The organism is Acidovorax sp. Root267 (assembly GCF_001429215.1).
Classification (GTDB): domain Bacteria; phylum Pseudomonadota; class Gammaproteobacteria; order Burkholderiales; family Burkholderiaceae_C; genus Acidovorax; species Acidovorax radicis.
The window spans coordinates 146092-203762 of the sequence record NZ_LMJC01000004.1 but is presented as its reverse complement, the minus strand read 5'-3'; the positions used below and the strand labels follow the sequence as shown (position 1 = coordinate 203762).

The 57671-nt window shown below is 62.1% G+C and carries 47 protein-coding genes, 1 tRNA gene, 1 other RNA gene and 2 pseudogenes (1 of these 51 running past the window's edge); 28 read left to right on the top strand and 23 right to left on the bottom strand.

Features of this window, described 5'->3' with window-relative positions; genetic code table 11:
* From ASE39_RS26285 to ASE39_RS25700, 8 genes are all read right to left on the bottom strand, one after another.
* On the bottom strand, nucleotides 1–843 hold the start of the coding sequence (locus ASE39_RS26285) for a hypothetical protein (RefSeq protein WP_140426706.1). 1134 nt of this gene lie to the left of the window's left edge; only the first 843 of its 1977 coding nucleotides appear in the window; its start codon is at nucleotides 841–843; its stop codon lies beyond the left edge, outside the window.
* On the bottom strand, nucleotides 840–2033 hold the full coding sequence (locus tag ASE39_RS26280) for a hypothetical protein (protein ID WP_140426705.1): 1194 nt from the start codon (nucleotides 2031–2033) through the stop codon (nucleotides 840–842). Before ASE39_RS26280 ends, ASE39_RS26285 begins: the two co-directional genes overlap by 4 nt.
* Nucleotides 2034–2269: 236 nt before the next feature.
* Entirely contained in the window at nucleotides 2270–3241 is a 972-nt protein-coding gene (locus tag ASE39_RS06910; RefSeq protein ID WP_057270641.1) for a WYL domain-containing protein, read from the bottom strand.
* A gap of 1 nt (nucleotide 3242) precedes the next feature.
* A complete protein-coding gene (locus tag ASE39_RS06905) occupies nucleotides 3243–4736 on the bottom strand; it encodes a DUF2779 domain-containing protein (RefSeq protein ID WP_242421374.1) in 1494 nt (497 codons plus the stop codon).
* Between the two features lie 52 nt (nucleotides 4737–4788).
* Nucleotides 4789–6879, bottom strand: coding sequence for an ATP-binding protein (locus ASE39_RS06900; protein WP_082615352.1), 2091 nt, complete (start codon nucleotides 6877–6879; stop codon nucleotides 4789–4791).
* Between the two features lie 134 nt (nucleotides 6880–7013).
* Entirely contained in the window at nucleotides 7014–7766 is a 753-nt protein-coding gene (locus ASE39_RS06895) for a hypothetical protein (RefSeq protein ID WP_140426704.1), read from the bottom strand.
* Nucleotides 7767–8100: 334 nt separating this feature from the next.
* The gene (locus ASE39_RS25705; RefSeq protein WP_242421373.1) at nucleotides 8101–8820 is read right to left on the bottom strand and encodes an inovirus Gp2 family protein; all 720 of its coding nucleotides are present in this window, start codon (nucleotides 8818–8820) and stop codon (nucleotides 8101–8103) included.
* 160 nt (nucleotides 8821–8980) lie between these two features.
* The gene (locus ASE39_RS25700; RefSeq protein ID WP_082615350.1) at nucleotides 8981–9163 is read right to left on the bottom strand and encodes an AlpA family transcriptional regulator; all 183 of its coding nucleotides are present in this window, start codon (nucleotides 9161–9163) and stop codon (nucleotides 8981–8983) included.
* Nucleotides 9164–9800: 637 nt separating this feature from the next.
* Here ASE39_RS25700 and ASE39_RS26275 point away from each other — a divergent pair.
* The 4 genes and pseudogenes from ASE39_RS26275 to ASE39_RS06875 all read left to right on the top strand — a co-directional run.
* Nucleotides 9801–10754: a hypothetical protein gene (locus ASE39_RS26275; RefSeq protein ID WP_140426703.1), complete on the top strand. Its 954-nt coding sequence runs from the start codon at nucleotides 9801–9803 to the stop codon at nucleotides 10752–10754.
* Between the two features lie 84 nt (nucleotides 10755–10838).
* Nucleotides 10839–11348, top strand: a pseudogene (locus ASE39_RS06885) (IS5 family transposase); the annotation flags it as partial.
* A gap of 89 nt (nucleotides 11349–11437) precedes the next feature.
* Nucleotides 11438–12475 (top strand): IS110 family transposase, encoded by a 1038-nt coding sequence (locus ASE39_RS06880; RefSeq protein WP_057270638.1) that lies wholly within the window; start codon nucleotides 11438–11440, stop codon nucleotides 12473–12475.
* 243 nt (nucleotides 12476–12718) lie between these two features.
* Nucleotides 12719–13231 (top strand): annotated as a pseudogene (locus tag ASE39_RS06875) (transposase); the annotation flags it as partial.
* A 126-nt stretch (nucleotides 13232–13357) separates the two neighbouring features.
* Here the strand turns inward: ASE39_RS06875 and ASE39_RS25695 are convergent.
* The 5 genes from ASE39_RS25695 to ompA all read right to left on the bottom strand — a co-directional run bounded on the left by ASE39_RS25695 (nucleotide 13358) and on the right by ompA (nucleotide 17308).
* The gene (locus ASE39_RS25695; protein WP_082615349.1) at nucleotides 13358–14569 is read right to left on the bottom strand and encodes a site-specific integrase; all 1212 of its coding nucleotides are present in this window, start codon (nucleotides 14567–14569) and stop codon (nucleotides 13358–13360) included.
* A 218-nt stretch (nucleotides 14570–14787) separates the two neighbouring features.
* Nucleotides 14788–15174: a transfer-messenger RNA gene (gene ssrA, locus ASE39_RS25690) on the bottom strand.
* A gap of 12 nt (nucleotides 15175–15186) precedes the next feature.
* Entirely contained in the window at nucleotides 15187–15852 is a 666-nt protein-coding gene (locus tag ASE39_RS06870) for an HAD-IA family hydrolase (RefSeq protein WP_057270637.1), read from the bottom strand.
* Between the two features lie 11 nt (nucleotides 15853–15863).
* Nucleotides 15864–16574 (bottom strand): bifunctional 2-polyprenyl-6-hydroxyphenol methylase/3-demethylubiquinol 3-O-methyltransferase UbiG, encoded by a 711-nt coding sequence (gene ubiG, locus ASE39_RS06865; RefSeq protein ID WP_057270636.1) that lies wholly within the window; start codon nucleotides 16572–16574, stop codon nucleotides 15864–15866.
* A gap of 92 nt (nucleotides 16575–16666) precedes the next feature.
* Complete coding sequence (gene ompA / locus ASE39_RS06860) at nucleotides 16667–17308, bottom strand: outer membrane protein OmpA (RefSeq protein WP_029414265.1); 642 nt, start codon at nucleotides 17306–17308, stop codon at nucleotides 16667–16669.
* Between the two features lie 224 nt (nucleotides 17309–17532).
* Here ompA and gyrA point away from each other — a divergent pair, with 224 nt between their 5' ends.
* From gyrA to mnhG, 16 genes are all read left to right on the top strand, one after another.
* Nucleotides 17533–20205: a DNA gyrase subunit A gene (gyrA, locus tag ASE39_RS06855; protein ID WP_010465743.1), complete on the top strand. Its 2673-nt coding sequence runs from the start codon at nucleotides 17533–17535 to the stop codon at nucleotides 20203–20205.
* A 109-nt stretch (nucleotides 20206–20314) separates the two neighbouring features.
* Nucleotides 20315–21424, top strand: coding sequence for a 3-phosphoserine/phosphohydroxythreonine transaminase (serC, locus tag ASE39_RS06850; RefSeq protein WP_057270635.1), 1110 nt, complete (start codon nucleotides 20315–20317; stop codon nucleotides 21422–21424).
* A gap of 68 nt (nucleotides 21425–21492) precedes the next feature.
* Nucleotides 21493–22590, top strand: a complete 1098-nt coding sequence (pheA, locus tag ASE39_RS06845) for a prephenate dehydratase (protein ID WP_010465745.1) — start codon at nucleotides 21493–21495, stop codon at nucleotides 22588–22590.
* Nucleotides 22591–22602: 12 nt separating this feature from the next.
* Nucleotides 22603–23487, top strand: coding sequence for a prephenate dehydrogenase/arogenate dehydrogenase family protein (locus tag ASE39_RS06840; RefSeq protein ID WP_010465746.1), 885 nt, complete (start codon nucleotides 22603–22605; stop codon nucleotides 23485–23487).
* Nucleotides 23488–23537: 50 nt separating this feature from the next.
* Nucleotides 23538–25580: a bifunctional 3-phosphoshikimate 1-carboxyvinyltransferase/cytidylate kinase gene (locus tag ASE39_RS06835; protein WP_057270634.1), complete on the top strand. Its 2043-nt coding sequence runs from the start codon at nucleotides 23538–23540 to the stop codon at nucleotides 25578–25580.
* Nucleotides 25581–25789: 209 nt separating this feature from the next.
* The gene (rpsA, locus tag ASE39_RS06830; protein ID WP_010465748.1) at nucleotides 25790–27475 is read left to right on the top strand and encodes a 30S ribosomal protein S1; all 1686 of its coding nucleotides are present in this window, start codon (nucleotides 25790–25792) and stop codon (nucleotides 27473–27475) included.
* A gap of 85 nt (nucleotides 27476–27560) precedes the next feature.
* A complete protein-coding gene (locus ASE39_RS06825; RefSeq protein WP_010465749.1) occupies nucleotides 27561–27911 on the top strand; it encodes an integration host factor subunit beta in 351 nt (116 codons plus the stop codon).
* A gap of 121 nt (nucleotides 27912–28032) precedes the next feature.
* Complete coding sequence (locus ASE39_RS06820) at nucleotides 28033–28362, top strand: LapA family protein (protein WP_010465750.1); 330 nt, start codon at nucleotides 28033–28035, stop codon at nucleotides 28360–28362.
* Nucleotides 28352–29509 carry a lipopolysaccharide assembly protein LapB gene (gene lapB, locus ASE39_RS06815; RefSeq protein ID WP_057270633.1) on the top strand — a complete coding sequence of 386 codons (1158 nt, stop codon included), beginning with the start codon at nucleotides 28352–28354 and terminating at the stop codon, nucleotides 29507–29509. Before ASE39_RS06820 ends, lapB begins: the two co-directional genes overlap by 11 nt.
* Before the next feature lie 136 nt (nucleotides 29510–29645).
* Complete coding sequence (locus tag ASE39_RS06810; protein ID WP_057270652.1) at nucleotides 29646–30077, top strand: helix-hairpin-helix domain-containing protein; 432 nt, start codon at nucleotides 29646–29648, stop codon at nucleotides 30075–30077.
* A gap of 115 nt (nucleotides 30078–30192) precedes the next feature.
* Nucleotides 30193–33150, top strand: coding sequence for a monovalent cation/H+ antiporter subunit A (locus ASE39_RS06805; protein WP_057270632.1), 2958 nt, complete (start codon nucleotides 30193–30195; stop codon nucleotides 33148–33150).
* Nucleotides 33141–33506 carry a Na+/H+ antiporter subunit C gene (locus ASE39_RS06800; RefSeq protein WP_010465754.1) on the top strand — a complete coding sequence of 122 codons (366 nt, stop codon included), beginning with the start codon at nucleotides 33141–33143 and terminating at the stop codon, nucleotides 33504–33506. The genes ASE39_RS06805 and ASE39_RS06800 overlap by 10 nt, the downstream gene beginning before the upstream one ends.
* Nucleotides 33507–33765: 259 nt before the next feature.
* Nucleotides 33766–35478: a monovalent cation/H+ antiporter subunit D gene (locus ASE39_RS06795; RefSeq protein WP_242421372.1), complete on the top strand. Its 1713-nt coding sequence runs from the start codon at nucleotides 33766–33768 to the stop codon at nucleotides 35476–35478.
* Nucleotides 35475–35996, top strand: a complete 522-nt coding sequence (locus tag ASE39_RS06790; protein WP_057270630.1) for a Na+/H+ antiporter subunit E — start codon at nucleotides 35475–35477, stop codon at nucleotides 35994–35996. The genes ASE39_RS06795 and ASE39_RS06790 overlap by 4 nt, the downstream gene beginning before the upstream one ends.
* Nucleotides 35993–36271, top strand: a complete 279-nt coding sequence (locus ASE39_RS06785; protein ID WP_010465757.1) for a K+/H+ antiporter subunit F — start codon at nucleotides 35993–35995, stop codon at nucleotides 36269–36271. The genes ASE39_RS06790 and ASE39_RS06785 overlap by 4 nt, the downstream gene beginning before the upstream one ends.
* Complete coding sequence (gene mnhG / locus ASE39_RS06780; RefSeq protein WP_057270629.1) at nucleotides 36268–36651, top strand: monovalent cation/H(+) antiporter subunit G; 384 nt, start codon at nucleotides 36268–36270, stop codon at nucleotides 36649–36651. Before ASE39_RS06785 ends, mnhG begins: the two co-directional genes overlap by 4 nt.
* A 51-nt stretch (nucleotides 36652–36702) precedes the next feature.
* Here mnhG and ASE39_RS06775 read toward each other — a convergent pair whose 3' ends face one another.
* Nucleotides 36703–40365, bottom strand: coding sequence for a hydantoinase B/oxoprolinase family protein (locus tag ASE39_RS06775; RefSeq protein WP_057270628.1), 3663 nt, complete (start codon nucleotides 40363–40365; stop codon nucleotides 36703–36705).
* An 81-nt stretch (nucleotides 40366–40446) separates the two neighbouring features.
* Nucleotides 40447–40977: a winged helix DNA-binding protein gene (locus ASE39_RS06770; RefSeq protein ID WP_057270627.1), complete on the bottom strand. Its 531-nt coding sequence runs from the start codon at nucleotides 40975–40977 to the stop codon at nucleotides 40447–40449.
* 180 nt (nucleotides 40978–41157) lie between these two features.
* Between ASE39_RS06770 and ASE39_RS06765 the strand changes: the two genes are divergently transcribed.
* From ASE39_RS06765 to ASE39_RS06745, 5 genes are all read left to right on the top strand, one after another.
* Nucleotides 41158–42177 (top strand): TRAP transporter substrate-binding protein, encoded by a 1020-nt coding sequence (locus tag ASE39_RS06765; RefSeq protein ID WP_057270626.1) that lies wholly within the window; start codon nucleotides 41158–41160, stop codon nucleotides 42175–42177.
* 2 nt (nucleotides 42178–42179) lie between these two features.
* Entirely contained in the window at nucleotides 42180–42716 is a 537-nt protein-coding gene (locus ASE39_RS06760) for a TRAP transporter small permease subunit (RefSeq protein WP_057270625.1), read from the top strand.
* Nucleotides 42717–42921: 205 nt separating this feature from the next.
* Entirely contained in the window at nucleotides 42922–44232 is a 1311-nt protein-coding gene (locus ASE39_RS06755) for a TRAP transporter large permease subunit (protein ID WP_199864247.1), read from the top strand.
* 33 nt (nucleotides 44233–44265) lie between these two features.
* Nucleotides 44266–44652: a fluoride efflux transporter CrcB gene (gene crcB, locus ASE39_RS06750; protein ID WP_057270624.1), complete on the top strand. Its 387-nt coding sequence runs from the start codon at nucleotides 44266–44268 to the stop codon at nucleotides 44650–44652.
* Between the two features lie 91 nt (nucleotides 44653–44743).
* The gene (locus tag ASE39_RS06745; RefSeq protein WP_010465765.1) at nucleotides 44744–45607 is read left to right on the top strand and encodes a TIGR00730 family Rossman fold protein; all 864 of its coding nucleotides are present in this window, start codon (nucleotides 44744–44746) and stop codon (nucleotides 45605–45607) included.
* Nucleotides 45608–45709: 102 nt separating this feature from the next.
* On the opposite strand, the gene ASE39_RS06740 is transcribed toward ASE39_RS06745, so the two are convergent.
* The 7 genes from ASE39_RS06740 to ASE39_RS06710 all read right to left on the bottom strand — a co-directional run bounded on the left by ASE39_RS06740 (nucleotide 45710) and on the right by ASE39_RS06710 (nucleotide 54317).
* Nucleotides 45710–46906 (bottom strand): MFS transporter, encoded by a 1197-nt coding sequence (locus tag ASE39_RS06740; protein WP_057270623.1) that lies wholly within the window; start codon nucleotides 46904–46906, stop codon nucleotides 45710–45712.
* Nucleotides 46903–48744 carry a DNA recombination protein RmuC gene (rmuC, locus tag ASE39_RS06735; protein ID WP_057270622.1) on the bottom strand — a complete coding sequence of 614 codons (1842 nt, stop codon included), beginning with the start codon at nucleotides 48742–48744 and terminating at the stop codon, nucleotides 46903–46905. The genes ASE39_RS06740 and rmuC overlap by 4 nt, the downstream gene beginning before the upstream one ends.
* Before the next feature lie 78 nt (nucleotides 48745–48822).
* The gene (locus tag ASE39_RS06730) at nucleotides 48823–49818 is read right to left on the bottom strand and encodes a D-glycerate dehydrogenase (RefSeq protein ID WP_057270621.1); all 996 of its coding nucleotides are present in this window, start codon (nucleotides 49816–49818) and stop codon (nucleotides 48823–48825) included.
* Between the two features lie 173 nt (nucleotides 49819–49991).
* Nucleotides 49992–51404, bottom strand: coding sequence for a sodium:proton antiporter (locus tag ASE39_RS06725; protein WP_057270620.1), 1413 nt, complete (start codon nucleotides 51402–51404; stop codon nucleotides 49992–49994).
* A 66-nt stretch (nucleotides 51405–51470) separates the two neighbouring features.
* Nucleotides 51471–52691, bottom strand: coding sequence for a nicotinate phosphoribosyltransferase (pncB, locus tag ASE39_RS06720; RefSeq protein ID WP_010465772.1), 1221 nt, complete (start codon nucleotides 52689–52691; stop codon nucleotides 51471–51473).
* A 199-nt stretch (nucleotides 52692–52890) separates the two neighbouring features.
* A complete protein-coding gene (locus ASE39_RS06715) occupies nucleotides 52891–53376 on the bottom strand; it encodes a thioesterase family protein (protein WP_057270619.1) in 486 nt (161 codons plus the stop codon).
* A complete protein-coding gene (locus ASE39_RS06710) occupies nucleotides 53373–54317 on the bottom strand; it encodes a histone deacetylase (protein WP_057270618.1) in 945 nt (314 codons plus the stop codon). The genes ASE39_RS06715 and ASE39_RS06710 overlap by 4 nt, the downstream gene beginning before the upstream one ends.
* Nucleotides 54318–54518: 201 nt before the next feature.
* Between ASE39_RS06710 and ASE39_RS06705 the strand changes: the two genes are divergently transcribed.
* The 3 genes from ASE39_RS06705 (at nucleotide 54519) to ASE39_RS06695 (ending at nucleotide 57423) form a co-directional block, all read left to right on the top strand.
* Nucleotides 54519–55067 (top strand): phasin family protein, encoded by a 549-nt coding sequence (locus ASE39_RS06705; protein WP_010465778.1) that lies wholly within the window; start codon nucleotides 54519–54521, stop codon nucleotides 55065–55067.
* Nucleotides 55068–55485: 418 nt separating this feature from the next.
* Complete coding sequence (locus ASE39_RS06700) at nucleotides 55486–56538, top strand: extracellular solute-binding protein (RefSeq protein ID WP_057224906.1); 1053 nt, start codon at nucleotides 55486–55488, stop codon at nucleotides 56536–56538.
* 126 nt (nucleotides 56539–56664) lie between these two features.
* The gene (locus ASE39_RS06695; RefSeq protein ID WP_010465781.1) at nucleotides 56665–57423 is read left to right on the top strand and encodes a 3-hydroxyacyl-CoA dehydrogenase; all 759 of its coding nucleotides are present in this window, start codon (nucleotides 56665–56667) and stop codon (nucleotides 57421–57423) included.
* Nucleotides 57424–57577: 154 nt separating this feature from the next.
* Here the strand turns inward: ASE39_RS06695 and ASE39_RS06690 are convergent.
* A tRNA-Asp gene (locus ASE39_RS06690) sits at nucleotides 57578–57654 on the bottom strand.
* Nucleotides 57655–57671 lie beyond the last annotated feature (17 nt).

The following is a 57671-nucleotide window of genomic DNA, read 5'->3' as shown; positions in this document are numbered from 1 at the left end:
AGACTTCTCGTTGACGTAGACATCTACGCTGGCTGACTGCGTGAGTAGGTCGAGCGCCTGGACCTGATGCACGATCTTGGCCAACACGGGAGGTACGCCGCCACAATCCCCTCCCTCAAAAAAACCTGAACCGAGCGCGAGAACATTTCTGCGTGCGTTACCGGCGTACTCACGCAGGTAATCTGTCAGACCGTCGAGCAACGGCTTTTCACGGTTATCTAAAATGCGTGACTTCGCTACTCCCCCGTGATCGGCGCACAAAGCGACCCATGTCGCAAGTCCCCGCACAGCCAACGATGTCTCGCAATCACGACCTGAAAGCTGCACAAGTGATTGATCGTAATGCCGACGTAGCCAGTCGAGGATCTCATTCGCTTTCACCACATCGGCGCAGCGTTGCGCCAATGTCGCATCGCCCTGCTCAAGCTCTGAGCCTTCGACGTCGAAGCTCCATGCGAGATCCACACTTTCCTCGAGCGTCTGCCGCGTCCAGTTACCGGTGGAAATGATCACCCGTAAACGCCAGCCTGCAGAACGATTTCGAAAACCTAAAAGCGCGACCTTCGCGTGCATCAACCGAAACGCATCACCGGGGGATGATCGGAGAGGTAGGTCAGCCACACCAGGCACATCAACCACAGAAATCGGCTCGTGGAACGGGTCGAGCATGATTCCCAGCACCAATTGTCCATTGCGGGCTCTGACAGTCCCAGGATTCCGGGTAAACCGCTCGGCCGCGGCGTCTAGAAATCCCGCGTCCGCAGAAAAGCCACAGACCCAACCGAACAGTCCATCGAAGTCCTCTGGTGGCTCAAACAGGCGGAGCAGTGAGGGCGCGCTCATGTGCTGCCCTCCTGAGTAGTTGGCCGTACATGCAATCTCTCATGCAACTCAAGGTTCAGCATGTAGAGGTTTTGCAGTCGAAATGACAGGCCCTTAGGCCATTCGATATCGTCAGCCCCTTGAACGCTGACTGCCCCCGCAGTGTCGCTAGGCTCATCAACCGAGTTCGACTCACGCTCTGCGTTGGACACCATGCCGCGACGAAAGGCCGGCCCTCCGGGCTGTAACAGGTTTCCAACAAGTGCCACTACACGACCATCGCGCTGACACAAGTTGCGCAATACGGTCGCAGGGTCAGCCGATGCGCAAGCACGACAGAACTCATTGGCCTCTGCATCCTCATGCCGCATGCTCAGAAATGCATCGGCCGCTTCGCGCAGCAATTCAATCTCCTCACGGACCCCTGGCACTGCGTCAGCGATCGTCATTCGCTCGGCAGGCGCATGAGAGATTCGCGCCTCGAGAGAGTCAAGCAGTTGCAGAGCGACATCGCGGGCCAGCAATAGGCGTGCGCCCGCTTCAAGGTCTTCCCAGTGGCGGTCATCTTGCACTTCGGGTGGACGTTCCAACCAACTCAGCGGCGCTCCAGGTGGCTTGGTCCGCAGGCGATCCACCCACGCCAGTGCCGAGCGCCGTCGTGCTTTTGCATTCGCCGACTCGTCTACTCCACCGGCCAGAATGCGGCAGTGGAGGTGTTCCAGCGCGATCTTCGGCAATGGAAGACAAGGAGAGAGCCCGCGAGAGACACTGCCCGTGGTAACTGAGACTTTCTCGCCGCCTACCCACTGAGACAAGTGCTCGACCATAGACCGATTCGACGGCCGAAAGCCATCCAGCGCTGCGTCGAGAAAAGCTCTTCCCTCGGCAGTCGTTTGCAACGTGTTGAAGCGCCGGTTCGAGGAAGTTGCCAGGCCGAGCGGCACCATTGCGCTACCAGAGGCCATGCGCATCGGCTGCGTCACATAGAAGCCACGGGCGCGAAATCGCGCGTACAAAGGGCCATCATCTCCATCAAAATTGCGGGGAAATTTATTTCTTCCACGCAGACGTGCGTCCGAAACCCAGTGCGAGTCTCGGTAAGCTAGCCAACAAGCCAGCGCCTCAATAGCGTTGGTGCATTCAATTTTTGGAATTGCTCGACCACGCTCGGATTGCAATTCTGCAACTCGCACCCCAAGCAGGGCCAGCATCAATTGCTTTCCAAACCAAACTCCACCTATTCCAGGTACTGCCCGCTCGTTAAAACGTCGAACGGCGCCCGCTAAACCAAGAGACCTCAGACGCTGGGATGTGCCCACACTGTCGGGTCCTAGGACTCCACAAAAAAAATGCATGATTTCCTTTGGCTCTCCAACAATTCCAAGGTGCAGCATGTCCGCAGGTGCGAAACACTACCGGACCAGACCCAGGGAAGACCGCCCGGTTTTTACGGGTTGTCACCCGGTGGTTTGCGTGTGATAGCGGAGATCTGATTCCCAAATCCCCGTAGCCACCACTCCAGCATCGCGCTATCGACAACAGTGGCTGTGATTTCGAGTTGTCCGTCCTTGCGCTCGATCACTTTTTGATCAGTGGACAGCGGAGACTCCATAAGGTGCAACCCCGCACTGCGTTCAATGCGAAAGGATAGACGCACCTTTTCGCCCTCACCGAACCCAAAGCGCCCGTCATCGTCATAGCGCTTGAGGTCAAACGTCTTGGGCCGCTCGAAGGTGAGCGTGGACACTTCGGCCGAAGCGATGCGATGCAGTGCCAGGTTGCGTTCGTTGTCAAAGCCCTGGTAACGGCAAACGAGATAAAGCCGCGATCCCTGTTGCACCAGGCCCAGCGGCATCACGTCTGCGCTGGTACGTTTGCCGCCTGCATTCTTGTATTCGATGTGCAGCCAGTGATTGCTGTACAGAGCTTCGCTCACCGCCTCAAACACACCTGGAACAATCTTGGGTGGTAGCAAAGGCTGGCTCGTCGCCACCACGCGCACTTTCCCTGGCCATTCGCGTTCCAGGCGGGCGCTGCTCTCCAGACCCAGATTGCGTCTCGCTTGACTGAAAAACGCATCCATGGACTTCATGAGCCGGGGCGGCAACAAGTTCTTCAGATGCTCCTCTGCCAATTGCAGTAGCAAAGATTCTTGGGGCGTGAGGTTGGGCACAGCCAGTGCCTTGGCCTGCTCCAGCCATCGATAGCCATAGGGCTTGCTGCTGTCGTCGCGCTCGATTTCGAAGTGCTCGCTGAGCATTTCCAGCTGACGCTGGATGGTGCGCAGTTCGCGTTCAATCCCTGCGTGCTGGAGCTGCTCGTGCAACTCGCTGGCAGTGACCTTGCGGCCACGGGGAATACGGCGCAGCAGTTCGACAGCGAGCTTGACCGTTTCGAGGGTGTCGGATCGTTTCGCCATGTCAGATCTTCAAAGACGAGTTGGAGAACGCGGCCCAAAGGCGGACCATGGCGTAAGTGTCGAGCGCGCAATACGCCAGAAGTTGTTGCTCAATCTCAGCCTTGCGTGCCGCCGAGGTTTGCGGCGAAATCGCTTCCAGAAATGCTTCCATGGCCATGCCACCATCCTGGACGCCATCAAGGTCTCCGTATTTCAGGTCCGGGCACAGCGTTGGGAGTACCGCCTTGATGCTCCAGCTCCCTTGCTGGCTTGGGTGGTAGTAGTGATCACGCGCCACCGGCAACAGATCCACGACCCGCTCATTCAGCGCCAGGAGGGCATCAGACAGACGTGGGAAACGCTGCGCCAGATCGCGGATCCGGGCCGTCTCAAACCCAGCGTTGTAGACAAAGATGGGACCACGCTCGCCGCATGCACTGATCAATGCCTCAGCAAAGGCTTTTGAGGGGTCACCGCCCGAGAGATCGAGAAAGGCCTGCTGGTCGAGCTTCCCGGTACGCGAGAGGCGATGCACGCTGAACTGAAACGGAATCTGCTGGTAGGGGCGCGTGCCTTTCCAGATCGGTACAGCGAACTGGATGGTTTCAAAATCCATGAAGAAAGCGGGCAGCTTGTGTTGGGCCAGTTCCCGCAACGCACTCTTCTTGTCGAAGTACGTCTCTCCCGTGAGCGTGACGGACTTAACGCGCCTCTGCTTCTCGTTGAGCAACGCATCCGGTACATCGCGCAGTTCGCACACACCATGGGCCTCGACATGTGCTTTCAGCCCCTTGCTCTGTGCCCCGGGCAGCCAATGCAAGGGCTGCTCTGCTTGAGGCTCCTGGCTTTGGCAATAGGAGAAGAAACCACACTCATAGGGAGCGCTGCACTGTTCGCCCGTTGAGACGCGAGGCTCCTTCTTCTTGGCAACGATCCCGTGGGACTCTTCGATCCAACTGCGAACCTCTGTCCCGCGTGAAAACGCTTCATCGGTCAGATCGTTCTCGACCAGTAGCCCACTGTAGTCACCACCGCCTGGATAGACCCATGAACTGTCGATATGAGCCAGCGCAATCCCAGCCAGGGGCACCCCGGAGGAGCGAGCCAGAAATGCTTGCACGGCTGCATCGTCCCGGTGGTAGTCTTTGACGGAGGTGGACGACTTCACCTCCACCATGCGCCAAGCCCGTTTGCCACCTCGCTTGACCGGCAGCATCACGTCGGCAAAGGCCAGTGCCCCTTCGGCGCGGAATCCCGCCTCGAAAATCGGCTGGTTCGCTTGCAGGAGCGCCTGCGTCCGCGCAAAGGCTGCCTCAAAGCCTCCCACTTTGAAATCGATCAGCGCGCCTTTGCCCTTGGGGTCATAGACCTGCCTGGCAATGTCACCAACCTGGTGGCCCACCGTGAAGCTGGCCTCGGTAGCTGAGGAGTCTTCTCGCAGTTCCGGGCGATGTACCTCCAGCCATAGCCGCTTGGGGCACTGCCGAAACGCCAGCAGCTTCGATTTGGAAAGCACACGCAAGGCCGACTCCCTCTTGTTTGAAAGAAATTCTCCCATGGGTTTGTGCTCACAAAAACCCAATGGTGCGATTCGTGCCATGTTTCACCGCGCATTCGGCTTCGAGGGCCGCAATGAGAGTGGCAGCAGATGTGATGGGCCGGAATCGGTGCTGGCGCATCACTGCCGCAAAATCGCCCAGTGTCAGAGAAACCAGTCGTGAAACCCTGGCCTGCTCCTCTGGCAGCGGTTGCTGCAGACCGAGTCCTTCGCAGTGGCGCGACAGCAGCTCCCACGCCTGGTCGGCGCGCAGAAAATTGAATTTCACCTTGAGGTCAAACCGGCGCAGGGCCGCCTGGTCCAGCCTTTCCATCAGGTTGGTCGAGGCCACAAACACCCCCGAGAAGGATTCCATCTGGGTCAGCATTTCGTTGACCTCGCTCACTTCCCAGTTGTGCTGGGCACCCCGTCGATCCTGCAGAAAGCTGTCCACCTCATCGATCAAGAGCACCGCCCCATCGTTTTGCGCTTCGCGGAAGGCTTTGGCGATGTTCTTTTCGCTCTCACCCAGCCACTTGGACTTCAGATCAGAAGCGCGTTTGACGTGCAGAGGAACGCCAAGCTGCTGAGCGAGCCATAGTCCGTAGGCGGTCTTGCCGGTGCCAGGCGGCCCGTAAAGACAAAGCCTGCCACAGCGTGCAGCGACAAGGCCTGCGGCTACAGCGGCCAGATCCACATCGGCATGAATGAAGCGTGGGTCGTACACGTCCGGCAGTCTGTTTGGATTGTGCGAGAGCAGCGGACCGTGCCCTTGGGCTTCCATGGTGCTGGAGATCAAACGCTCCAACGCAGTTGCGGTCTTTTGAGGGCCAAGGTCGTCCCGGATCAGGCGGATGACTGAACTCGCCTTTGCGACCACAGCTGGGGCAAGGGCTTCGGCCTCTGCGATGCGGGAAATCCGGTTGGCATCAAGCAGCTCACCGCAACTGCTTTGCAAAATCCGTTCACGCTGCGTCTTGGGTGGGATGGGTAACTCAAACACCATGTCAAAGCGGCGAATGAAGGCGGGATCGAGACCTCGCAGGGAGTTGGACATCCACAGTGTGGGCACCGGGTTCTCTTCCAGCATCCGGTTGATCCAGGCCTTGCGCAACTGGGCGGTGCTCTTGCTGCCGAAGAAGCTGTTTCCGTCGTTGAAAACGTCTTCCACCTCGTCAAAAGCGATCAGGGCCTGCTGCTGCGAGAAGAAACTCTGGGCTGCACGAAAGGCTCGAAGGCGGTGTTCTCCATTGATCGGGTCACCGTCGGCGTCTTCGCTGGCGACTTCGAACAGCTCATACCCCATCTCCTTGGCCAAGGCTCGCGCCAGCTGGCTTTTGCCCGTTCCCGGCGCGCCGTGCAGGAAAATGTTCACGCCTCGCCGACCAGTGGCCATGGCATTGCGCAGATAGGGACACAGGATCTCCAAGGAGGACTGGATGTGGCTGTAGTCGGCCAAGTTCAGTTGAGCGGGGTCTGCAGCAGACACGGTGCCGCGCAGCAGGCTGATAGGGTCGGCTTTGGAGGCAGCCATCAGGTCAGCAAACCCTTCAGAAAGCAGATCCAGCTTGTAGCGCAATGCGCCACGCCCCCTTCGGTCCATCATGACCAACCCCGACCTGGCAAGAATGCCGGTGGCGCTCAGCGACGCGCGAATGTCTGCCTCGGGCAGATCAAGAATGATGGACAAGGCATGAATGATCTTGACGGAAGACAGATCGCCCAGCCATTCAGACGCGTCATCAAGGAGACGCTCGTTATGAATGGACACCGTGAACTCCAACACCTTGCAGTCGATGGTGCTCAAACCCACCAGGTCGGACAGCTGATCAATGTTTTGGCTTAGAAAGGTTGACTGGCGCTCCCCAAACCGCAGCCCCTCCGCCTTCTGGTGCAGTTGGCGCAGCTCGGACTGCACGGTCTTTTGGTCGAAGTCGCGTGTTTCGGAATCGATCCAGTGACCGAGTCCGATCACTTCGGCGAGGGTATCGTTGTTGAACCCGTGTGGGTGCACAAACTGACGGTACCCCCCCAGTGGAACCAGAACGCGAAGCAGCCAAAGGCGAATGATCGGTTCAATGCTGCCTGGGTTGTATGAGATTGCCGCTCTACGTTTTGCCATGATGGTGGTCTCTCCTTATCGATGAGATCCATCATCCGGGTGGCTGCGACGTAATGTGTCGCATGCAGTGTGGGTGCAATGGCCGGGGGAGCTTACGTAGACAGCTACCCCCCGAACCTGAAATAACCGGGCCGTCAGCTCGTTGTGGGCGGCGCCAGCGCACTCCAGAGCGCCGCCACACCGGGGTGATCGGCTTCTAAAGCGTCCATGAAATGGGGCGTGCACCTCAGCCAATCGCTGAGTTCAAGTCCTCTGTTTGCGGGCAACTGGGGCGCCTCCAAAATTCCCGTGACCTGTAGCCTGTGAGGGGACTTGTGGCCCCGGATTTCGTCAGGGGATACAGCCAAGACTTCAGCCAGGACCGACCAGGCGTGGTCCTCGGAGCGCAGGGCAATGGTGGGTGGGGTAAACCGGGTGAAGCAGTAGGACCAGAGCAGCCATTTGCTTTCAGCAGGTGTCAAGTTCAAGAGACGCGCCAACGTCTGAAAATTGGACTCCAAGACCGAGGGGCCGGGTGGCGCAGAAGGCTCTAGCGCAGCCAGGCGTGCCGCCAGCTCTGTGGGCGGCATGGGTTCCTGGAGAGGCTCGCCGGTGGGGTGGCCGTTTTCATCACGAAGTAGGAACGGCGGGACATCGCCTGGAAACAGCGGGGCCTTCCCGTATCCGAGTTCACGCCAGCACATACGCTCGATATCTCTGGCTGCACACGCTAGGTCTGACCCATCAAGCAACTGCGGCAGCACACTTCCTATAAGGTGCAAAAAGCGCCCCATGTGATAACGGAGGAAGACCTTGCTATCTGAATGATCAGCACGACTGTGTCCACAGTACAGCGGCTGCAGGCGCCCTTGCTCCGAGTCGGACGACGGCGTGGAGTAGATAGTCATGAACTGCATCAACGGTGAGTAGAGGGGACGTGCACAACAGCCGGTACCGAAGCCTGACAGAGTTCTGCAACCCACCTTCTACGCGCTTGCCACAGTGCAGGCCTTGATTGTGGGAACGACAAAAAGTCTTGCGGGAGCATGGCCAGATAGATCGGCTCCCCGCAGGATCTGGGCCGAATCTCTTTTTGCACTGGCTAGAGACCGTCCGCTGGGGATATGCAAAAGGCCTCCGCAGGAGGAACCCCAGCCATGATGAGATCAACAATTTGCTCGCGGTACCAGCAAAAACTGGCATCTTGGGGAGACTACCGTAACAGTCTAAGTCATCAGCAAGTCAACCTCGACTGTTACCGTAGCCATGGTGTCCGAAGCCATGTTGCTTGGTCGTTACTTTGCACAAGTAGCTTGCACGCTGGAAAAACGCGTCTACGGATTGCGAGTCCCCGCGATAGAGCATGTACGAAGGTCTCTCCGGAAAATGAACCGACGGCATCCCTTCTTCAATGGGTAGGCTCAATGCGCTAGACCAAGCCTCGCACACTCGATTGGCCATGTTGTCGCCAGGCGAACCATAAGTGCCAAGCCAGTTGAAAGCATGACCATTCAACAGGATGACCACGTGGAAATGCACGCGCCCTCGGTCGCCCACTTCCCGTACCCAGAAGTACCTGACCTTCGTGTCATGCGCGTACACCCCTTCCTTGCTGATTACTTGTCTGTTATGCTTGATTTTAGCCTTCAGCGATTCAATAAATCTAGACATTACTTCATTCTTGAAAGCATCAGGTTTAGCATCAATCCATTCAGGCACGCGTAGGTCGCACCTAAATGCAAACACCTTAGAGTATTGCTCAAGCGCCCTGGCGATCACGCCGTTTAATGCGGCGAGATAGTCACATACGAATGGATAGTGTTGAGACACCAAGGGCATGGAGTTATATCCACCAGATAAGTGAATTCGATGATTCTTATTCACCCCATTATTGCTTTGCATATTTACACCTCGTACAACAAAATCAACTATCAACAAGACCAATGTATAAGCGGTGAACATCCAACCCCAACACCGCATGAAGCTTCATAGAGATATATACTACCAATACCTAACTATCAGACAAGAGAAAAAGCAGGCAAATCCACCCATCAGTGCCCATTTTCCCCTATTAAATCCTTACCTTATACTGTCCGATTACTCTGGAAAAATAGGATAAGGCTTAAGCCCTCGTTAGAGTTGCACGCACATGCAACCAGTTCTCCACCTCATCACTCACCCATCCAACCGAGCGCACACCCAGTTTTATCGGTTTGGGGAATTGATTGTTCTTGATGTAAAGGTAGAGTGTTGACCTGGGTAATCCAGTCAGCCTTGAAACATCGGGCAATCTTAAAATCTGCATGCTTTGCACTCCGGCGCAGTTAGTACAAAGCATCCCTGGCTACGGTATTTTTTTCATACAGCCAAGAGACACGAACGCCACTTACCAGGACGGCCATTTGCGCAAGGTGAATGCACTCATCAAGGCTTGTTGACTAGTAACAGTGCTCTATAGTTACACCTAGGTCTGGCAATAGCACGTTATCAACTATTGCCATCAAGCATCCGGTCGTACGTATCCCTTGATCACCCTAATTCCATTCGGTTGTCCGCCCCCGATAGCTAAAGTCGCTATGAACGCGACAGGGCAATATCTAGGGAACGAGATGGGCGCCCGATGATCCGTGCGAATTTTCTATGTGATTGCCAGCGATTCTGAAAAGGATGCATCGGTGAAACTACATCAATTGCCGTTTCGCCCTGTCCGGATCGGGTCTAATCAAGAGAACGCGTGCCCAGACCATGCCGCGAAACATTTGCCCCAGCACCTCTGGGTGAACACAGCTAATTCCCCTTGAACTACATCTAGATAGCTTCTAGAATCCATCAAGAAAGCCTCTAGAAAGCCTCTAGAAAGCCTCTAGAAAGCTTCTAAAGAGCCTCAAGAAGACATCTATTTTATTTTTTGCAAACCAAACTACGAGTTTTTAATAATCAATATGGCAATTAAAGATGATTACTACGGAGAAATTCCCGTTTATTCAAACTTCTCGAATACCAGATACAATTTATTTGTATTAATATACATTACACAATTCGATCCGAAATTCGCCGAAATTAACCCTGAGTTTATTGCACACGAAAAATCCACAATTATAGAATATTTAAATTTGCCAGAAAATTATAATCATAAAAAATTAATTGAAAATGCCATTAAACACAGAATAATCGAAGAGAAAGAATTTGACTGGATAAACGAAAGTAAACATCAAGCATTTTGGATTGAAAATCAATTAAAAATAAATAATTTATATTCTTTAGGCCAAATTCCACCACAACCAATAACGCATGGGAACCCATTGCCATTCGGAGCAATAACGGACAAAGATTCTGTCAAAATGATTATTCCATCAGGAATAAGAGGCAGAAAAAGAAGTATTGCAATAATCGATTACACACACTCTACCAATCGAAAACCATTTGAGCAAAATATTATCCACATCCGGCAACTGCGCAATTCATGGAATAAGCATAAAGAAAAAACAAAAAAGTTCGATTGGATAATAGATGGTAATTCAGAAAAAATTGATTTTTTATGGAAGTGGCTAAAATCAAAAGACCCGAAATACACCCTGGACAAACCCCAATTTCACGATGTCGACAGCTTATTAATAAACTTTGAGAGCGGCTACACCGAGGATGAAATAAATTACCTAATCGCAAATGCAAGACGGATCTGGAATCAAAAGCAACTGCGCGAAAAGAATAAAAATCGAAAGCAATGTAATTTTTTATTAGACGAAGAAAAAATATCAAAACTCAAAAAACTTGCCGAGAAATACAATCTATCACGCACTGAAATTATTGAAATACTCATTGACTCCGAGACCAAGCATGCCCGCTATATTTCAGAGAGAATAGATCGAAAGAACCAAATAAAGGACCCGATTTAAAATATATTGACTATCCCTAGGGTCCCTCTGCACAAATGCCTGCGCTGCGTGCCTGGACATGGGTGAAGCCCAGACAAAAAGCACATGAAGAAAGGCAGCTTGGGCCTGAGCAACACAGTCAAGCGCATGCGCAAGCGTGAATTCCTTGATGCCATGCAACTAGTGGTGCCATGGGCTGAACTAGTCTCACTGATAGAGCCCTACGCACCCGAAGGTGGACGCAGCGGCCTGGAGCCTTTTTCGGTGCAGACCCTGCTACGCATCCATCTCATGCAGCAGTGGTTCAAGCTCAGCGACCAAGCCATGGAAGAAGCCTTGCACGAAGTGCCCGCCTTTCGGGACTTTACGGGCCTATCGCACCGGGACGAGAGCATCCCCAGTGAATCGAGCATTTTGCGATTCAGGCATCGGCTGGAGCGCCACAAGTTGGCCGATCAGATCCATACCACCCTCAATGCCCTGCTGCAGGCCAAAGGGCCGCAACTCAAAGCAGGCACGATGGTGGATGCCACGCTCATTGTCGTACCCAGCTCCACCCACAACCAACGCGGCGAGCGCGACCCCGAGATGCGCCAAAGTAAGAAGGGCAACCAGTAATGGGATGGACGCCCCCACCCTGATCGGCATCGATGTGCCAAAGTGGAAGCGTTGATCAACCACTTGAAACGGAAGGGGCGTCCACCATGAAGGTTACTACCGCTGGTATCGACTTGGCCAAGAACGTGTTCCAAGTCCACGGAGTTGATGAGCATGGGAAGACCGTGCTGAAAAAGCAGCTCAAGCGCGAGCAGATGGCACTGTTCTTTGCCAACTTTCCGACGTGTTTGATCGGCATGGAGGCGTGCGGAAGCGCACATCACTGGGCCCGCAAGCTGCAGTTACTGGGTCACACGGTGCGCTTGGTTGCGCCGCAGTTCGTCAAACCGTACGTCAAGACCAACAAGAACGATGCCGCTGACGCGGAGGCAATCTGCGAGGCCGTCGGTCGGCCGAACATGCGCTTCGTGCCGGTGAAAAACGTTGAGCAACAAGCTGTGCTGGCACTACACCGCGTGCGTCAGGGGTTCATCAAAGCACGCACGGCACAGGCCAACCAGATTCGAGGCCTGCTCGCGGAGTTTGGGCTCATCGTGCCGCAGGGCATCGGCCATATCGCCGGTCGCGTTCCTGAGCTCATTGAGGATGCCAGTAACGAACTGCCTGGCTCGTTCCGAATGCTTGTCGCTCACTTGGTCGACCACCTGAAGGTGCTGGACACGCACGTTCTGGACTTGGAGGCGAAGATTAAAGCCTGGCATCGGGAGAGCGAGCTCAGCCGAAGGCTTGAGCAGATTCCAGGCATCGGGCCTGTCACGGCCAGTGCGATGGTGGCAACCATCGGTGACGCAAAGGCCTTTGAGAGCGGCAGACAGCTCGCAGCGTGGATGGGACTCGTGCCTCGCCAGCATTCAACCGGCGGCAAGGCAAAGCTGCTGGGCATCAGCAAGCGCGGCGATACCTACCTTCGAATGCTTCTGATCCACGGCGCACGGTCGGCAATTTTGGCTGCCCAGCGCAAAGCGACGAAGGAAGACAGCTGGGTGGGGAAACTGCTGCTGCGACGAAATCCCAACGTCGCTGCGGTAGCGCTTGCCAACAAAAACGCCCGTGTCGTATGGGCCTTGCTTGCGAAAGACCGAACGTATCGCGTCGAGCCCGCCACGATGGCTGCCGGCGCATAAGGCTCGGAAAAAAGTCGCCAAGACAGGAACGTTGAGGAGAAGCTGAACCACCGATTGCTCAGGCAATCACGACATGATGGCAAGACAGGTCAGACCGTGGTTGGTCAAACCCGAGAAGTACCCCGCACCTTGAGTGCACATCAGTGATGGGGATCCAACCAGCGAATTCCATCAGGGACCGCAGGCTTCGCCTGCACACGAAGTCCGGATGCATGGCTGCAATCGATACCTGCGAACCGTTGTGAACTGAAAGCTTGGCAAACCGGGGGCGTCCATGCATGGTACTTCGGCATGAAGGCCCACATTGGTGTGGATGCTGATTCAGGCCTGATGCACAGCGTGCGAGGTACCAGCGGCAATGTGAACGACGTTGTTGAAGCAAACAGTCTGCTTTATTGGCAGGAGACAGATGCCTTTGGTGACGCTGGCTACCAAGGGATGGACAGGCGGCCCAATGCCAACAAGAACTGTGCTGGCATGTGGCCATGCGCCCCGGGGTTGCGCCGGGCTCTGGACAACGACAAGCCTGTGGATGCGCTGATCGACCAACTTGAACGGACCAAGGCCAGCATCCGGGCCAGGGTTGAGCACCCGTTTCGAGTGCTCAAGCAGCAGTTTGGATATGTGAAGGTGCGCTACCGTGGGCTCAAGAAAAACACGGCTCAGATCGTCACGCTGTTTGCGCTGTCAAACCTGTGGATGGCAAGGCACAAACTGCTGGCCTGTGGGGGGCAAGTGCGACTGCAAGGGGCTTAACGCCCCTCAAAACCAGGCAATTGCCTCGCGCGGCGCCCGACGGGTGTGACTAATTAGCCAAAACGGGTACTGTTTTAGTTCTGGCGTCGCTACGGCACAGCCAGAACCGATTCGTGAAGAGCTTCCCTAGCCCACGCACAACTGATCAAGATAGTCAGCCCAACGCTGCATCATTTTCACTCGATGAGGAAGATATTGCGTTCTGTTGTACGCCCTACCATTCGCATCTTTGACTGAATGAGCTAGTTGCGCCTCGATGACCAAAGGGTCGCAATCTAAGCGCTCGGCCAACATCGTCCGTGCAGTTGCACGGAAACCATGCCATGTCTGAATCTCTGCCGTGTAGCCCATCGAGATTAAGGCAGTCCGTACTGAGTTCTCAGAAATAGGACGCGCATGGTTGCGCTCTCCCGGAAACACCATGACTCCGCGCCCTGTAAGAGGCTGTAAGTCGCGCAAAACGGCCACAGCTTGTCTAGACAATGGCACCAGATGCGGCGCCCCATGCTCCTTCCCCTCCTTCCCACGCTTCATACGCGCCGCAGGAATCGTCCACATTGCCGCTTCCAAGTCTATCTCAGCCCATGCTGCACCGCGCAACTCTCCAGGCCGCTGAAATAGCAAAGGAGCAAGTTGGAGTGCGGCACGAACGATGGTGCCTCCTCGATAGGCTTGAATGGCCCGAAGCAACTCACCCAATTTCTCAGGATCAGTTATCGCTGCAAAGTGACGCCCTCGGTAGGGCGAGAGTGCTCCTTTGAGGTCTGCCGTTATGTCGCGCCCTACCCTACCCGTGGCCACGCCATAGCGCCACACTTGGCGTGCCAGCATCAATCCCCGGTCTGCAGTCTCGACAGCACCGCGTTCTTCAACTTTTCGTAGAGTCGCGAGCAACTCTACGGGCTCGATATCGGCCAAACGGCGCTCGCCAAGCCACGGAAAAAGATCACGCTCAAACTGGCGAAGTGAGCGCTCTGCGTGCCCCTCACTCCACTGGCCCTTCTGCCTTTCATACCACTCCAACGCGACCACTTTGAAGGTATCCCCAGCGGGGTTGCTCGCCTTCAGTCGCTCCACTTTGCGTGCTTTGACCGGATCTACGCCCTCAGCCTTCTGCAACTTCGCAGCGTCACGCGCCTTACGGGCGGCAGTCAATCCGACAGATGGGTAACTGCCCAGTGCCATTCGCCCCTCTTTGCCGTTGATACGGTACTTCCAGAACCAGCGCTTGGAACCAGCGGGGCTAACTTCCAAATAAAGCCCGCCTGAATCTGAGAGCCGCTCACGCTTCAGAGTGGGGGAACAACGAGCGTTTTTGCAATGTGCATCGGTCAACATGGGGGAACATTCAGAGGTGATGAAAGCGCTCTCCCATAGGAGAATGGGGGAACAATCGCCTCAAGTCTACAATTTTTTCGCTTTGTTCCCCCTTGTGTTCCCCCACTTGGCCTTGGATGTGGTTAGACATCCTTAGACCTCACCGCATCGTAACCTATTGATTTTCCAAAGAAAAAGGGCGTTCACTGGACTTCAGTGAACGCCCTTGGACGTTATAGTGGTGGAGCTGGCGGGAATTGAACCCGCGTCCGTAAGCCTTCATCGGGCAGATCTACATGTTTAGCGGTCTGATTTGAATCTCGCTACCTGTGTCGCGCAGTCGCACGCTACACAGGCCGCCAGTACCCTATTTTCTTGCCCCAACCCAAGGTACCCGGATCAGAGCCAGCCCATGTAATTATCCTTGCAGCCGGGAGGAACTGATTACTCAGAACCCCCTTGCCCAGCCCATCGGCCAACTGTTGCAAGGCTCACTGGCAATTAAGCAGCGAGTGCGAAACGTTCGTCGTTTGCAGTTAGTTTTTTAAATCGAGATTTACGAGCGTGACTCAAGCTCGACATGCACCACACCGATTCCGAACCCACGTCGAAACCAGGACAGCCCCAGGATCTCTATTTTAGGCGGTCCCCAGCAATTGCAAGAGCTCGGACGGAGATTTAATTGCCGCGTGGGCACCCCACTCCATCGGGTTCGTCTTGGCCCCCAGATATCCGTAGGTTGCCGCAACAGTCCCCATGCCCGCAGCGAGGCCCGCCACAATGTCGCGCTCATCGTCGCCTACGTAGATGCACTGGCCGGGTTCAATTTTCAAGCGGGATGCCGCTTCTAGCAAAGGGGCAGGATGGGGTTTTGCATGGGGAGTGGTGTCTCCACTGACCACTGCCCCTGCGGTCGCAAACAATGGGATCGCACGGGTCAGGGGATCGGTAAAACGGGCCGCCTTGTTGGTGACAACACCCCATGCAAGCTTGCGCTGCAGGATCTGGGACACCAGTTCTGGCACTCCTTCAAAAATGCTGGTCTGCTCTGTCATGCGCAACTCGTAGTTCACGAAGAACTCCTCGCGCATGGTTAAAAATTCTGGATGGTCGGGCGCCATGCCAAATGCCTCACCCAACATGCCGCGGGCACCAGCCCCCGCCATAGGGCGATACCGCGCCAGTGGCAGGGATGGCAAGCCCCGGTCCGTGCGCATCTTGTCAGCAGCAGCACCTAAATCTGGGGCACTGTCAATCAGTGTTCCATCCAGATCAAACAGCACCGCGCGAATATTTTGAAACATAGCTTTCGGTGTCAGGCAGTGCGGCGGGTGGCAAATAGGTAGTTCACGCTGGTGTCGTCACTCAGCCAGTAACGCCGCGTGAGAGGGTTGTACTCCAGGCCCCTGGTGTTCTGAACATTAAGGCCCGCACCGCGACAACTGGCCGCCAGTTCGCTGGGCCGAATCATTTTGGCGTATTCGTGTGTTCCACGGGGTAGCATGTTCAAGACATATTCGGCGCCCACGATGGCCAACATAAAAGCCTTGGCGTTGCGATGAATGGTGGAAAAAAACACCCACCCGCCCGGCTTCACCAGTTCAGCGCAGGCACGCACCACAGACGCCGGGTCAGGCACGTGTTCCAGCATTTCCATGCAGGTCACCACGTCAAAACTGGCTGGCTGTTCTTTGGCAAGCGCCTCCACACTGACTTCCCGGTACTGGATGTGGGTGGTTTGGGCCTCCAGCGCATGCAACTGCGCCACTCGCAGGGCCTTGGAGGCCAGGTCAATACCGGTCACATCCGCGCCTTTTCGGGCCATGGAATCAGCCAGGATGCCACCACCGCAGCCGACGTCCAGTACGCGTTTGCCCGACAAGTTGCACTGCGCATTGATCCAATCAAGTCGCAACGGGTTGATCTGGTGCAAAGGGCGAAATTCACTTTCAGGGTCCCACCAGCGATGGGCCAACTCCGAAAACTTGGCCAGTTCGGCCGGGTCTGCATTAACAGTTTCACTCATGTCGCTGATTCTCCACGACGCAAGACAATGGATAAAACCCCAAACGCAAAAAAGCCCCGTTACCGGGGCTTTTTTGTGAAGCAATCCGAGGATTACTTGGAAGCGCGGGTACCGACCACTTCGATTTCCACGCGACGGTTCTTCGCACGGCCTTCGGCAGTCTTGTTGTCGGCGACGGGTTGCTTTTCACCCTTGCCTTCGGTGTAAACGCGGTTCTTTTCGATGCCCTTGGACACCAAGTAAGCCTTCACGGCTTCGGAACGACGCACCGACAGCTTCTGGTTGTAAGCATCGGAGCCCACGGAGTCAGTGTGACCCACGGCAATGATCACTTCCAGGTTGATGTCCTTGACCTTGGAGACCAGGTCATCCAGCTTGGCCTTGCCTTCTGGCTTCAGCACCGACTTGTCGAAGTCGAAGAATGCGTCAGCGGCGTAGGTCACCTTGGTGGCCACAGCGGGTGCTGGAGCAGCTGGGGCTGGAGCAGCGGCAGCAGGAGCTGGGGTGGCAGCTGGAGCGGCGGCAGCAGGAGCTGGAGCAGCGATAGCGCCATCGCAACCTGGGGCAGCCGTTGCAGGCGTCCAGTTGGCATTGCGCCAGCAGTATTCGTTGGTGCCGTTCTTCCAGACCAGTTGGCCAGAAGCATCTCTCCAGTTGTCAACGGTTTGTGCGCCAGCGGCGGTTGCGAGCGCTGCAGAGGCAAACAACATCGCCACTTTGTTCAGTTTCTTCATGGTTCTCCTCTTGGGGAAAAAGCCGCAGCCGCGCTGCGAATCAGGACGCTTGGAGTGACCATCACCCAAAGCGTTCAAACGATTGTGCCATACGTAACAGGGCAAAAGCGGGGGCACCCACCTGGGGCCCGTAGGACAAAACCGGAATTGCTTCGATATGTTGCGTGGTCGCTACACGGTCTTACCTCTAAAATGGTTCTCCTTCGCCGCCACCGCCGTCCCCAATGACCCAGTTTGCCAAAGAAACCCTGCCGATCAGCCTCGAAGAAGAGATGCGGCGCAGTTACCTTGATTACGCGATGAGCGTGATCGTGGGCCGGGCCCTGCCCGACGCGCGCGATGGCTTGAAGCCTGTGCACCGCCGCGTACTTTTTGCGATGCACGAGCTCAACAACGACTGGAACCGACCTTATAAAAAGTCGGCCCGTATCGTGGGCGACGTGATTGGTAAATACCACCCCCACGGTGATTCTGCTGTCTACGACACCATCGTGCGAATGGCGCAGGATTTTTCGCTGCGCCACATGCTGGTAGACGGCCAGGGAAATTTCGGCTCAGTGGATGGAGATAACGCTGCTGCAATGCGGTATACCGAAATCCGCCTGGCCAAAATCGCGCATGAAATGCTGGGCGATATCGACAAGGAAACGGTCGATTTCGGCCCCAACTATGACGGCAGCGAAAAGGAGCCGCTGGTATTGCCCAGCAAACTCCCCAATCTGCTGGTGAATGGATCGGCCGGTATTGCCGTGGGCATGGCCACCAACATCCCGCCGCACAACCTCAATGAAGTGGTGGATGCCTGCCTGCACATGCTGCGCAACCCGGATGTGTCTATCGACGAATTGATGGAGATCATCCCGGCACCTGACTTCCCCACCGCCGGCATCATCTACGGCATCAATGGCGTGAAGGACGGCTACCGCACAGGGCGCGGGCGCGTGATCATGCGTGCCAAGTGCCACTTCGAGGACATTGATCGCGGACAGCGCCAAGCGATCATCGTGGATGAGCTGCCCTACCAGGTCAACAAGAAGACGCTGCAGGAGCGCATGGCGGAGCTCGTGCACGAGAAGAAGATCGAAGGCATCAGCCACATCCAGGATGAGTCCGACAAGTCGGGCATGCGCCTGGTGATCGAACTCAAGCGCGGCGAAGTGCCCGAAGTGGTGCTCAACAACCTGTACAAGCAGACGCAGCTGCAGGACACCTTCGGCATGAACATGGTGGCGCTGATCGACGGCCAGCCCCGCCTGTGCAACCTGCGCGACTTGATCAGCGTCTTCCTGCAACACCGCCGCGAGGTTGTCACCCGCCGCACGGTGTTCGAGCTGCGCAAGGCGCGCGACCGAGGCCATGTGCTCGAAGGCCTGGCCGTGGCCCTGGCCAACATCGACGACTTCATCGCCATCATCCGCAACGCCCCCACTCCGCCGGTGGCCAAGGCCGAGCTGATGGCCCGCCCGTGGGACAGCAAGCTGGTGCGCGAGATGCTCACCCGCACGCGTGCTGACGGCGGTGTGGTCAACGCCGACGACTACCGGCCCGACGGCCTGGAAAAGGAACTTGGCATGGGCCAGGACGGCCTGTACCGTCTGTCGGAAACGCAGGCCCAGGAAATCCTGCAGATGCGTCTGCAGCGCCTGACTGGCCTGGAGCAGGACAAGATCGTGGCCGAGTACAAGGAAGTCATGGCGGTCATCGAAGACCTGCTGGACATCCTGGCGAAGCCCGAGCGCGTATCGGTCATCATCGGCGACGAACTTACCTCGATCAAGACGGAATTCGGCCAGCACAAGCTGGGTGCCCGCCGCAGCATCGTCGAATACAGCGCACAGGACCTCTCCACCGAAGACCTGATCACCCCCACCGACATGGTGGTCACGCTCAGCCACACGGGCTATATCAAGAGCCAGCCTTTGTCCGAATACCGCGCCCAAAAGCGCGGTGGGCGCGGCAAGCAGGCCACGGCGACCAAGGAAGACGACTGGATCGACCAGCTGTTCATCGCCAATACGCACGACTACATCCTGTGCTTCTCCAACCGCGGCCGCCTGTACTGGCTCAAGGTCTGGGAAGTGCCTGCTGGCTCGCGCGGCTCGCGGGGCCGCCCCATCGTCAACATGTTCCCATTGCAAGACGGCGAAAAGATCAATGTCGTGCTGCCGCTCACGGGCGACATGCGCACCTTCCCGGCAGATCGCTATGTTTTTATGGGCACCAGCATGGGCACCGTGAAGAAAACGGCGCTCGATGAATTCAGCAACCCGCGCAAGGGCGGCATCATCGCCGTCAACCTGGACGATGGCGACTACCTGATCGGCGCGGCGCTGACCGATGGCCAGCACGACGTGATGCTGTTCAGCGACGGCGGCAAGGCGGTGCGCTTCGACGAAAACGACGTGCGCCCCCTGGGTCGCCAGGCCCGCGGCGTGCGCGGCATGATGCTGGAAGATGGCCAGAGCGTGATCGCCATGCTGGTGGCTGAGGATGAAACGCAAAGCGTGCTCACCGCCACCGAGAACGGCTACGGCAAGCGCACCAGCATCGTCGAATACACCCGCCACGGCCGTGGCACCAAGGGCATGATCGCCATCCAGCAAAGCGAGCGCAACGGCAAGGTCGTGGCCGCCACCCTGGTGCATGCGGACGACGAGATCATGCTGATCACCGACAAGGGCGTGCTGGTGCGCACCCGGGTCTCCGAGATCCGGGAACTGGGCCGCGCCACGCAGGGCGTGACGCTGATCGCGCTGGACGAAGGCTCCAAGCTCAGCGGCCTGCAGCGCATTGTTGAAAACGATGCCAACGTGGCCGACCCCGAAGCTGATGGTGAAGGCACCTCCGACGGCGAAGCCCCGCCAGCCGCAGACACCCCGGAAACACCAGACGCCTGAGCCAGCCCGGCGGGTGCGGCGCCCATGGTGCCGCACCCAGTATGCTATTAAAACTGAAGCTGCTGGCGCTTACCTAATAAGCGCCAGCAGCCTTTTTGATTCAAAAAACATGACACGCCCGTACAACTTCTCGGCCGGCCCGGCCGCCATACCCACCGAAGTCCTGGAGCAGGCAGCCGCCGAGATGCTGGATTGGCATGGCAGCGGCATGGGCGTGATGGAAATGAGCCACCGGGGCAAGGAGTTCCTGTCCATCTACGAACAGGCTGAAGCTGATCTGCGTGCACTTCTGGCCGTGCCCTCGCATTTCAAGATCCTGTTCATGCAAGGCGGTGGCCTGGCCGAGAACGCCATCGTCCCGCTCAATCTCTCGCGCGCTGGCGTGGTCGATTTTGTGGTGACCGGCAGCTGGAGCCAGAAGTCGCAGAAGGAAGCTCGCAAATACGCGTCCGAAGTGAACATCGTGGCCTCCGCAGAAGACACCGGCTTCACCACCCTGCCCGACCCGGCCTCCTGGACGGTCAGCCGGGGCGCTAGCTACCTGCATCTCTGTAGCAACGAGACCATCAATGGCACCGAGTTCCACCAGCTGCCCGACCTGAAGGCGTTGGGCACCGATGCCCCCCTGGTCATTGATTTTTCGTCCCATGTCGCATCGCGGCCGGTGGACTGGTCGCGTGTCGGGCTGGCCTTTGGCGGTGCGCAGAAGAACCTCGGGCCTGCCGGCCTCACGCTGGTGATCGTGCGTGAAGACCTTCTGGGCCATGCCCTGCCCGCCTGCCCCAGTGCGTTTGACTACCGCGTGGTGGCAGAGAACCAGTCGATGTACAACACCCCCCCCACTTGGGGCATCTACGTTGCGGGCCTGACCTTCCAGTGGCTCAAGCGCCAGACCGAAGGGGCGTTGAGCGGCGTCGAAGCCATGGAGCAGCGCAACGTGGCCAAGGCCGAGCTTCTCTACGGCGCCATCGATACCTCGCAGCTGTATGTGAACAAGGTGGCGGCCAACTGCCGCTCGCGCATGAACGTCCCCTTCTTCCTGCGCGACGAAAGCCGCAATGACGCCTTCCTGGCCGGCGCCAAGGAACGCGGCCTGTTGCAACTCAAGGGCCACAAGTCCGTGGGTGGCATGCGTGCCAGCATCTACAACGCCATGCCGCTGGCGGGTGTGCAGGCGCTGGTGGACTACATGCGAGAATTTGAGCAAAAACACGCCTGAGAAGGCGTGAACGCTGGCGACACACCGGCCAAAAAACAGCCCCGCAGCAAGAAGACATTTCCCCATTCATGAACACTCCGCAAGCCTCACCCGACCTCGCCAGCCTGCGCGTGCAGATCGACTCCATCGACCAGCAACTACTGACGCTGCTGAACCAGCGGGCGCTGGTGGCCGAGCAGGTAGGCGAAGTGAAAAAGCGCGAAGGCACGCCATTCTTTCGCCCTGACCGCGTGGCGCAGGTGATCGAGAAGATCCAGACGGCCAACCCTGGCCCGCTCAAGGGGCCCCACGTGGCCGCCATCTGGCGCGAAATCATGTCCGCCTGCCTGGCGCTTGAATCGCCCCAGCGCGTGGCCGTGCTCGGCCCCGAAGGCACTTTCTGCGAGCAGGCCGCCATCGAATTCTTTGGCGGCGCGGCCGACCTGATGTACTGCGCCAACTTCGACGAGGTGTTCCACGCCACCGCGGCTGGCAGCGCCCAGTACGGCGTGGTGGGGGTAGAGAATTCCACCGAAGGCGTGGTGACCCGCTCGCTCGACCTGTTCCTGCACACCCCCACCCATGTGGTGGGTGAAGTCAGCCTGCTGGTGCGCCACAACCTGCTGCGCACCAGCAACTCGCTGGACGGCATCGAGGTGGTGCTGGCCCACCCGCAAGCGCTGGCCCAATGCCAGGCGTGGTTGACCAAGCACCTGCCGCATGCCGAGCGCCGCCCCGTATCGAGCAACGCCGAGGGTGCCCGGCTGGCAACCACCAACCCGGCCTGGGCCGGGCTGTCGAGCGAACGTGCTGCCACACAATTTGGCCTGCATATCGTCGCCCACGCCATCCAGGACGACGCGTACAACCGCACGCGTTTTGCCATCATCTGCCTGCCCCACACGCTGCAGACGCCACCGCCCTCGGGCAAGGACTGCACCAGCCTGGTCGTCTCGGTGCCCAACCAGCCCGGCGCCGTGCATGACCTGCTCGTGCCCCTCAAAACACATGGCGTGTCGATGACGCGTTTTGAATCGCGCCCCGCACGCACGGGCCAGTGGGAGTACTACTTCTACATCGACCTCGACGGCCACCCCGCCCAGCCCCACGTGGCACGGGCCCTGGAAGAATTGCGCAGTCTGTGCGCGTTCTACAAGGTCCTGGGAACCTACCCCGTGTCCTCGTAAGGAGCCGCCGTCATGTTTGAACAATTGGGATTGATCGGCTGCGGGCTCATGGGCGGCTCGTTTGCGCTGGCCATGAAGAAGGCCGGCCTCGTCAAGCGCGTGGTGGGCTACAGCAAGTCGCCTTCCACCACCGACCGCGCCCGCCAGATGGGCGTGATCGATGTCGAGGCCCCCTCCGCCTTGCTGGCCGTGGCCGGTGCAGACATCGTGCTGGTGGCCGTGCCCGTGGCCGCCACCGAAGCCACGCTCAAGGCCATCAAGCACCTGGTCACCCCCCAGATGCTGATCATGGACGTGGGCTCCACGAAGGCCGACGTGGTGCAGGCCGCGCGCCGCGCCTTGCGCGACCAGGTGGGCTCCTTTGTGCCCGCACACCCCATCACAGGACGCGAAGTTTCGGGCGTGGAACATGCCGAGGCCGATCTCTACAGCGGGCGCCAGGTCATCCTGACCCCCACCGAGCGCACCTTCACCGCACAGCTGCAAAAAGCCCAGGAGATCTGGACAGCGCTGGGCAGCCGCGTCTCCAGCATGTCGCCCGAGTCGCACGATGCAGCTTTCGCGGCCGTCAGCCACCTGCCCCATGTGCTGGCCTTTGCCATGATGAACAGCATCACGGGCCAGGCACACGGTGACGACTTCCTGTCGCTGGCGGGCCCGGGGTTTCGCGACTTCACGCGCATCGCCGCCAGTGACCCCAAGGTGTGGCGCGACATCCTGCTGTCCAACCGCGAAGAGCTGATCGCCCAGTCCAAGCTGTTCCAGCAGGCGTTGCACACCCTGGAGCAGGCCATGCAAAAGGGCGATGCCCAGGCACTGGAAGACATGCTGACCCTGGCCAGCGAGACCCGTGCCCACTGGCGCATGGGGGCCCAAAGAACCTCCAAACAGCGCTGACCCGCCCACCCACTGCTGCGCCAGCGCGCACCACCTGCTCCCTAGCCCCCATGTTCAGCACCGCCTTCCTCGACCTTCCTGCGCTTGACGCTGCCGGAGGCGAAGTCCACCTGCCCGGCTCCAAGAGCATCTCCAACCGTGTGCTGCTGCTGGCCGCGCTGAGCAACGGCACCACCACCGTGCACGACCTGCTGGCGTCCGACGACACCCGCGTGATGCTTGATGCGCTGCGCCAGATCGGCTGCACGGTGGATGAAGCGGGCAGCACCGTGCACATCACAGGCCTGGGCGGCCGCGCACCCCAATCGCCAGCCCAGCTCTTCATGGGCAACGCCGGCACCGCCATGCGCCCCCTCACGGCCGCGCTGGCCTTGCTGGGGGGCGAATTCGAGCTGTCTGGCGTCCCGCGCATGCACGAACGCCCTATCGGCGACCTGGTGGACGCGCTGCGCCAGCTCGGCTGCCAGATCGACTACCTGGGCAACGACGGCTACCCGCCGCTGCGCATCGCCCACGCCGAAGGTGTGCCCGCCTTGGCGCTCGCCACCCCCATTCGCGTGCGCGGCGATGTGTCAAGCCAGTTCCTCACCGCCCTGCTCATGGCACTGCCCCTGGCAGCTGGCTCCCAGAACATCGTGATCGATGTGGTGGGAGAGCTCATTTCCAAGCCCTACATCGCGATCACGCTCCAGTTGCTCGCTCGCTTTGGCATCGTGGTCGAGCACCAGAACTGGCAGCGGTTCACGATTGCAGCGGGCAGCCGCTACCAGTCGCCGGGCGCCATCCATGTCGAGGCCGACGCCTCGTCCGCTAGCTATTTCATAGCAATTGGCGCAATCACATCAAGCGCCAGCGGCCAAAAAGGCATCAAAATTCAGGGCGTGGGCCTGGAGTCGATCCAGGGTGACATCCGCTTTGTCGAAGCGGCCCGTGCCATGGGCGCCGTGATCACCGGCGGCCCCAACTGGCTGCACATCCAGCGGGGCGAGCCTGGCCAGGGCTGGCCGCTCAAGGCCATCGACCTGGACTGCAACCACATCCCCGATGCCGCCATGACCCTGGCCGTGATGGCGCTGTATGCCGAGGGAACCACCACCCTGCGCAACATCGCCAGCTGGCGTGTGAAGGAGACCGACCGCATCGCCGCCATGGCCAACGAGCTGCGCAAGCTCGGCGCCAAGGTCGAAGAGGGCGCGGATTTCATCCGCGTGACCCCGCCCGCGCAACAGGCCGACTGGAAACCCGCCAGCATCCACACCTACGACGACCACCGCGTGGCCATGTGTTTCTCGCTGGCAGCCTTCAACCCGGCAGGCCTGCCCGTGCGCATCGAAGATCCCAAATGCGTGGCCAAGACCTTCCCTGACTACTTTGAAGCCCTGTTCTCGGTCGCGCAGACCGCCACGGACCATATCCCAGTGATCTGCATCGATGGCCCTACCGCCTCCGGCAAGGGAACGGTGGCTGCGGCTGTCGCACAGCGCCTGGGCTACCGGTTTCTGGATTCGGGCGCGATGTACCGTATCACCGCGTTGGCCGCCCTGCGCGCCGGCCTGGCCATCGATGCGGCCCACGAAGCCCGCATTGCGGCCATGGCCCAGACGCTGCCCGTGCGCTTCGAAAACGGCCGGGTGTGGCTGGGCAGCGACGATGTGACGGAAGCCATTCGTACCGAGGAGGCCGGCATGAACGCGTCCCGCGTCTCCGCCCTGCCCGCTGTGCGCGAGGCCCTGGTAGACCTGCAACACAGCTTCCGGCGCTTGCCCGGGCTGGTGGCCGACGGCCGCGACATGGGCACGGTGATCTTTCCAGAGGCCCCTCTCAAGGTGTATTTGACGGCCAGCGCGGCGTGCCGCGCCGAGCGGCGTTATAAACAGTTGATTTCAAAGGGTTTTTCGGCTAGTATCGAAGACCTTCGCGCAGATCTGGAAGCGCGCGACGCCCGGGACAGTACCCGCAGCGTCGCTCCTCTCAAGCCCGCGCAGGACGCTCTGGTCCTGGACAACTCCACCTTGACGATTGATGAAGCCGTCGAGCAGGTGCTGGCCTGGTGGCAGGAGCGCCAACCTTTCGCAGGGTCTGCGCAAGGTTGAAACGTGTGGGGCTTTCCGTCAAAAACGGGGCTCCGCAAGCAAGGCTGAAAGGCCCTGCAACAGGCCCACGCAACCCCTCTCGCGCGCCAGCGCACAGGTTGTGTGGATCGATAACCTAACCCGCGGTTCTACCGCAAAAAACCACCGCAAGCAGCTATAAAAACGGTAGCAATAGTGCTCCCGGAATCCTGTTTGTGGCAAGGAAACACATGTCCGAATCTTTTGCCGCCCTTTTTGAAGAATCTTTGACGCGCACGGAAATGCGCCCAGGCGAAGTCATCACCGCTGAAGTCGTGCGCGTCGAGCACAACTTCGTGGTCGTGAACGCTGGCCTCAAGTCCGAAGCCTACGTGCCGCTGGAAGAGTTCAAGAACGACAAGGGCGAAGTCGAAGTCCAAGTGGGTGACTTCGTGTCGGTGGCCATTGGCTCCATCGAAAACGGCTACGGCGACACCATCCTGTCGCGCGACACGGCCAAGCGCCTGGCTTCCTGGATGAGCCTGGAAAAGGCCCTCGAATCCGGCGAATTCGTCACTGGCACGACCAGCGGCAAGGTCAAGGGCGGCCTGACCGTCCTGGTCAACGGCATCCGCGCATTCCTGCCCGGTTCGCTGATCGATACGCGTCCGATCAAGGATCTGACGCCGTACGAAAACAAGACCATGGAATTCAAGGTCATCAAGCTGGACCGCAAGCGCAACAACGTGGTGCTGAGCCGCCGCGCTGTGGTGGAAGCCTCCATGGGCGAAGAGCGCGCCAAGCTGATGGAAACCCTGAAGGAAGGTTCCATCGTTCAAGGCGTGGTCAAGAACATCACCGAATACGGTGCGTTCGTGGACCTGGGCGGCATCGACGGCCTGCTGCACATCACCGACATGGCATGGCGCCGCGTGCGTCACCCTTCCGAAGTGGTGACGGCTGGCCAGGAAATCACGGCCAAGATCCTGAAGTTCGACACCGAAAAGAACCGTGTCTCGCTGGGTCTGAAGCAAATGGGCGACGACCCATGGATGGGCGTGAACCGCCGCTACCCACAATCGACCCGCCTGTTCGGCAAGATCACGAACATCGCCGACTACGGCGCATTTGTGGAACTCGAACCCGGCATCGAAGGCCTGGTGCACGTCTCCGAAATGGACTGGACCAACAAGAACATCGCTCCCGCCAAGCTGGTTTCGCTGGGTGACGAAGTCGAAGTCATGGTTCTGGAAATCGACGAAGACAAGCGCCGTATCAGCCTGGGCATGAAGCAGTGCAAGGCCAACCCATGGCAAGAATTCGCACAGGACACGAAGCGCGGCGACCGCGTCAAGGGTCCTATCAAGTCGATCACCGACTTCGGCGTGTTCGTGGGCCTGGCTGCCGGCATCGACGGCCTGGTGCACTTGTCTGACCTCTCGTGGAACGAAGCCGGCGAAGCCGCGGTTCGTAACTACAAGAAGGGCCAGGAAGTGGAAGCCATCGTGCTGGCCGTGGACGTGGACCGTGAACGCATCTCGCTGGGTATCAAGCAGCTCGACGGCGACCCATTCACCACGTTCGTGACCGTGAACGACAAGGGCCAGACGGTGACCGGCAAGGTCAAGACCGTGGACGCCCGTGGCGCTGAAATCGACCTCGGCGAAGACATCGTGGGCTACCTGCGCGCTTCGGAAATCTCCCGCGACCGAGTGGAAGATGCCCGCAACGTGCTCAAGGAAGGCGACGAAGTCACCGCTGTGGTGGTCAATGTGGATCGCAAGACCCGCAACATCCAGCTGTCGATCAAGCAAAAGGACATGGCTGACGAACAAGGCGCCATGGCCAACCTGAGCCAACAGTCCAGCCGCGAAAGCGCCGGCACGACCAGCCTGGGCGCCCTGCTGCGCGCCAAGCTGGACAACTCGGAAAAGTAAAGCGCTGACCCGTTAAACGGTCAGACAGCGGGCGCCTCGGCGCCCGCTCTTTTTTCAGCAAAGACCTGCCACCCGCAGTCCGCCTATGCCCCAAGACTCCATGACCCGCTCAGACCTCGTTGAAGAACTGGCCGCACGTTTTGGCCAGCTGACACACCGCGATGCCGAATACGCCGTCAAGACCATCCTGGACGCCGTGGGCGAAGCCCTCGTGCGCGGGCACCGCATCGAGATCCGGGGTTTTGGCAGCTTCTCGGTGAACCACCGTCCCCCCCGCATGGGCCGCAATCCACGCAGCGGCGAGGCCGTGGCCATTCCCGAAAAACGTGTACCCCATTTCAAGCCAGGCAAGGCCCTGCGCGAGGCCGTGGACAAGCGCACTGCCGAAATGGAAGAAAACTCCGGGGCAGCCGGCAGCACGTCCATTCAAAAATGATAGCTTCCAGCGCTTTATGGATAAGCGCCAGAGGCACATTTGATCTGAATTCTTATCCGGCAAGGGCCGTGCAGCCCCCCAGGCCCAAGCTCTTAGAATCGCCCCACCACTGGGGAGACCGATGAAATACCTCCTGTGGCTGCTCAAGGCAGCCATTTTTTTTACACTGTTTGCCTTCGCGCTGAACAACCAGCAGGACGCCACCGTGCACTTCTTCTTTGGCACGCAATGGCGCGCGCCGTTGGTGCTGGTGGTGCTGACGGCCTTCTCGGCCGGGCTCGCCGTGGGTGTGCTGGGCATGGTGCCGCGCTGGTGGAGGCACCGCGCCGCAGCGCGCCGCGCCCATGCAGCAGTGGCCGTGCCCACGCCCGTTGCCTCCCCCGCCGCAGCCACGACAACCCCCCCTGCACCGCCACCACCGCCAGACCTGCCTTCCGCCCATGGAATTTGACCTGACCTGGATCCTGCTGGGTCTGCCCGTGGCCTTTGTGCTGGGCTGGCTGGCTTCGCGTTTTGACCTGCGCCAGCTGCGCGCCGAAAACCGCCGCGCACCCAAGGCGTACTTCAAAGGCCTGAACTTCCTGCTCAACGAGCAACAAGACCAGGCGATCGACGCCTTCATCGAGGCCGTGCAGAACGACCCCGACACCTCCGAACTGCACTTTGCACTGGGCAACCTGTTCCGCCGCCGGGGTGAATACGACCGTGCCGTGCGCGTGCACGAGCACCTGCTATCGCGCGGCGACCTGAGCCGCACCGACCGCGAACGTGCCCAGCACGCACTGGCGCTCGACTTTCTCAAGGCCGGCCTGCTCGACCGGGCGGAAGAAGCCTTGCACCGCCTGGAAGGCACCCCCTTCGAGGCCCAGGCCCGCCTGGCGCTGCTGGCCATTTATGAGCGTTCACGCGATTGGCCCCATGCCGCCACCATTGCCCGCAAGATGCACGACGCCGATCAGGGCGACTTCAGCACCCGCCAGGCCCACTACCTGTGCGAGCAGGCGCTGGCGCTGAGTGCACAGGGCGACCTTCCCGGCGCTCAGGCCTTGCTGGAGCAGGCCGTGGCCGCCGCCCCCGAGGCCGCCCGTGCACGCATCGAGCTGGCGCGGCTGCAGCGCCTCATGGGCCAGCCCGCCGCCGTGTTGGCCACCCTGAAAGTGCTGGGCGAGCGCAATCCCGCCGCCCTGCCCCTGGCCGCTCCGCTGATGGTCGAGGCGGCCACCGCCACGGGGCGCACGCCTGAAGTGCAGGCATTGCTGCAGGCCCACTATGCGCAGGCCCCTTCACTGGATGTGCTGGAGAGCATCGTGGCCATGGAGACCGCCAACGAGGCCACCCGTGGGTCCGCCCGGCAGCGCTACGTGCAGCACCTGGATAAGGAACGCTCGCTGGTCGCCGCCGCCAAATGGCTGGCCACCGAGAAGCTGGAGCACGAAGAATTTCATCCCCAGATCCAGCGTGCGCTGGAACATGCCGTCAAGCCGCTCACACGCTACCGCTGTGCGGCCTGCGGCTTCGAGGCACGCCAGCATTTCTGGCAGTGCCCCGGCTGCCAGACCTGGGACAGCTACCCCGCCCGCCGTGTCGAAGAACTCTGATAGGACTTGCGCAAACCGGGATGCAACAGAACCGCCTTGCCCTGGGGCAGTCCACGTGCCTGAGGCCTGTTTTGCGTAAGTCATGTCTGAAATCCTTCGGTCGTACCCCACCACGAACACCAGCAAACCAATCACCATGCTGAAAAAACTGCTCGCCCTCGTTGCCATGCTGTTTGCCGTGGCATCTTTCGCCGCCGTGGACGTGAACACGGCCACCGAGGCGGAGCTCGACGGCATCAAGGGCATCGGGCCAGGCCTGTCGGGCCGCATCCTGGAAGAACGCAGAAGTGCACCTTTCAAGGACTGGAACGACTTCGTCGGCCGCGTGGGTGGTGTGGGCCACAAAAGCGCGGTGAACTTCTCCAAGGAAGGCCTCACCGTGGGTGGTAAAAAGTACAGCGCAGCGGCGGCCGCCAAGGCCGAAGCGAAGAACCAGCGCGGCCACAAGAAACAGGCCCCGGCACAGGGCGCTGACCGCAAGGCCCAAGAGGGCCCAGGAAAAGATGCGGCGGCCCCTGTGACCCCGCCGCCAGAGTCCACTTCCGCCGCCAGCGCTAGCAAAAACTAAGCACGCACCGCAAGCTACAAGCCCGCCTCGGCGGGCTTGTTTTTTTGGGCCATGGGTTGCGCAACGGCAAGGCCTGGGCAGGGACTTTGGGGGGTGCCCCTAAAATTGTTCGCGCATGCCCCTGATCACCCTCATCCTCCTCCCCTTCATCGGCAGCCTGCTGGCAGCGGTACTGCCCGCCAATGCCCGCAACACCGAGTCCACGCTGGCAGGCCTGATCGCCTTGTTCTGCACCGTGCAGGTGGCGCTCTACTTTCCCGAGATTGCCGATGGCGGCGTGCTGCGACAGGAGTTGGCGTGGCTCCCCGCCCTGGGCCTGAACCTCGTCATCCGCATGGATGGCTTTGCATGGATGTTCAGCATGCTGGTGCTGGGCGTGGGCAGCCTGGTGGTGCTGTATGCGCGCTATTACATGTCAGCGGCCGACCCGGTGCCGCGCTTTTTTGCGTTCTTTCTGGCGTTCATGGGGGCCATGGTGGGCGTGGTGCTGTCGGGCAACATCCTCCAGATTGCGTTCTTCTGGGAACTGACCAGCCTGTTTTCCTTCTTGCTGATCGGCTACTGGCACCACCGCAAGGATGCCCGGCGCGGCGCACGCATGGCGCTGACGGTGACAGGCACGGGCGGCCTGTGCATGCTGGCTGGCATGCTGGTGCTGGGCCACATCGTCGGGAGCTACGACCTCGATCACGTGCTGGCCGCAGGCGCGCTGATCAAGGCGCACCCGCTGTACCTGACCGCGCTGGTGCTGATCCTGCTGGGCGCGCTGACCAAAAGCGCGCAGTTCCCTTTTCACTTCTGGTTGCCCCATGCCATGGCCGCGCCCACGCCCGTTTCGGCGTACCTGCACTCGGCCACCATGGTCAAGGCGGGTGTGTTTCTGATGGCGCGCCTGTGGCCTGCGCTGGCGGGCACCGAGGAGTGGTTCTGGCTGGTGGGTGGCGCGGGCCTGTGCACCTTGCTGGTGGGTGGCTATGCGGCGATGTTCCAGAACGACCTCAAAGGCCTGCTGGCGTATTCCACCATTTCGCACCTGGGCCTCATCACCTTGCTGCTGGGCCTGAACAGCCCGCTGGCCGCTGTGGCCGCCGTGTTCCACATCATGAACCACGCCACCTTCAAAGCCTCGCTGTTCATGGCCGTGGGCATCGTGGACCATGAAAGTGGCACGCGGGACATACGGCGGCTCTCCGGGCTGCGCAAGATGATGCCCATCACAGCCACCCTGGCCATGGTGGCCAGTGCTGCGATGGCAGGCGTGCCGCTGCTCAACGGCTTCCTGTCCAAGGAAATGTTCTTTGCCGAAACGGTGTACGTGAACACCACGCCGATGCTGGAATGGCTGCTGCCCGTGGCCGCCACCGTGGCGGGCATGTTCAGCGTGGCGTATTCGCTGCGCTTCACGGTCGATGTGTTCTGGGGCCCGCCCGCCACCGACCTGCCGCGCCCGCCCCACGAGCCGCCGCACTGGATGCGGGTGCCGGTCGAGCTGCTGGTGCTGGCCTGCCTCGTGGTGGGCACGCTGCCTGCCTGGTCCGTAGGCGCCTACCTGGCCGCAGCCGCGCGGCCGGTGGTGGGGGGCGAGCTGCCCACCTACAGCCTGGCGGTCTGGCACGGGTTCAACACACCGTTCGTGATGAGCCTGGTGGCCCTGGGCGGGGGCATCGCGCTGTATGCCCTGCTGCGCTGGCAGCGCGAAAAAGGCGTGCTGGATGCGCCACCGGTCATGCACCACATCAGCGGCCAGCGGCTGTTCGAAGGCACCCTGGCGGCCGTCACCCAGTGGGGCCGCCATGGCCGCCGGATGCTGGGCACCGGGCGCCTGCAATGGCAGATGCTGTGGCTGGTCAGTGCTGCGCTCGTGGCCTGCGTGCTGCCCCTGTGGGCACGGGGCCTGCCTATTGGCGACCGGGCGCAGCTGCCGCTGTCTCCGGCCTTCGCGCTGCTATGGCTGCTGGGTGGGCTGTGCGCCATGGCGGCGGCCTGGCAGGCCAAGTACCACCGGCTGGCGGCGCTCACCCTGTTGGGCGGTGCGGGGCTGTGCGTGTGCCTGACCTTCCTCTGGTTCTCGGCCCCCGACCTGGCGCTCACGCAGATCGTGGTGGAGGTGGTCACCACCATCCTCATCCTGCTGGGCCTGCGCTGGCTGCCGCGCCGCGACGAAGCCCTGCGCAAGCCCACGCTGGCCGAAGAGCGCCGCACCCAATTGCGCCGCTACCGCGACATGGCGCTGGCACTGACCACGGGCGCGGGCATGGCCCTGCTGTCGTTTGCCATGATGAGCCGGCCCTTCCCCGACAGCACCTCGACCTTCTTCCTCGAGCGCGCGCTCAGCGAAGGCGGCGGCACCAACGTGGTCAACGTGATGCTGGTGGACTTCCGGGGCTTCGACACCTTTGGCGAGATCGTGGTGCTGGGCATCGTGGCGCTCACGGTGTATGCGCTGCTGCGGCGCTTTCGGCCCGCGCGCGAGGTGATGGACCTGCCGCCCCAGCAACGCGCCCTGCCCGCCGACGTGGACACCGACCTGTCCAATCCGCGCCAGACCGCCGACACCGCCGTGGGCTACCTCATGGTGCCTGCTGTGCTGGTGCGGCTGATGCTGCCGTTTGCCACGCTGGTGTCCATGTACCTGTTCATGCGCGGCCACAACGAGCCCGGCGGCGGCTTTGTGGCCGGGCTGGTGTTCTCGGTGGCGCTGCTGCTGCAGTACATCGTCTCGGGCACGTCATGGGTCGAGGCGCATCTGCCCCTGTACCCGCGCCGCTGGATCGGCGTGGGCCTGCTGGCCGCGCTGGCCACCGGGCTGGGCGCACTGGCCTGGGGCTACCCGTTCCTGACCAGCCACACGGCCCATTGGCACCTGCCGGTGGTGGGCGAGGTCCATGTGGCCAGCGCACTGTTCTTCGACATCGGCGTGTTCACGCTGGTGGTGGGCTCGACCATGCTCATCCTCACCGGCATCGCCCACCAGTCGGTGCGCAGCCACCGCTACAACCATGCGCGCGCCTCGGATGAAGCGCAGACCACCGCAGACGCTGCCACCACACAGGGAGAAAGCCCATGGAACTGATTTTGGCCCTGGCCATCGGCGTGCTCACCGGCTCGGGCGTGTGGCTGCTGCTGCGGCCACGCACCTTCCAGGTCATCATGGGCCTGTCGCTGCTGTCGTATGCCGTCAACCTGTTCATCTTCAGCATGGGCCGCCTGGGCCTGGCCATCGACAAGGAACCTGTGCTGCAGCCGGGCCTGCCGCAGGACCTGGCCCACTACGCCGACCCCATGCCCCAGGCCCTCACGCTCACGGCCATCGTGATCGGCTTTGCGATGACCGCCCTCTTCCTCGTAGTGCTGCTGGCATCGCGCGGCATGGCGGGCACCGACCATGTGGACGGCACGCGCGCCAAGGATGCGCAGGAAATGCCGTGATGAAGAACACCCCCCTAAGGCGCTGCGCGCCTTCCCCCCGCTCTCGCAGTGCTGCGCACTGCGGGCAGGGGGACGCAGCCCTCGCTGCGGGGCGGCCCTTGCTTGGCTGCCCTGGCCTGGGGCGCGCCAGTTTCATGCGCTGCGCCATGGACTTCTGGGGCGCTTCCCACTCTCGCTGCGGGGCGGCCCTTGCTTGGCTGCCCTCGCTCGGGGCGCGCCAGTGTTGTGCGCAGCGCCTTGGACGAACCACATGACATCCATGCAACTTCTTCTGGAGCGGTTGATGCCGCACCTGATCCTGGCGCCCATCGCGCTGCCCATGCTCACGGCCGGGCTGATGCTGCTGCTGCGCGAAGAGCGCCAGCGCACCAAGGTCACGCTCAATATCGTCTCCACCTTTCTGGGCCTGGTGATCGCAGTAATGCTGCTGGTGCAGGCCAAGGACCCGGGCCTTCCAGGCAGCCTGGGCGTGTACCTGCCCGGCAACTGGCCCGCGCCGTTTGGCATTGTGCTGGCCATCGACCGGCTGTCCGCGATGATGCTGGTGCTGGCCAGCACCGTGGCACTGGCCAGCGTGCTGTTCTCGGCCGCACGCTGGCACCGGGCGGGCGTGCACTTCCACCCGCTGTTTCAGTTCCAGCTCATGGGGCTGGCGGGCGCGTTCCTCACGGCTGACCTGTTCAACCTGTTCGTGTTCTTCGAGATCATGCTGGCCGCGTCCTACGGCCTGCTGCTGCACGGCTCGGGCCGCCCGCGTGTATCGGCGGGGCTGCACTACATCGCCATCAACCTCGCAGCCTCGTCGCTGTTCCTGATCGGTGTGTCGATGCTCTATGGCATCACCGGCACCCTCAACATGGCCGACCTGGCCCAGAGCGTCGCCGGTGTTGCGCCCGCAGACCGAGGCCTGCTGCACGCGGCAGCGGCCGTGCTGGCCGTGGCCTTCCTCATCAAGGCCGCCGTGTGGCCTCTCAACTTCTGGCTGGTGCCTGCCTACAGCGCGGCCACCGCGCCGGTGGGCGCACTGTTTGCGCTGATGACGAAGGTGGGGGTGTACAGCGTGCTGCGGCTGTGGACGCTGTTGTTTGGCCCCGAGGCCGGAGACTCGGCCCAGTTTGGCAGCCAGTGGCTGATTGGCGGCGGCATGCTCACGATGGCCTTCGGTGCCATCGGCATGCTGGGCTCGCAGCGCCTGGGGCATCTGGCGGGCTTCGCGGCCATCCTGTCGTCGGGCACGCTGCTGGCGGCCACCGGCTTTGGGCAGACCCTGCTCACGGCCGGGCTGCTGTACTACCTGCTCAGCTCCACGCTGGCCGTGAGCGCGCTCTTCCTGCTGGCCGACCTGATCGACCGCTGGCGCAACGATGGCTCGAACCTCGCCCCCTACGAGCAGACGGACGATGCGCCGTTCCTGTCGGCCGATCTGGTGCCCACCGAAGGCATGAACCTCGATGACCAGGAGGAGGCGCTCATCGGCGAGGTGATCCCGGCGGCTGCCGCGTTCCTGGGGCTGGCCTTCATGGCCTGCACGCTGGTCATCGCGGGCCTGCCACCCCTGCCCGGCTTTGTGGGCAAGGTCGCCATGGTCCACGCATTGCTCAATCCCCTGGGGCTCGGGGCCTCTGCCGGGCTCCACCTGGGCGCTGCGGGCTGGATGCTGGTGGCCCTGCTCGTGGGGTCGGGCCTGCTCGCGCTGCTGGCGCTCACGCGTGCGGGCATCCGCCACTTCTGGGCGGCGCACGACCGCACATCCCCCAAGCTGCTCGTGCTGGAAGGCCTGCCCATCGCCCTGCTGCTGGTGGCCAGCGCGGCCCTGGTGTGGCAGGCGGGCGCCGTGATGCGCTACACCCAGGCCACGGCCGACGCGCTGCATGCGCCGTCCACCTACGTGCGCGCCGTGATGACCACCACCCCGGTGCCCAACCCGCCCCACGCGGACGCGCCTGCCCCCCAAGGAACCACGCCCCCATGAAGCCCCGCAACCCCCCCGTGCAGCGGCCGTTCAAACGCCTGGTGCCCGCCCCCGTACTCTCGCTGGCGCTGCTGGTACTGTGGCTGCTGCTCAACCGCAGCCTGAGCGCGGGCCACATCGTGCTGGGCACAGCACTGGCGCTGGCCATCCCGCTGCTCACGGCCGGGCTGCGCCCGCTGCCCGTGCGCATCCGCAAACCCGCCGCCGTGCTGCGCCTGGCGCTCACGGTGATGGCCGACACCACACGTTCCAACCTGGCCGTGGCACGACTGCTGCTGGCGCCGGGCCGCCGGCGGCACCCCTCGGGCTTTGTGCACATTCCGCTGGAAGTGCGCGACCCCAACGCGCTGGCCGTGCTGGCGATGATCGTCTGCATCACCCCCGGCACGGCCTGGGCCGAGCTGTCGCTGGACCGCAGCGTGCTGCTGCTGCATGTGCTGGAGCTGGACGACCCCGCCACGGTCATTGCTGATGTGAAGCAGCGCTACGAAGCCCCTTTGATGGAGATCTTTGAATGACCCCTGTCCTCGACTGGGCCTTGCCCATCGCCCTGTTCATGCTGGCCCTGGCCATGGGCTGCGCGCTGATCCGCCTGCTCAAGGGCCCTTCCGCACAAGACCGGGTGCTGGCGCTCGATTGCATGTACCTGAGCGGCATGCTGGTGATGCTGGTGCTGGGCCTGCTGTACGGCAGCAAGAACTACTTCGAGGCCGCTCTGCTGTTGGCGCTGTTCAGTTTTGTCGGCTCGATGGCCATGGCCAAGTTTTTGCTGCGTGGCGAGGTGATCGAATGACCGAAGCCGCCACCTCCGTGTTGCCCCTGTGGCTCGAAATCATCGTGGCCGTGCTGGTGCTGTCGGGTGCGGCGCTTGCGCTGCTGGGCTCCACCGGCCTGCTGCGCCTGCCCACGTTCTTCGAGCGCGTGCACGCGCCCGCCATCATCGCCACGCTGGGCTGCTGGCTGATCATGCACGGCACGGTGCTGTACTTCTCGGTGGCCGACCGCAGCCTGGCGCTGCATGCGCTGTTGATCGCCGTGTTTGTGGCGATCACGGTGCCCATCATGTCGATCTTCTTGATGCGCGCGGCACTGTTCCGCGCGCGGCAGATGGGGCTGAATGTGCCGCCCAGCCTGAGCCAGCCCAAGGCGCCATCCGAAACCGAAGACTCCTGAATTAATAGCTTCCAGCGCTTTATGGATAAGCGCTAGTTGCCATTTTCATCCCTATTTTTGACCTGAAGACCCGAATCCACCGCCGCCCGGCGTGTGGATTTCAAACACATCGCCCGGCAGCATTTCGGCTTGGCCGATGTGGTCCAGCAGCTCCACACGGCCATCGCTGCGCACCACCTTGTTGATGCCCACGGCCCCCGGCTGGCCGCCCGCCATGCCAAACGCGCCATGGTGGCGGCCGTTCGACAGGATGCTGGCCGTCATCGGCTCCAGAAAGCGCACACGGCGGATGCCACCGTCACCGCCCTTCCACTGCCCGGCGCCGCCCGAGCCCTTGCGGATCTCGTAGCCCTCCAGCCGCACGGGGAAGCGGAACTCCAGCACCTCGGGGTCCGTCAGGCGCGAGTTGGTCATGTGGCATTGCACGACGCTGGTGCCTGCAAAGCCACCGGTGAGCTGCCCGTTGGTATCCCACACGCCGCCCGCGCCGCTGCCCCCCGAGATCGTCTCGTAGTACTGGTAGCGCGTGCTGCCAAAGGTGAAGTTGTTCATGGTGCACTGCCCCGCCGCCATCAGGCCCAGTGCGCCGTACAGCGCATTGGTGATGCAGGTCGAAGTCTCCACATTGCCCGCCACCACCGAGGCTGGCGGGTTGGGGTTGAGCATGCTGCCCGGCGGGATGATGACGTTGAGCGGCTTCAGGCAGCCCGCGTTCAGCGGAATGTCGTCGTCCACCAGCGTGCGGAACACATACAGCACCGCCGCCATGCACACCGCCGTGGGCGCGTTGAAGTTGTTCGTCTGCTGCGCGCTGGTGCCGGTGAAGTCGATGGTGGCGCTGCGGCTCTTGGCATCCACCTTCACGGCCACGCTGATCTGCGCGCCGTTGTCCAGTGGCAGCGTGAACGCACCGTCCTTCAGGCGCGTGATCACGCGGCGCACCGATTCCTCGGCGTTGTCCTGCACGTGGTTCATGTACGCCAGCACGACGTCGAGCCCGAACTCGCCCACCATGCGGCGCAGCTCCTGCTGGCCCTTCTCGTTGGCGGCGATCTGCGCGCGCAGGTCGGCCATGTTCTGTTGCGGGTTGCGGGAGGGGTATTCGCCGCTTTCCAGCAGAGCAATCATCTCCACCTCGCGCAGCACACCGCGCTCCACCAGCTTCACGTTGTTGATCTGCACGCCCTCTTCTTCGATGCGGGTCGAGAACGGCGGCATGGAGCCCGGCGTGGTGCCGCCCACATCGGCGTGGTGGCCTCGGCTGCCGACGTAGAACGTGGGCTCGGCGTTGTCCACCAGGTAGACCGGCGTGATCACTGTGATGTCGGGCAGGTGCGTGCCGCCGTGGTAGGGGTCGTTGAGCACGAACACATCACCCGGCTGCATGCGCCCGGCGTTGTCACGTATCACCGTCTTGATGCTCTCGCCCATCGAGCCCAGGTGCACGGGCATGTGCGGCGCGTTGGCGATGAGGTTGCCTGCGGTGTCGAACAGCGCGCAGCTGAAATCGAGCCGCTCCTTGATGTTCACCGAGTAGGCCGTGTTCTGCAGCTGCAGCCCCATCTGCTCGGCAATGTTCATGAACAGGTTGTTGAACACTTCCAGCAGCACCGGGTCCACCGTGGTGCCCACGGCATGCTGCACGGCGCGCGCCACGCGGCGGTTGAGCAGCAAGTGGTCCAGGTCGGTCAGCGCGGCCTCCCAGCCGGGCTCCACGATGGTGGTGGCATTCTTCTCGGCAATGATGGCCGGGCCGGGGATCACGTCGCCGGGGCGCAAATCCTCGCGCACCACCAGGACCGCGTCGTGCCAGGCGGCCACTCCATCCACACCACCGGTGTACATGCGCACGGTGCTGCGGCGCGGCACCTCGCGCGCGGGCTGCATTGCGTGGCGCGGCTCCACCGGTGCGTCGCCGGGCACCACGGCCTCGACCGACACAGCCTCCACCACCAGGCCCTTGCCCTGCATCAGGAAGGCAAAACGCTGGCGGTAGGCGTTCTCGAATGCGGCGGTGATCTCGGCCATCGAACCCAACGGCACGATGAGCGCCGAGTCGCTGCCCTCGTAACGGACGTGCACACGGCGGTGCACCACGGCTGTGCCACGGCCCGACTGCTGGCGCTCCAGCTCGGTGCGCGCGGTGGTGGCGAGTTGGTCCAGCGTGGTTTCAATGCCAGCGAGCGCGTTTGGCACGAGCCTGGTTTCCACCGCCTGTTCGCGGATCACGTTCTGGTCGGCCAGGCCCATACCGTAGGCGCTGAGCACCCCCGCCAGCGGGTGCACAAACACGCGTGTCATGCCTAAAGCATCGGCCACCAAACACGCATGCTGGCCGCCCGCGCCGCCAAAGCACTGCAGCGTGTAGCGCGTCACGTCGTAGCCGCGTGCCACGCTGATCTTCTTGATGGCATTGGCCATTTGCTGCACAGCGATCTGAATGAAGCCGTGGGCTACATCTTCGGCCTTACGCCCAGTCTGCGTGGCGAGGGCATCAAATTTCTGCACCACAGCATCGCCGTCCAGCGCCTCGTTGGCGCCGTGGCCAAACACCTGTGGGAAATGCGCGGGCTGGATCTTGCCCACCATCACGTTCGCATCGGTCACGGCCAGCGGGCCGCCCCGGCGGTAGCTGGCGGGGCCGGGGTTGGCGCCCGCGCTTTCGGGGCCCACACGAAAGCGCGCACCGTCAAAGCCCAGGATGGAGCCGCCGCCGGCCGCCACGGTGTGGATACTCATCATGGGCGCGCGCATGCGCACACCGGCCACCTGCGTCTCGAACTCGCGCTCGAACTCGCCCGCGTAGTGGCTCACATCGGTGCTGGTGCCGCCCATGTCGAAACCGATGACCTTGTCGTGGCCCGCCAAACCGGCGGTGCGGGCCATGCCGACGATGCCGCCTGCGGGGCCCGACAGGATCGCGTCCTTGCCCTGGAACACCTGCGCATCGGTGAGGCCGCCCGACGATTGCATGAAGAACAGCTTCACGCCTGGCATTTCGCTCGCCACCTGGTCCACATAGCGGCGCAGGATGGGCGACAGGTACGCATCCACCACCGTGGTGTCGCCCCGGCTCACCAGCTTCATCATGGGGCTGGTGGCGTGGGATGCGCTCACCTGCGTAAAGCCCACTTCGCGCGCAATGCGGGCGGCGGCTTCTTCGTGTGCGGTGTAGCGATAACCGTGCATGAACACGATGGCCGCGCTGCGCAGGCCCGCGTCGTAGGCCGCCCACAGGCGTTCTTTCAGGTGGGCTTCGTCCAGCGGCTCGATCACCTCGCCCCGTGCACCCACACGCTCCTGCGCCTCGATCACGCGCTCGTACAACAGCTCGGGCAGCACGATGCGCCGGTCAAACAAACGCGGGCGGTTCTGGTAGGCGATGCGAAGCGCATCCTTGAAGCCCTTGGTGGTGATGAGCAGCGTGGGCTCGCCCTTGCGCTCCAGCAGCGCGTTGGTGGCCACGGTGGTGCCCATCTTCACGCACTCGACCAGCTCGGGCGTCACCGCCTCGCCGGGCTTCAAACCCAGCAGGTGGCGGATGCCCGCCACAGCGGCGTCCTTGTACTGCTCGGGGTTCTCGGACAGCAGCTTGTGCGTGACCAGGCTGAACGAACCATCCGGGTTGGGCCGCCGGCCCACCACATCGGTGAAGGTGCCGCCCCGGTCGATCCAGAACTGCCAGCGGGACATGGGCGAAACTTGGTGGGACATGAATCACTATCTTTTTGATAGCTATTAGCGCTTATTGAATAAGCGCTAGAGCATGGTTTTCTTCAAATATCTGGGCACAGATCACAGGGACGCGGCCGAACGCGCCGCCTGGTCGTACATGCCCGAGAGCACACGCAGCAAACGGGCCAGCTCGCCGATGTCGCGGTTCAGCGCGTCGTCGGCCTGCAGCGCATCGATGAGGCAGCTTTCGCGAATCTCACGGTAGCGCTGCACGTAGGCGCGGCCCACATCGGTGGCAGCGTAAGTCACTTCCTTGCCGTTTTTCTGCGACGCGACGACGCCCAGGTTCTGCAGCTTCTTGAGCGCGTAGTTCACCAGGTGCGTGTCCTCCACGTTCATGATGAAGCAGATGTCGGCCAGGCGCTTGTCGCGCGCGCGGTGCGTCACATGGTGCAGAACCAGCACATCGAGCGGCGTGAGGTCCTTGAGGCCGGCCGCCGACATGCAGTGCGCCACCCAGCGGTGGAAGGCGTTGCCCGCCACGATGAGCCCGAACTCGAATTCGCTCATCTCGGCACTCTGCGCCGATACGAGGTGCGCTGACGACACGATGGGGCCGGAATCGCCCTTGGCCTTGGACGCGGATTTCATGATGGACAGCAGAGCCTCGGAGAAAAAAGGAAAACTGGCACGGGATATGCAATGGCGATTGTAGGCAGCATGACAATGATTTGTTGGCAATTTGTCAGCGTTTAGGCAAAACACCTATGCCGTGGCCCCTTGCTTTATATACAGTGGCTTACCCCCACGATCCACCTTGCGGAGCACTCCATGAAGCGTCGAATTTTCCCCGCCACAGCCCTCTGCCTGGCAATGGCCTTTGGTTTCACTGCCACCTCGGTCATGGCCCAGACCAAATGGGATCTGGCCGCCGCCTATCCGGTCAGCAATTTCCACACCGAGAACCTGATGCAGTTCGCCAAGGACGTGGACGCGGCCAGCGCGGGCAAGCTCAAGATCACCGTGCATGCCAACGCCTCGCTGTTCAAGGCCAACGAGATCAAGCGCGCAGTGCAAGGTGGGCAGGCCCCCATGGGCGAAGTGCTGCTGGGCAATTTTGAAAACGAAAACCCGCTGTACGGCGTGGACGGAATCCCCTTCCTGGCCACCTCGTATGCAGACTCCAAGCGCCTGTACGACGCCCAGAAAGCCTCGCTGGACCGGTTGCTGGGCACGCAGGGCATGAAGCTGCTGTATGCCGTGGCGTGGCCACCGCAGGGCATCTACTCGAAGAAGGAACTGGCCTCGGTGGCCGACCTGCGTGGCATCAAGTGGCGCGCCTACAGCCCCGCCACGGCCAAGATCGCCGAGCTGATCGGTGCGCAGCCGGTGACCATCCAGGCGGCCGAACTATCACAGGCGCTGGCTACGGGCGTGGTCGAGGCCACCATGACGTCCGGCTCCACCGGCTATGACAGCAAGATCTACGAAAGCATCAAGCTCTTTCATGACACCCAGGCCTGGCTGCCAAAGAACGCGGTCATCGTGAACAAGAAGGCTTTTGATGCACTGGACAAGCCCAGCCAGGACGCCCTGCTCAAGGCATCGGCCGAGGCCGAGTCGCGCGGCTGGAAGCTCAGCGAAGAAAAGACCGAGTGGTACAAGAAAGCCCTGGTCGAGAAGGGCATGAAGATTGTCACCCCTGCCCCCAAGCTGATGGCCGACATGCGGCAGGTGGGCGAGATCATGCTGGGCGACTGGGTCAAGAAGGCCGGCCCCGAGGGTGAAGCCATCATCGCCGCCTACCGCAAGAGTGCCCCCGCCGCCGCCGCCGCACCGGCCAAGAAGTGACCATGCTGCGCCGCTGGCTCGACCGCATCTACCTCGCTGCCGGCGCCGTGGGTGCCGCGTTCATCGCGCTGATCTGCGCGCTCATGGTCGCGCAGAGCATCATGCGCGAACTGGGGCTGCGCACGGGCGCCATCAACGACATCGTGGCGTGGTTCTGCGCAGCGGCCGCCTTCCTGGCCATGGCCCATGCCTTCAAGCACGGTGACTTCGTGCGCGTGACGCTGCTGCTGGAAAAGCTGTCCCCGCGCCGCTGCCGCCAGCTCGAGGTGGTGTCGCTGGCCATCGGGTCGGTGGCCGTGGGCTACCTCATGTGGGCGGCCTGCAGCTACACCTATGAGAGCTGGGAGTTCAACGACATCTCGCAGGGCCTGCTGCCCATGCCGCTGTGGATTCCGCAGCTGAGCTTTGCGCTCGGATCCATTTTGCTGTGGGTGGCCGTGGTCGATGAATTCATCATCGTGCTGCGCGGCGGCGTGCCCACCTTCGTGCGCGCCGTCGAAGAGCGCCATGCCAAGGGCGATTTTTCCTCTGACATATGAAGCCCCCCTGAGGCGCTGCGCGCCTTCCCCCTGAGGGGGACGCCACCGGTGGCCCGGCGAAGCCGGTTCCACGGTGGCACTGGTTTTGGGTAGCGCCAGTTTTTTGCGTTGGGTGGAAAGCGCAACGCAATGAGTGCGCAACGAGTGACTACCGATAACAACAGGCCGTGTGGGACATAGCACCGGGCGGCCCAGAAAGTTCGACATGGATATCTTGATGGTGGGCGGCGTCCTGCTGGTACTGATGCTGGTGCTGCTGTCCGGCGGTGTCTGGATCGCGATGACCCTGGCGATCTGCGGCTGGGTGGGGCAGGCGTTCTTCACCTCCACGCAGCCGGCCAAGAATTTGTTCTCGGCGTTCTGGGAGAGCAATGCGAGCTGGGAGCTGGCGGCGCTGCCGTTGTTCATCTGGATGGGCGAAATCCTGTTTCGCACCAAGCTCAGCGAAGAGATGTTCGAGGGCCTGCGGCCCTGGCTCAACCGCGTGCCCGGGCGGCTGATGCACACCACCATCCTGGGCTGCGGCATCTTCGGCTCGGTGTCGGGTTCGTCGGCCGCAACGTGCGCCACCATCAGCAAGGTGGCCCTGCCCGAGCTGATGAAGCGCGGCTACGACGAGAAGCTGGCACTGGGGTCGCTGGCCACGGCCGGCACGCTGGGCATTCTGATCCCGCCGTCGATCACCATGGTGGTGTATGCCGTGGCGGCCGACGCGTCCATCATCCGCATCTTCCTCGCGGGCTTCCTGCCGGGCATTTTGCTGATGCTGCTGTTCTCGGGCTACATCGGCTGGTGGAGCCTGCGCAACCCCGACAAGGTGCCCGCAGCCGACCCGCCTTCGACGCTGCGCGAGAAGATCCGCAAGTCCGGCAACCTGATCCCCGTGGGCGTGCTCATCGTCTTCATCGTCACCGTGCTCATCACCGGCTACGCCACCGCGACTGAATGCGCGGCGTATGGCGTGGTGGGCTCGCTGGGCCTGGCGCTGTGGAGCCGGTCGCTCACCTGGCAGAACTTCAAGGACGGGCTGATGGGCACCACGCGCACCAGCTGCATGATCATGTTCATCCTGGCGGGCGCGGCCTTTCTGACCAAGACCATGGCCTTCACCGGCATCCCGCGCGAGCTGGCCGAGTGGGTCAACGCCATGCAGCTGTCGCCGTTCGCGCTCATCAGCGTGCTGGTGGTGGTCTACCTGGTGCTGGGCACGGCGCTCGACGGCATCAGCATGATCGTGCTGACCAGCGCCGTGGTGCTGCCCATGATCCAGCAGGCTGGTTTCGATTTGATCTGGTTCGGCATCTTCATCGTGCTGCTGGTCGAAATTGCCGAGGTCACCCCGCCGGTGGGCTTCAACCTCTTCGTGCTGCAGAACATGACCGGCAAGGACAGCAACACCATCGCGCGTGCGGCCATTCCGTTCTTCCTGTGCCTGGTGGTCTGCATTGCACTCATCACGATCTTTCCGCAGATCGTGACCATCCTTCCCGATCTGGTCATGGGCGCGGAGAAGTAGCTCGGTCCAGCCCAGGGTACGATCAGCACCCTCATGTTCGCTGCCATCGCCATCGCCCTCGGAGCCAGCATTGGTGCGTTGGCACGGTGGCGCCTGGGCCTGTGGCTGAACACCGAGGGGGCCGTGCTTCCCTGGGGCACCCTTGCGGCCAACCTGATCGGTGGCTACCTGGTGGGGATCTGCGTCGCCATCTTCCAGGCACTTCCAGAGCTTGACCCGGCATGGCGCCTGGCCCTGGTGACGGGTTTTCTCGGTGGCCTCACCACCTTCTCCAGCTTCTCGGCCGAAGTGGTGGGCATGCTGCAGCAGCAGCGCTACCTGCTGGCACTGGGCACCACCGGCATGCACCTGGCGGGCTCGCTGGCGCTGACGGTGCTCGGCATCCACAGCGCCACTTTTTTGCTCGCGGGGCGTGCCTGATAATCGGACGATACCGGCAGCCACTGCCACACGTTCAACCCACGCCCGACCATTGCACCCGCACGGTTGCGCCGCGTTTTCCCGACCTGCCATGGACGCCAATACCCAACTCAACGAACGCCGCCTTGCCGATGCCTGGGCGGAGCTGCAGAGCCACGCCGCCAACGGCAACCCCTTGCACGCCGACGCCTACCGCCTTGCGTTTGCCGACCCCGAATTCCTGTTCCGCCGCGAGACACGCGGCATCCGCTTTCAGCTGGAAATGCTCAAGCCCGACCTGGGCCAGGCCGAGCAAGGCATCGAGAACACCGTGGTGGTCTATGGCAGCGCCCGGTTCGTAGCCCCCGACGAGGCCGCAGCCCAGCTGACCGAAGCCGAAGCCAGTGGCGACGAGGTGCGCCTGCAGCGCGCCCGCCAGGCCGTGCGCAACGCGCGCTATTACGACCTGGCCCGCCAGTTCGCCCGCGTGGTGGCCGAGCACAGCGAGCGCCAGCAGCCCGCAGACCGCATCTACATCTGCACCGGCGGTGGCCCCGGCATCATGGAGGCCGCCAACCGCGGCGCGCATGACGTGGGCGCGCTCAACGTGGGCCTGAACATCGCCCTGCCCCACGAGCAAAGCGGCAACCGTTTCATCTCGCCCACCCTGAGCTTCAAGTTCCACTACTTTGCGCTGCGCAAGATGCACTTCATGATGCGCGCCAAGGCCCTGGTGGCGTTCCCCGGGGGCTTTGGCACGCTGGACGAACTGTTCGAGGTGCTCACGCTGGTGCAGACCAAGAAGGCCAAGCCCGTGCCCATCGTCCTGTTTGGCACGGACTACTGGAAGCGGCTGATCAACTTCGAGGTGCTGGTCGAAGAAGGCACGATCTCGGCGCAGGACCTCAAGCTCTTTCACTACACCGACGACCCGCAAGAGGCGTGGGAGCTGATCAAGTCGTTCTATCAACTGTAAGAACGTGTTCACGATCTAAGCGCGACCGGACGGCATACAGGCGCGCTGTTCATGGGGCTCATGGACGGGAGTCTTGTCGGCCCTTGAGCAGACCGGTGGGCCCTATACAGGCCCCTCCCCGTGCGGCTTTTTCTCGCCGCCAATGCGCCACGCCAGACGGGCGCCGCCCAGTCCCGCCGCGCCCACCACCCAGAACAGGCCGCTCACGCCAATCACCGCCCCGGCCGATCCGAACATCAGGGGCATCAGCACGCTGGATGCGTTGATGGCCATGAGGCGCAGGCCCAGGGCCTCGCCCTGCCGGTGCGAGGGTGTGATCTGGTGCAGCAGGCTCATCACCATGGGCTGCCCCGTGCCCAGCACCAGGCCCAGCAGCACGGAGCACAGCCCCATGGCAAAGGCGCTTTGCAACAGCGGGTACACCGCAAACAACACGGCCGTCACCAGCATCGCGCCAGCCATCACGCCCCGCTCACGCAAGCGCTTGGCCACAAAGGGCATCAGCACGCGGATCACGGTGGCCGCAATCGCAAACGCCCCGAAGATGGTGCCAATGACCGCCGCCGACAACCCACGCTCGTGCCCCAGCAGCGGCACGGCAAAAGCGTGCACATCCCAGCACGACGAGATCAGCCAGTTCACGATGAGCAGGCGGCGAAACGGCGCGTCGTTCAGCAGATCCCAGGCGCGCTGCGGCGGGCCCCCATTGGCCGAAGCGGCGACCACCGCAGGCAACTCCTGCGTACCCCGCACGCAGAACCAGCTGAGCAAGGGCAGCAGCGCCAGCAGCGCAAAGGCCGCGCGGTAGCCTTCAAGGCTGCCCGGGGCGCTGCCGGCGTGGTCGATGGCCAGCCCTGCCGCAAAAGGGCCGATGAAGTTGGACACCGCCGGGCCGATGGACAGCCAGCTGAACACCTGCTTGAGTTCGGTGGCGTCATGCACGGCACGGCCCGCGTGGCGTTGTACCGCGATGGTGGCAGCCCCCGCGGCGCCACCGGTCAGCAGGGCTGAAATACACAGCACGGGAAAGGTCGGGAACACCACCGCCAGCCCAGCGCCCACACATGCCACGGCCACCGAATAGCCCACCGGGCGCTTGAGGCCACGGCGGTCTGTATACCGGCCCGCAGGCAGGGCCAGGAACACCTGGGTGAGCGCGAACAGCGCCACCAGCAAGCCCACGGCGGCGGCGCTGTAGCCCTCGCGCAGGGCCAGCAGGGGCGCGGCCAGCCGCATGCCTGCCATGCTGCCGTGCACGCAGATCTGCCCTGCGATCAGGCGGGCCAGGGCCCCGTTCACAGCGGATCGTCCTCAGGGTCCAGTCCGGGCAGCACTGCCGCGCCGCCGCCGGGAAGCGGCAGGCCGGCACTGGGCAGGCCAGCGGCACCGGGTGGCGCAGGCAGGTCCTGCACATCGCGCAGGCGCTTTTGGATGGCACGGGTGCGCACACCCACCTCGTCAAAACGCTTGGCGGCAGCGTCGATGGATTTTTTGGTGGCCTCCACCACATCGCCAAACTTGGCGAACTCGGTCTTGACCATGCCCAGCAGGCTCCAGACCTCGGACGAGCGCTTTTCGATGGCCAGCGTCTTGAAACCCATCTGCAGGCTGTTGAGCATGGCCGCCAGGTTGGCCGGGCCGGTGATCATCACGCGGCAGTCGTTCTGGATGGCCTCGACCAGGCCGGGACGGCGAATCACCTCGGCGAACAGGCCTTCGGTGGGCAGATAGAGCACAGCGAAATCCGTGGTGTGCGGGGGCGAGACGTATTTGGCAAAAATCTTCTTCGCCTCAAGCTTGATCGAGGTCTCGAAGGCGTTGCCCGCCGACGCAATCAACGTTTTGTCCGCCGCGTCCTGCGCGTCCATGAGCCGCTGGTACTGCTCCACGGGGTACTTGGAGTCGATGGGCAGCCAGACCGGGTGCTCGTCGCTCTTGCCCGGCAGGCGGATCGCAAATTCCACCAGCTCATCACTGCCCGGCACAGTCTTCACGTTGCGCGCGAACTGGTCGGGCGTGAGCACGTTGTCGATGATGGCGCCCAGCTGCATTTCGCCCCAGGTGCCGCGCGATTTCACGTTGGTCATCACACGCTTCAAGTCGCCCACGCTGCCGGCCAGCGTCTGCATTTCGCCCAGGCCCTTGTGCACCTGATCGAGCCGGTCGCTCACCAGCTTGAAGGATTCGCCCAGGCGCTGCTCCAGCGTGGCGTGGAGTTTCTCGTCCACCGTGCGGCGCATTTCTTCGAGCTTGGTGGAGTTGTCGGCCTGGATGGCGGCCAGGCGTTCGTTGAGCGCGTTGCGCAGTTGCTCGGCATTGGTCTGGCTGCCCTGCAACATGCCCGTGAGCTGCTGCGAGACGGCATCCTGCAACACCGAGAACTGGTGGCGGATCTGGTTGCCGTTGGCTTCGAGCTGGTCCTTGAGCGCGCCGGACATGGTGCCCAGCTGGCTCTGGAGGTCGCCCTTGAGCGAGTCGAGCGTGGTGCGCGTGGCCTGCGTGAGCGCCTCGAACCGCTCCTGGATGCGCTTTTCAAACAGCGCCGTGCTCTCGGCCATGGCCTCGCGCGACTTGACGCTTTCGGCCGCGAGCGCCGCCGTGGTGGTGGTGAGTTCGGTGCGAAAACCCGCAAGGGTGTCCGACAGTTCCTTGCGCGCCGTGGCCGCATCGTTTTGCCCCTGGGCCAGGTGGGCCAGCAAAGCCTTGCTGCTTTCCTCGAGCCGCCCGGCCACAGCCTGCTGCAGGGCATCGAAGCGCTGGGCCAGCGAGGCATCGAGCGCGGTCTGGCGCTGCTCCAGCCTGGCTTCAAACACCCCGAACGCGGCCAGAAGCTCGGCGCGGCCATTGCGGGACTCGGTCACGGCCTGGGCGAGGCGCTCATCGACGGCATGGCGCAGGGTCTCCAGCGTGTGCTGTGTAGTCTGGGTGAAGCCGCTGAGCTGCTGGGCCAGCGCATCCAGGGCACCGTCGTTCTTGGCCACGGCCAGCTGGGTGGCCTGCGCCGTCCGCTCCAGCGCCTGCAGGCGCGCCAGCCATTCGGGGGGCAGGTCCACCCGGGGGCGGCGCACCAGCAGCAGCACCAGAAGAACCAGAACCAGGGCCAACACGGCCAGCAAAACGAGGGTGTCGGTAGTCAAGGGCTATTACTATTATTTTGATAGCTACCAGCGTAATACAGATAAGCGCCAGCGGCCATTTTTATGCAAATATCAAGTTCAGCGCGGCGCTGTGGTCGTCGAAACGGGTTGGTTCACCGGTGTAAGCGGCCCGCGCCCGTCGAAGAAGGCAATCAGGTTGTCGGCCGCCAGGTTGGCCATGGCACGGCGCGTGGGCACCGTCGCGCTGGCGATGTGGGGCGTAAGCACCACGTTGGGCACGGTGAGCAGGTCGGGGTGCACGCGGGGCTCGCCCTCAAACACGTCCAGGCCCGCCGCCGCGATGCGCCCTTCGCGCAGCGCCACCGCCAATGCAGCGTCATCCACAATCCCGCCCCGCGCAATGTTGATGAGCGTGGCCGTGGGCTTCATCTGCGCCAGTTCGGCCGCGCCGATGGTGTGGTGCGAGGCTGCGGTGTAGGGCACCACCAGCACCACATGGTCTGCCGTGCGCAGCAGCTCTTCCTTGCCCACGTACGTAGCCTTACATTCGGCTTCCAGCGCGGGCGACAGGCGCGATCGGTTGTGATAGACCACCTTCATGCCAAAACCGAACGCCCCGCGCCGGGCAATGCCCTGCCCGATGCGCCCCATGCCGATGATGCCCAGTGTGCTGCCGTGGATGTCCGAGCCCGCGAACATGTCGTAGCTCCACTTGGTCCACTTCCCGGCGCGAAGGTAGTGCTCGGACTCCGTCATGCGGCGCGCCGTGGCCATGAGCAGCGCAAAGCCGAAGTCGGCCGTGGTCTCGGTCAGCACGTCGGGTGTGTTGGTGCCCTGCACGCCGGCAGCCGTCATGGCATCCACGTCGAAGTTGTTGTAGCCCACGGCCATGTTGGCCACGATCTTCAGGCGCGTTGCGGCGGCCAGCAGCGTGGCGTCGATGCGCTGGCTGCCGGTCGTGAAGGCGCCGTCCTTGTCGGCCAGGCGCTCGGCCAGCTCGGCAGGGCTCCAGATCACGTCCTCAGGGTTGTCTTGCACGTCAAAGTGCTGGCGCAGGCGGTCCACGATGTCGGGGAAGATCGCACGCGCGATCAGGATGCGGGGTTTGCTCATATTTCAATCTCCAATGCATTCGCGAGGTACGTCGCCCTGTGAAACTGGCGTGGCCAAAAGCCAGTGGCCGCCGAGCAAAGGCCGCCCTGCAGCGAGGGCGGCGTCCCCCTTCCCGCAGCGCGCAGCGCTGCGAGAGAAGTGGGAAGCGGCACAACCGCTCAGGGGGACGTGCATTACCTAAACCAAAGGAAGGTCATCACCACGAACAACGGCACCAGGATGCCGCCCGACCACAGCATGTAGCCGAAGAAGCTCGGCATCTTCACGCCCCGGTCTTCGGCGATGGCCTTGACCATCATGTTGGGGGCATTGCCGATGTAGGTGTTGGCGCCCATGAACACCGCGCCCGCCGAAATGGCGGCGAGCGTGGGGGCCAGCGTGGTCATGAGCGTGGCCGCATCGCCTCCGGCGGTGTTGAAGAACACGAGGTAGGTCGGAGCGTTGTCGAGGAACGAGCTGAGGATGCCCGTGGCCCAGAAATACATGGCCGGGTCGGGCGAGCCGTCGGGCCGCGTCACCGCCGCGATGATGGCGCCGAACGGGCCGTTGGCGCCCGCCTTGAGCATGGCGATGACCGGAATGATGGTGAGGAAGATGCCCGCAAACAGCTTGGCCACCTCCTGCATTGGCCCCCAGCCGAACTGGTTGTCTTCATGCACCTTGCCAGGCGTGAGCCACAGCGACAGAAAGGTCACGATGACCAGCCCCGCATCGCGCACGATGCCGGGCAGGCCCACCTCCGTGCCCGCCAGGTTGAACACCACGGGCGACTTCCAGAAGCCGCTGACCAGCACGAGCGCCACCACGGCGCCCAGCAGGGCAAAGTTGACCTTGCCGTCAAAGCCGATGGCCGGCGTGTCGGGTGTCGGGTCGGCCTTGAGCACCTCTTCGCGGCGGTGGTAGTACCAGGAGTCCAGCGCGAAGAAGATGGCCAGCAGCGTGCCCACGAGGAACAGGGTCTCGGGGAAGATGTGGCCCACCGTCCAGAAAAAGTCCACGCCCTTCAAGAACCCCAGGAACAGGGGCGGATCACCCAGCGGCGTGAGCGAGCCCCCTGCATTGGACACGATGAAGATGAAGAACACGACCACATGCGCCGTGTGCCGGCGGTTGTCGTTGGCGCGGATCAGCGGGCGGATCAGCAGCATCGATGCCCCCGTGGTGCCCATCAAGCTGGCCAGCACCGCGCCAATGGCCAGGATCGTGGTGTTCAGCCCGGGGCTGCCATGCAGATTGCCCCGGATGAAGATGCCGCCCGCCACCGTGAACAGCGCGGTGAGCAAAATGACGAACGGGATGTACTCGGCCACCAGCGCATGCACCAGGCTCGCGCCCGCCACACCGGCCCCGAAGGTGATGGCAAACGGCACCAGAAATACCAGGCCCCAGGCCGCTGCGACCTTGCCGAAATGGTGGTGCCAGAAGATCGGTGCCATGAGCGGCATGAGCGCAATCGACAGCAGGATGCCCGCAAACGGCACACCCCAGAGCACCGACAGCGTGCTGCCATCAATGTCAGCCGCCATGGCCAGCCCCGGCAGCGTGGCCAGAAGGCCGGCCAACGCCAGCCCGCGCGAGAATTTCAAGATTCTTGTCTCCATCTCATGGTCAAAAAAAAGGGCGCAGCAGGGTGGCCCCCGGGCACGCCCCCATCACGCGGGAGAGGGAATGTCGAACACCTGGCGCAGATAGGCCAGGTATTTCTCGTCATCACACATGCCCTTGCCCGGCGTGTCGGAAAGCTTGGCCACGGGCTGGTCGTTGCAGCGCGTCATCTTGATGACCACCTGCAGCGGCTCGTGGGCAGGCGGGCTGCCGAGATCGTTGGTGAGATTGGTGCCAATGCCGAACGCCAGCTGGCAGCGCCCACGGAACTGCTGGTACAGCTCGATCGTGCGCGGAATGGTGAGCGCGTCGCTGAAGATCAGCGTCTTGGTCAGCGGGTCCACACGGTTCTTGCGGTAGTGGTCGAGCAGGCGCTCGCCCCAGGCAAACGGGTCGCCGCTGTCGTGGCGCGCGCCGTCGAACAGCTTGCAAAAATACAGGTCGAAGTCGCGCAGGAAGGCGCTCATGCCGTAGACGTCCGACAGCGCAATGCCCAGGTCACCGCGGTATTCCTTGGCCCACATCTCGAAGCCGAACACCTGGCTGTCGCGCAGGCGCGGCCCGAGCGCCTGGCAGGCCTGCAAATACTCATGCGCCATGGTCCCCAGCGGCGTCACACCCAGCTTCATCGCATACAGCACGTTGCTGGTGCCCGCGAACTGGCCGGGGCCCGCAGGTGCACCGGGGCGGCGGTCGCCCGTGCCCAGGCGGGCCACCAGCACGCGCAGCACTTCCTCGTGCCAGGCGCGGGAAAAGCGCCGGCGCGTGCCGTAGTCGGCGATTTTTAGGTCGGACAGGCCTTCGCCCTGCAGCAGCGCGATCTTGGCATCCAGGCGCCTGCGGCCTTCCAGGAAATCGGGCACTTTCTGCGTATTGCGAAAGTAGACCTCGTTGATGATGGCCAGCACCGGGATCTCGAACAGGATGGTGTGCAGCCAGGGGCCCCGAATGGAAATCTCGATCTCGCCGTTGTGCTGGGGCGTGACGGTGATGTATTTCTCGTTGAGCTTGAACAGCCCGAGAAAATCCACGAAGTCACTCTTGATGAAGCGCAGCGAGCGCAGGTAGGCCAGCTCGGCATCCTGGAACTGCAGGCAACACAGCGACCGGATCTCGTCGCGGATCTCGTTGGCAAATGGTGCCAGCTGCACGCCAGGGTTGCGGCACTTGAACTTGTATTCGACCTGCGCACCGGGAAATTGGTGCAGCACGACCTGCATCATGGTGAACTTGTACAGGTCGGTGTCGAGCAGGCTGGTGATGATCATGGTCGGTGCGGGCGCAAAGAAGGCCGGGGACGCAAAAGGCCGTGCAGCAAAGCCGCAAAGTGTAGGCCATGCCGCCGTGCGGCGCTTTGAAGGCCGCCACCACCCTGCCGGCACAAGCGTTTCAGGCCAAAAACGGCCCTACCGTTTGATGAACAAGCGCTAGCAGCTATTAAATCAATAGCAAAAGCACTGCAGGCGCTTAACCCGCGACCACCAGCGCCTGCAGCACCTGGCGCAGTGCGTCGGGCACGGGCACGGGGCGGCGTGTTTCGCGGTCCACATACACATGGATGAAGTGCCCGGCGGCGGCGGTCATGGGCTCGCCCTGCGCGAACAGGCCCACTTCGTAGCGCACGCTGGAGCTGCCCAGCTTCGCCACCCGAATGCCCGCCTCCACCGTCTGCGGGAAGGCCAGCGGCGCGAAGTAATTGCACTGGGTCTCGATCACGAGGCCGATGGTGCCGCCCGCGTGGATGTCGAGCACGCCCTGGTCGATCAGGTGGGCATTCACCGCCGTGTCAAACCAGCTGTAGTACACGACGTTGTTCACATGGCCGTACACGTCGTTGTCGGCCCAGCGTGTGGTGATGGGGCGAAAAGCCTGGTAAGCGCTGCGCGGCTGCGGGGACGGGCGGGCGACCAGTGCGGACGCAGTGGCAGGGGTGGTGCTGGCGGCAGAAGTCATGGCCGCACATTCTGCCAGCGCTGGTGGTATTGCCAGGCCACGCGCCAGGTGTTGAGCTGGGCCAACACCGTGTCGTCAAGGTTCCGGCCATAACCCCCGGCCATGGCAAAAACCAGGGGAATGCGCCGCTGCCAGGCCCAGTCGAACACACGCCGGTCGCGCGCCTCCAGGCCATCGTGCGTCACGGCCAGCCGCCCCAGGCGATCGCCTTCGTGCGGATCGGCGCCGGCCAGATAGAAGACGAGCTGGGGCGCAAACCGCTGCTCCAGGGCATCAAGCGCCTGCTCCAGGGCCTGCAGGTAGTCAGGGTCGGTGCAGCCGTCGGGCAGCTCGACATCCAGGTCGCTGGGCTCCTTGCGGAACGGGAAATTGCGTGCCCCATGCAGTGACAGCGTGAATACGCTGTGGTCTCCCCTGAAGATGTGCGCCGTGCCGTTGCCCTGGTGCACGTCCAGGTCGATCACCGCCACCTGGAGCGGCCGGGCTGCGCGTCCATCGCCCCCGCCGCGCGCCCATTCCACCTGCATCAACCGGGCGGCCACTGCCACATCGTTGAACACACAAAAACCGCTGCCCTTGTCGGCATAGGCATGGTGGGTGCCCCCAGCGAGGTTGCCCGCAACCCCTTCGCGCAAGGCCACGCGGCTCGCGGCCACCGTGGCCCCTACAGAGCGCCGCGCGCGCTCGGCCATGGCCTCGCTCCAGGGGAAACCGATCTCGCGCTGGGCCAGGGGCGGCAGCGTGCCGTCGGCAATGGCGTCGATATAGTCAGGCGCATGGGCCAACGCCAATTCGCGGTCGGATGCGGGCAAGGCCACCTGGAGCGACACACCGGGCAGGCGCTGCGCGATCCGGTCGCGCAGCAGGCGGTACTTGGCCATGGGAAACCGATGGCCCTCGGGCAGGGGCAGCACAAAATGGTCTGCGTAGTAGGCGTGCATGACGAGATTGTGGCGAACGGCGGATTTCTGGGTGGTCGTCCCTAATTTGCTGCACCGCAACAAAAAACCCTTGCAATAGTGAACGAAGCCCCTAAAATTCAACCCATGCTGCACTGCAACATGACTTTACCGAGTCAGGGCCAGCGCAGATGTCTGTGAACCACCCTGGCCTCTAGGGCCCTCATTTTTAGGAGATATGACATGACGCTGACCGCTGAACAAATCCTGGCCTCGCACAAAGCCAACATCGAAACCCTGTTTGGTCTGACCACCAAGGCCTTCGAAGGCGTGGAAAAGCTGGTGGAACTGAACGTGACCGCTTCGCGCGCTGCCCTGTCTGAAGCCGCCAACCACACCCAGGCCGTCCTGGGCGTGAAGGACGCACAAGAACTGCTGGCCCTGCAAGCTGGCCTGTTCCAGCCTCTGGCTGAAAAGACCGCTGCCTACAGCCGTCACCTGTATGACATCGCTTCGGGCACGGGCGCCGAATTCGGCAAGGCCTTCGAAAGCCAAACCACCGACGCGCAAAAAGCCTTCACCAACCTGGTGGACAGCGCCGCAAAGAACGCCCCTGCCGGTTCCGAAACGGCCGTGGCTGTGATGAAGAGCGCCGTCTCTGCCGCCAACAACGCATTTGAGTCGGTGCAAAAGGCCGTCAAGCAAGCGTCTGACGTGGCCGAAGCCAACTTCAACGCCGTGGCCAGCACCGCTGCCAACGCCGCCAAGACTGCGGCTCCCCGCAAGCGCTAAATCAGCACCTGTGGTCTGGAGTGCAAACTCTAGGCCGCATTCAGGGAATACCCTGATAATTCAACCACGCGCTGCGGACCTCTTCCACAGTGCATCAGTTGTCTCCTTGGATCCTCTCGAAACCCCCGTTTCAGGGATCCTTTTAAAGCCCGGTTCATGACCGGGCTTTTTTTTTGCGTCCGTGTTGGATGCATGTCGCTGGAACTGGCTGCCACGGGTTTCAAACACATGAGCGGGCCACACAACACACCCGGAGTGATGGTCCCGTCCGCCCCCCACTCCGCGCACCCAGCAACGCGCCTCGCGTTTGCGCTGCATCAGGCTTTCGCACCAATCCCCGCACTCACCCCAGCCTTTATTAAGAATAATTCGTGTTTGCTTTATCATCGCCGGAGTTACAACCCCGAAAGATGCATCCATGTCGAAGACTGTGAAAGCCTTGCTGAGCGCTTGTGCCCTGGCCGCCGCCGCAGGCGCTGTCCATGCCCAGGAACAAGTGGTCAACCTCTACTCGGCCCGCCACTACTCCACCGACGAAGCGCTGTACACAGGCTTCACCAAGGCCACTGGCATCAAGATCAATCGCGTGGATGCCGACGACGCGGGCATCCTCGCGCGCCTGAAAGCCGAAGGCGCTGCCTCGCCTGCGGACGTGATCCTGCTGGTGGACGCCGCCCGCCTGTACAAGGGCGAAGTCGATGGCCTGTTCCAGCCCATCCAGTCCAAGGTGCTCAACGACGCCATCCCCGCCAACCTGCGCAGCAATCCGGCGGCAGATGGCAGCATCTCGTGGTTTGGCCTGTCCACACGAGCCCGCGTGGTGGTCTACAACAAGATCAAGATGGACAAGGCGGATGTCGATACCTACGAGGAACTCGGCGACCCGAAGAACAAGGGCAAGCTGTGCATCCGCTCTGGCTCGCACCCCTACAACCTGAGCCTGTTCGGTGCTGTGACTGAGCACATGGGCGAACAGAAGGCCGAAGCCTGGCTCAAGGGCATGGTCGCCAACCTGGCACGCCCCCCCAAGGGTGGCGACACCGACCAGATCAAGGCCGTGGCCGCTGGCGAATGCGATATCGCCGTGACCAACAGCTACTACCTGGCGCGCATGATGCGTTCCACCAAGCCCGAAGATGTGGCCGTGGTCAACAAGGTGGGCGTGGTGTTCCCCAACCAGGAGTCCTGGGGCACACACCTGAACATCGCGGGCGGCGCTGTGGCCAAGCACTCCAAGAACCAGGCCAATGCGGTCAAGTTCCTGGAATACCTGGCCAGCCCGGAAGCCCAGAACTACTTTGCCAACGGCAACAATGAGTGGCCCGCTGCCAAGGGCGTCGCGCTGGACAACCCAGCCCTCAAGGCCATGACCGGCGGCAAGCCATTCAAGAGCGAAACCATCCCGATCAGCGCGGTGGGCGCCAATACGACCAAGGTTCAGCAGATGCTGGACCGGGTGGGCTTCCAGTAAGCAGTGCAGGCTCCTGGGCGTTTTGGCGCCCCAGCAGCCCGGCTTTCGCCGGGCTTTTTTTTTGCCCTTCACTGTGCATGGTTCATAATTGACGTTTACGTTAACGTCACTTACTGGAGACAAAACATGGAAATCAAGGGCAAGGTATTCATCGTCACCGGCGGCGCATCGGGCCTGGGCGAAGGCACGGCACGCATGCTGGCAGCCCAGGGTGGCACGGTGGTCATCGCCGACATGCAGGCCGACAAAGGCGAAGCCGTGGCCAAGGACATCGGTGGCGCTTTCGTGAAGTGCGACGTGAGCAACGAGACCGACGGTCAGGCCGTGGTAGCGAAGGCGGTTTCGCTGGGCAAGCTCATGGGTCTGGTCAACTGCGCAGGCATCGCGCCCGCCGAGAAAACCGTGGGCAAGAATGGGGCCCACGCCTTAGCCCTGTTCAGCAAGACCGTCACGGTCAACCTGATCGGCAGCTTCAACATGATTCGCCTGGCCGCCGAAGCCATGAGCAAAAACGAGCCCGAGGCCACGGGCGAGCGCGGCGCGCTGATCTCCACCGCCAGTGTGGCCGCCTATGACGGCCAGATTGGCCAAGCGGCGTACTCTGCATCCAAGGGCGGCGTGGTCGGCATGACCTTGCCCATCGCCCGCGACCTGGCCCGCAATGGCATCCGCAACATGACGATTGCCCCGGGCATCTTCGGCACGCCCATGCTGTTTGGCATGCCCCAGGAAGTGCAGGACGCACTGGCGGCGGGCGTGCCCTTTCCCAGCCGCCTGGGCACACCGCAGGACTACGCCAAGCTGGTGCAACACATCTTCGAGAACGACATGCTCAACGGCGAGGTGATCCGCCTCGATGGCGCCATCCGCCTGGCTCCCCGTTAACAATTGCTACTCTATTGATAGCTACCAGCGCTTGATAGAAAAGCGCTGGTAGCTATTTTTATGCATATTCTGTCGGAATTTCAGGAACGCAAGCCGGCATAGAAGACAAGCGAAAAAAAACCGCTGCAGCCTTTCGACTGCAGCGGTGGATGACTGGCGGAGTGGACGGGACTCGAACCCGCGACCCCCGGCGTGACAGGCCGGTATTCTAACCAACTGAACTACCACTCCTGGCAGGCAGCTTTTCG

Bases quoted from the DNA above. Each gene is read 5' to 3' on its own strand.
- ASE39_RS06795 (WP_242421372.1), top strand. From the start codon at position 33,766: ATGCAACTTCTTCTGGAGCGGTTGATGCCGCACCTGATCCTGGCGCCC.
- lapB (WP_057270633.1), top strand. From the start codon at position 28,352: ATGGAATTTGACCTGACCTGGATCCTGCTGGGTCTGCCCGTGGCCTTT.
- ASE39_RS06810 (WP_057270652.1), top strand. From the start codon at position 29,646: ATGCTGAAAAAACTGCTCGCCCTCGTTGCCATGCTGTTTGCCGTGGCA.
- ASE39_RS06800 (WP_010465754.1), top strand. From the start codon at position 33,141: ATGGAACTGATTTTGGCCCTGGCCATCGGCGTGCTCACCGGCTCGGGC.
- ASE39_RS26280 (WP_140426705.1), bottom strand. From the start codon at position 2,033: ATGCTGGCCCTGCTTGGGGTGCGAGTTGCAGAATTGCAATCCGAGCGT.
- ASE39_RS06820 (WP_010465750.1), top strand. From the start codon at position 28,033: ATGAAATACCTCCTGTGGCTGCTCAAGGCAGCCATTTTTTTTACACTG.
- ASE39_RS06745 (WP_010465765.1), top strand. From the start codon at position 44,744: ATGGACGCCAATACCCAACTCAACGAACGCCGCCTTGCCGATGCCTGG.
- ASE39_RS06730 (WP_057270621.1), bottom strand. From the start codon at position 49,818: ATGAGCAAACCCCGCATCCTGATCGCGCGTGCGATCTTCCCCGACATC.
- ASE39_RS06910 (WP_057270641.1), bottom strand. From the start codon at position 3,241: ATGGCGAAACGATCCGACACCCTCGAAACGGTCAAGCTCGCTGTCGAA.
- ASE39_RS06840 (WP_010465746.1), top strand. From the start codon at position 22,603: ATGTTTGAACAATTGGGATTGATCGGCTGCGGGCTCATGGGCGGCTCG.
- ASE39_RS06895 (WP_140426704.1), bottom strand. From the start codon at position 7,766: ATGACTATCTACTCCACGCCGTCGTCCGACTCGGAGCAAGGGCGCCTG.
- pheA (WP_010465745.1), top strand. From the start codon at position 21,493: ATGAACACTCCGCAAGCCTCACCCGACCTCGCCAGCCTGCGCGTGCAG.
- ASE39_RS06765 (WP_057270626.1), top strand. From the start codon at position 41,158: ATGAAGCGTCGAATTTTCCCCGCCACAGCCCTCTGCCTGGCAATGGCC.
- ASE39_RS06710 (WP_057270618.1), bottom strand. From the start codon at position 54,317: ATGCACGCCTACTACGCAGACCATTTTGTGCTGCCCCTGCCCGAGGGC.
- ASE39_RS06825 (WP_010465749.1), top strand. From the start codon at position 27,561: ATGCCCCAAGACTCCATGACCCGCTCAGACCTCGTTGAAGAACTGGCC.
- ASE39_RS06775 (WP_057270628.1), bottom strand. From the start codon at position 40,365: ATGTCCCACCAAGTTTCGCCCATGTCCCGCTGGCAGTTCTGGATCGAC.
- ASE39_RS06880 (WP_057270638.1), top strand. From the start codon at position 11,438: ATGAAGGTTACTACCGCTGGTATCGACTTGGCCAAGAACGTGTTCCAA.
- ASE39_RS06760 (WP_057270625.1), top strand. From the start codon at position 42,180: ATGCTGCGCCGCTGGCTCGACCGCATCTACCTCGCTGCCGGCGCCGTG.
- ASE39_RS06770 (WP_057270627.1), bottom strand. From the start codon at position 40,977: ATGAAATCCGCGTCCAAGGCCAAGGGCGATTCCGGCCCCATCGTGTCG.
- ubiG (WP_057270636.1), bottom strand. From the start codon at position 16,574: ATGAGTGAAACTGTTAATGCAGACCCGGCCGAACTGGCCAAGTTTTCG.
- mnhG (WP_057270629.1), top strand. From the start codon at position 36,268: ATGACCGAAGCCGCCACCTCCGTGTTGCCCCTGTGGCTCGAAATCATC.
- gyrA (WP_010465743.1), top strand. From the start codon at position 17,533: ATGACCCAGTTTGCCAAAGAAACCCTGCCGATCAGCCTCGAAGAAGAG.
- ompA (WP_029414265.1), bottom strand. From the start codon at position 17,308: ATGAAGAAACTGAACAAAGTGGCGATGTTGTTTGCCTCTGCAGCGCTC.
- ASE39_RS06805 (WP_057270632.1), top strand. From the start codon at position 30,193: ATGCCCCTGATCACCCTCATCCTCCTCCCCTTCATCGGCAGCCTGCTG.
- ASE39_RS25705 (WP_242421373.1), bottom strand. From the start codon at position 8,820: ATGTTCACCGCTTATACATTGGTCTTGTTGATAGTTGATTTTGTTGTA.
- ASE39_RS06835 (WP_057270634.1), top strand. From the start codon at position 23,538: ATGTTCAGCACCGCCTTCCTCGACCTTCCTGCGCTTGACGCTGCCGGA.
- ASE39_RS06715 (WP_057270619.1), bottom strand. From the start codon at position 53,376: ATGACTTCTGCCGCCAGCACCACCCCTGCCACTGCGTCCGCACTGGTC.
- ASE39_RS26275 (WP_140426703.1), top strand. From the start codon at position 9,801: ATGGCAATTAAAGATGATTACTACGGAGAAATTCCCGTTTATTCAAAC.
- ASE39_RS06870 (WP_057270637.1), bottom strand. From the start codon at position 15,852: ATGTTTCAAAATATTCGCGCGGTGCTGTTTGATCTGGATGGAACACTG.
- rpsA (WP_010465748.1), top strand. From the start codon at position 25,790: ATGTCCGAATCTTTTGCCGCCCTTTTTGAAGAATCTTTGACGCGCACG.
- ASE39_RS06700 (WP_057224906.1), top strand. From the start codon at position 55,486: ATGTCGAAGACTGTGAAAGCCTTGCTGAGCGCTTGTGCCCTGGCCGCC.
- ASE39_RS06695 (WP_010465781.1), top strand. From the start codon at position 56,665: ATGGAAATCAAGGGCAAGGTATTCATCGTCACCGGCGGCGCATCGGGC.
- pncB (WP_010465772.1), bottom strand. From the start codon at position 52,691: ATGATCATCACCAGCCTGCTCGACACCGACCTGTACAAGTTCACCATG.
- ASE39_RS06785 (WP_010465757.1), top strand. From the start codon at position 35,993: ATGACCCCTGTCCTCGACTGGGCCTTGCCCATCGCCCTGTTCATGCTG.
- ASE39_RS25700 (WP_082615350.1), bottom strand. From the start codon at position 9,163: ATGCAGATTTTAAGATTGCCCGATGTTTCAAGGCTGACTGGATTACCC.
- crcB (WP_057270624.1), top strand. From the start codon at position 44,266: ATGTTCGCTGCCATCGCCATCGCCCTCGGAGCCAGCATTGGTGCGTTG.
- ASE39_RS06900 (WP_082615352.1), bottom strand. From the start codon at position 6,879: ATGGCAAAACGTAGAGCGGCAATCTCATACAACCCAGGCAGCATTGAA.
- ASE39_RS06705 (WP_010465778.1), top strand. From the start codon at position 54,519: ATGACGCTGACCGCTGAACAAATCCTGGCCTCGCACAAAGCCAACATC.
- ASE39_RS06755 (WP_199864247.1), top strand. From the start codon at position 42,922: ATGGATATCTTGATGGTGGGCGGCGTCCTGCTGGTACTGATGCTGGTG.
- serC (WP_057270635.1), top strand. From the start codon at position 20,315: ATGACACGCCCGTACAACTTCTCGGCCGGCCCGGCCGCCATACCCACC.
- ASE39_RS25695 (WP_082615349.1), bottom strand. From the start codon at position 14,569: ATGTTGACCGATGCACATTGCAAAAACGCTCGTTGTTCCCCCACTCTG.
- ASE39_RS06790 (WP_057270630.1), top strand. From the start codon at position 35,475: ATGAAGCCCCGCAACCCCCCCGTGCAGCGGCCGTTCAAACGCCTGGTG.